This is a genomic window from Streptomyces sp. NPDC017979, from assembly GCF_044328175.1.
Lineage (GTDB): Bacteria > Actinomycetota > Actinomycetes > Streptomycetales > Streptomycetaceae > Streptomyces.
The window spans coordinates 113,768-170,580 of the sequence record NZ_JBIRGU010000015.1 but is presented as its reverse complement, the minus strand read 5'-3'; the positions used below and the strand labels follow the sequence as shown (position 1 = coordinate 170,580).

The following is a 56,813-nucleotide window of genomic DNA, read 5'->3' as shown; positions in this document are numbered from 1 at the left end:
GATGCCGTACCTCGCCGACCACCTCGCCCACGGGCTCGGCCTGGCGGCGTGGACCGTCGGGCTGGTCCTGGGCGCCCGGAACCTGTCCCAGCAGGGCCTGTTCCTCGTCGGCGGCGCGCTCGCCGACCGCTACGGCTGCAAACCGCTGATCGTCGCGGGCTGCGTGCTGCGCACGGTCGCCTTCGCCCTGCTCGCCGTGGCCGACACCCTGCCCCTGCTGATCGTCGCCCTGCTGCTCACCGGTTTCGCCGGCGCGCTCTTCAACCCCGCGGTCCGCGCCCTCCTCGCGGCGGAGGCCGGCGAGGAGCGGCGGGTGGCGGCGTTCGCCCTCTTCAACGTCTTCTACCAGGCCGGCATCCTGGCCGGCCCCGTCGTCGGCCTCGCGCTACTGACCTGGGACTTCCGGGTCGTCTGCGCCGTCGCCGCGGTCGTCTTCGGGGTGCTGGCGGCGGTGCAGGTCCGGGCGCTCCCCGACCGGCAGGTGGCGGACCGGGGCGACCGGCCGGGCTGGCGGGAGGTCGCGGCCGACTGGCGCGCCATCGCCGCCAACCGGCCCTTCGTGCTGTTCGCCGTCGCCATGAGCGGCTCGTACGTCCTGGCCTTCCAGGTCTATCTGGCGCTGCCGCTGCGGGCCGGGGAGGTCTTCGGCGCGGACGCGGGACGGGTGACCGGGGCCGTCTTCGCCGTCTCGGCGCTCGCCGCCGTCCTCGGGCAACTCCGGCTGACCGAATGGGCGAAGCGCACCTTCGCCGGCCCGCGGGCGATCGCCGTCGGGCTGCTGGTGATGGGCGCCGCGTTCGTCCCGCTCCTCGTGCCCGTGGGCGCGGGCCGGGGGGCGGCCGGGCGCGCGGTGGCCCTGACCGCGCTGGTGCTCTGCGCCGCGCTGCTGGCCTGGGGCGGCGCGCTGCTCTACCCGTTCGAGATGGACACCGTCGTCACGCTGGCGAAGGGCCGTCTCGTCGCGACCCACTACGGCGCGTACAGCACCGCGTCCGGCGTCGCGGTCTGGCTGGGCAACCTCGCGGTGGGCGCGCTGTTCGACCTCGGGGCGGCGTGGCTTCCGTGGGCCGTGCTGACCGCGACCGGCGCGGCCTGCGCGGCTGCGGTGGCCGCCCTCCACTGCGGCGGCCACCTGGCCCCGCCGGGCGAGGCCCGCGCAGCGGCGCCCGTCGGCTAGACGCTCGACGACAAGGGCTACTGCAACCAAACGGTTGCAGTAGCCTGGCTGATGTGCAATCTTTGGGTTGCAGGTTGATGGGGGGAACGCCCGAGGGGAGAAGTCATGCACACCGCCGACGACGAGCGCGAGGGCGCGCCGGCGCTGCCGCCGGTCGCCGACCGGACCGCCTTCCAGGCCCGACTGGACGAACTGCGGATCCGCGAGAAGGCGCACACCCGGGAGGGCGACGCGATCGCGGCGGCCCGCCGACGGCTACCCATGGTCGAGGTCGCCGCCGACCTCGAACTGACCGGCCCCGACGGCCCGGTCACCCTGCTCGACGCCTTCGAGGGGCGCCGCCAGCTCATCGCGTACTACTACATGTGGCACGAGGGTCACGACGCGGCCGGGCAGTGCGACGGCTGCACCTGGATCGGCTCCCAGGTGCAGGAACTGTCGTACCTGCACTCCCGCGACATCACCTACGCCGTCCTCTGTCAGGGCCCGTACCCCGAGAGCAGCCGCTACCGGGACTTCATGGGCTGGGACGTGCCGTGGTACTCGGCCCTGCCGTCGCAGCGCGAACTCCTCGTCGGCCGCCGGGTCGGCATGATGCACCTGGTCTGCTACCTGCGCGACGGCGACCGGGTGTACGAGACGTACTGGACGACGAGGCGCGGCGTGGAGGTGATGGACTACAGCTACGCGCTCATGGACCTCACCGCGTACGGACGCCAGGAGCTGTGGGAGGACTCCCCGTCCGGCTGGCCGCGCATCCGGGGCGAAGCGCCCGAGGAGCACATCCGGTTGCGGAGCGATGGACGCCCCATCCCCCACTGGTCCCGCATCGAGGCCGGGCGTTCGGACGACCTCACGGACTGACCCGGCCGGTCGCCCCGAGGGCCCATATGTCACCCCTCGTCAATAATGTGAGTTATGTCGAAAAACTTCGATAGCTCACACGGACCGTCCACCCTCACGGTCAAGGGCCGGGACGTGCGGCTGCGCACCATCGGCTTCGTGCTGCTGGTGGCCCTGGCCATCTGGTTCATCGCCGCCAACACGGGGTCCGTGACCATCAGGCTGTGGATCCCGACCGTCACCCTCCCGCTCTGGAGCGTCCTCACGGTCACCCTGGTCGTGGGGGTCGTGCTCGGCCTGCTCATCGCCCGACGCCGCGCCCGGCGGTGAAGGGCAAGGGCGTCGGCCGTCGGGTGTGGGATGAGCCGGCGCCACTGCTGCCGCACCTGTCCCGGGTGTCGCGCCTGCTGCCCTTCCTCCTCATCGGGCTCGGGGTCGCGTTCCAGGTCGCCACACCCGCTCAGCTCAGCGGCACCCCGTTCTTCGTCGCCGCCCCGCTGATGGCCGCCCCGCTCTTCAGCACGGCGCGGACCGTGGCCATCGGCGGCCTGGCCTTCGCCGTCGCCGCGGTCCTGCGGGTGATCGCCCAGGCGGGCGGGGAGCCGGCCGCCCTGCCGAACTCGGTCACCCAACTGACCACGATCGTGTTCGTCATGGTCATCGCCGTCCTGCTGAACGTCGTGGTGCGCCGCGGACGCGACCAACTCGCCTCGTCCCGCGAGGTGGCCGAAGCCGCCCAGCGCGCGGTGCTGCCCGTCCCCGCCGAGGACATCGCGGGGCTGTGCGTGGCCGCCCGGTACGAAGCGGCCCAGCGCGAAGCGCTGATCGGCGGAGACCTGTACGGCGCCCGGCCCACCCCCTTCGGCGTACGTCTGGTGATGGGCGACGTCCGCGGCAAGGGCATCGCCGCGATCGAGACGGTCTCCGTCGTCCTCGGTGCCTTCCGGGAGGCGGCGGACCAGGAACGGACGCTCGCCGCCGTGGCGCGCCGCCTGGAGGGCGCGCTCAGCCGGGAGCGCCTGGGGCGGGCGGACGCGGACGATCCGGAGGACTTCGTCACCTGCGTCCTGGTGGAGATCCCCGCCGATCACGGCGTCCTGCACGTCCTGAACTGCGGCCACCCCGCCCCCCTCCTGCTCGACGCCGAGGGACGGGTCACGACCCTCACGCCGCGGTCCTTCCACCCGCCGCTGGGCATGCCGGACCTGGCCCCCGCCCGCCACGCGCCCGACACCTGGGACTTCCCGCCGGGCGTCACGCTGCTGCTGTACACCGACGGCATCTCGGAGGCGCGGAACGCGGCCGGCGCCTTCTACGACCCCGCCGGCTGGCTGACGGGCCGGGAGTTCCCGACCCCGGCCCGACTCCTGAGCACCCTCGTGGACGACGTGCGCCGCTTCTCCGGCGGACTCGCCACCGACGACACCGCACTGCTCGCCGTGCACAGGCCCCGACCGCACGCCGCATCTGCCGCACGGTGGTGAACGACCGGGGACGTGCCCGGCGCCCGCACTGCTCGCCGCGCACAACCCCTTGTGCTGCGGCACGCCGCCCGCCCGTCCGGCCGTACGCCTCCGGGCGGGCTACCGTGAAGCCGTCGCCGGCGACGCGACACCCCTGAGGGGGAGCAGCACGCCGGCGAAGACCTGACCGACGGAAAGCGCACACGATGTCGTACCTGCCAGACCTCGACCTCGACTATCCGGAGCCGCGCTACCGCGGCGACACGGGCGAAGTGAACGCGGTGTTCCGCAGCGCCGACACCCCGCCCGAGGTGTCGTCGCCCGGCGGATCCACCCACTACCTCGCCACCCACGGGTCGACCGGCGGCGAGTTCGGCCTGTACAAGGCGGTCCTGGGGCCGCGGTCGGCCGGAGCCAAGACCCACTTCCACAAGACGATCTCGGAGTCCTTCTACGTCCTCTCCGGCGAACTGGAGCTGTACGACGGGGAGCGGTGGGTCACGGGCCGCGCCGGTGACTTCCTGTACGTGCCGGTCGGCGGCCTGCACGCCTTCAAGAACGTCACCGACGAGCCCGTGTCCATGCTCATACTGTTCGCCCCGGGCGCCCCGCGCGAGGAGTACTTCGAACAGGTCGCGCAGATGTCGCGGCGCGGCGGCGAGGAGCTGAAGCAGTTCCGCGTCCGGCACGACAGCTACTTCGTGGAGGACTTCGACCCCGGCCGCTGACGCTGCCGCCGTGCGCGTCGGTGGCGGTCCGCCGCCCCCGGCGGCGGGTCAGCCCGTGGGTGTCGTCAGTCGGCGGGACGGGCCTCAGCGATCTGCGCCAGCCACTGGCCGAGCAGGGCCGATTCGGCGGACGTGAAGGGCTCGGGGGTGAGGTCGTCCAGCGACGACGCCAGCGTGGTCGCCGCCGCCCTCCGCGCGTCGTCCGCCGGCGAGCCGTCGGCGGGCAGGTCGACCAGGATGGCCCGGTGGACCGCGTCGCGGACCAACGTCGACAGGCTCACGTCCGGATACTGCGAAGGACGGGAGATCAGGGCGAGCGCGACGCCCGTGTTCCCGGCCATGACCATGCGGGCGGCCTCCTCGGGCAGCACGCGCAGGCGCCCTTGCACGGCGAGCCGCTCAAGGACTTCGCGCAGCAGCCGCATGGCTTCCGCCGCCGCAGCGGGCTCGGAGCGCAAGGTCGGCGAGCACATCAGTTTGTACGCACTGGGGTTGGCCAGCGCGAACGCCGTGTGGCTGTCCCATCCCGCCCGTAGGTCGAACAGCGGATCCTCGGACTTCTCGGCGGCCCGCTTCACCGCCAGGTACTGGTCCCAGACGTGGTCGATCGTGGCTGCGAGCAGATCGTCCTTGTCGTTGAAGAACCGGTACAGCACGGGTTGTTGCACACCGGCCGCCTCGCAGACGGCACGGGTGGACACGTCGGCGCTCGGTGACCGTGCCAGCAACGTCGCCGCAGCCTTGATTATCGCCGATCTCGTATCCATGTAATCGACGATAGTGGCCCGTCGCTTCGGTGACAACAGGGATCCGCGACGCCCGACTGACCTCAGCGGACCTGGTGCAGGGCGCCGAATTGACGACGGTGCAGGTGTGGAATCCCGCGTGCCGGTGTTCGGAACGCGTGCGGAACGTTGCGGAACGCCGTCCTGCCGTTGAACCCCGTGCTCACCCCGTCCCAGACTCGTCACCGTTCACCCCGCCCCGCTCATCGGGTCGGGTCCACACCCTCTCGCTTCCTCAACCGGAGCCTTCCTAGCGGATGTCTGCCCTTGGGGCGCGAGGGGTCATCGAAGGGAGGAGTGGTCATGATCAACAAGCTTGGAAGCCTCGGCACCGCCCTGCTGGAGCGGTTCCTTCCCACCGCGGACGCGGACGCAGCCACATGCAGGACGGTTTGCAACGCGGAGGGCTACTGGCAGGTCCGGTGCTGCGAGCGCGGCAGGTGCTGGTGGGATGGCGAGCCGTCGATCAACCCCTGCTGACGGTAGAGCGACAGTGACCCGGGAGGGCGTACCGCTCGGTGCGCCCTCCCCTCGCGCCCCGGACCACGGAAGAAGCTGCGATGAACTGCTTCGCTCACGCCGACCCGGTTGCCCACGTACGGAGACGTACCGGTTCTTCGGGACGTACCGGACCGCCGTTCAGGCGTTGAGCGCCGTGCTTGCACCGCTCCAGACTCACCATCGTTCACCAAGCCGCCTCTTTGATCCGGGTCCGGACATCCTCAATCTCCCTAGTCGAAAGGAGGAGTGGTCATGCTCGGCAAGCTGGGAACCCTCGGCACCACCTTGCTGGAACGGTTCCTTCCCAGGGCTGACGCGGACGCGCTCAGGTGCGTCGTGCGATGCACCTCGCAGGGGTACTGGCAGGACTGGTGCTGCGACGGGCCCGGCACTTGGTGCTGGTGGGCTGGCGAGCCGTCGATCAACCCCTGCTGACGGCTGATCAACAGTGACCCGGGAGGGCGTACCGCTCGGTGCGGCCTCCCCTCGCGTTCCGGACCCGAAGGAAGCTGCGATGAACTACTTCGCTTACGGCGTGCGCGGGCTCCTGACTGTCGTGTTCCTCGTCGCCGTGGTCGGCAAGGTCGGCAGGTCCGGCGCGTTCTCCGGCTTCGTCGACTCGTTGCGGCCGCTCGCCGCGGTGCCCGAGCCGGCCGTACGGGCCGCGGCCCTCGCCGTGGTCGCGGTGGAGGGCGCAGTCTGCCTCGCGCTGGTCTGGCCGTACCCGCCGGCGACCCGGGCGGGTCTGCTGGCGGCCACCGCCCTCCTCGCGGTGTTCGCCGTGGTCATCGCCCGCTCGGTGAGCCGAGGAACCGCCGTGCGCTGCCGGTGCTTCGGGCGCTCGGTCGAGCCGCTGGGGCGGGCGCACGTCGTACGGAACGGGCTGCTGGCGACCGTCGCCGGCGCGGGCGCTGCGGCGGTGGCGACCGGGCCGGTCGGCGGGCCGGACCTCGGGGCGGCCGCGGTGGCGTGGTGCGCGGGCGCAGTCGTCGGGGGCCTGGTCACCGTGGCGGAGGACCTGGTGAGCCTGTTCCGGCCCGCTGCCCCTTCCCTGACCGAGTAACCGAGTGATCGAGTAACTGAGAGGTGCTGGATGGCTGTTCTGACCGCCGCAGTGGTGCTCGGCGGCATGCTGTGCGTACTGGATCTGCTGCTCACCATCGGGGTGATCAAGAAGCTACGGGAGTACGGCCCGGCCGGGCCCGCGCGTGCACCGGGCCCGGGGATGACGCCGTTGAGCCCCGGCGAGGAACTGCCCGCCTTCACCGCCGTCACGGTGGACGGCGAAAGGGTCGACCGGTCCTCGTTGCCGGGCGAGGCGCTGATCGCCTTCCTCTCGCCGAACTGCGCGCCGTGCCGGGCGGAGCTGCCCGAACTCGTCTCGTACGCCGCCGCCGAGCCCGGCGGCCGGAACCACACGCTCGCCGTCGTGGTCGGCGATCCGGCGGAGTGCGAGGGCTTCGTCCGGGAGTTGAGCCCGGTGGCCCGGGTCGTCGTGGAGCCGAGGGGCGGGCCGGTGTGCGCGGCCCTGCGCGTGGACGCGTTCCCCACGAACCTGCGCGTCCGCTCCGACCGTGACCGGGACCTGGACCTCGGTCTGGGCCTGGGCCCGGACCCGGACCGCACCGTCGTCGTCACCGGCCATGCAGTGAAGCTGACACGGGAGGCGTCGGCGCGATGAACCCACCCGTGCCCGCGTCCCGGGGCGGGCTGCGGCTGGCCGTCTCCCTGGCGTTCGGGGCCGCTCCCGTCGCGTGCGTGCTGTTCAGCGTGCTGAGCCTGGCCGCCGGTCTGCTGACGGTCGTCACCGCGTGGTTGACCAAGTCGGTGCTGGACAACCTGGGTTCGGACGCGGGCATGAGCGCGCTGCTCGCCCCGGGCATCGGCCTCGTGGCCGTCGGTACCGCCGCCGCACTCCTGCCGCACCTGTGCCGCTATCTGTCCGCGGAGGTGAACCGGCGCACCGCGCTGCGCGCCGACGCCCGGCTCTTCACGAAGGCGGCGGGCTTCCCCGGCCTGAGCCGCTTCGAGGACCCGAAGTTCCTGGACCGGCTCCAACTGGCCCGGCAGGGCGGTGGTCACGTTCCCGCGCTGGTGCTGAACGCGGCGCTCGGCCTGGCGCGGTCCGCGATCACGGTCACCGGGTTCCTCGGTTCGCTCCTGGTGCTGAACCCGGTCCTGGCCGTCCTGGTGGCCGCCGCCGGGGTGCCGACGCTCTGCGCGGAGATCGCCCTCGCACGTCGACGGGCGGGCGTGGCCTGGCGCGTCGGGCCGGTGGAGCGGCGGGAGTGGTTCTACGCCGGTCTCCTGGCGGACGCCGACACGGCGAAGGAGGTGCGCCTCTTCGCCATCGGCGACTTCCTGCGGGACCGGATGCTCACCGAGCGAGGGACGGTGAATGCGGCCCGCCGGGCCGTGGACCGGCGTGAGGTCTCCGTGCAGTCGGGCCTCGGGTTGCTCGCCTCGCTGATCACGGGCGGGAGCCTGCTGTGGGCGGTGTACGCGGCGTCCCGGGGCCAGTTGTCGGCGGGTGACGTCACGCTCCTCGTCGCCGCCATCGCCGGCACCCAGTCCGCGTTCGCCGGGCTGGCGCACGAGGCGGCCCTCGCCAAGGAGTCGCTGCTGAACTTCGGCCACTACCAGTACGTGCTCGACGCCCCGCCCGACCTGGTGCTCGCGCCCGAACCCCGGTCGTTGCCCGTCCTGCGCCGGGGCATCGAGCTGCGCGACGTGTGGTTCCGGTACTCGGAGCAGCATCCGTGGGTCCTCAAGGGCGTCAACCTGACCATTCCCCGGGGCAGTTCGATCGGCCTGGTTGGCCTCAACGGTGCCGGTAAGACGACGCTGGTCAAATTGCTGTGCCGGTTCTACGACCCGACCCGGGGCGCCATCCTGTGGGACGGCGTCGACCTGCGCGAGGTCGACCCGGTGGAGCTGCGCGACCGGATCACCGCGGTGTTCCAGGACTTCGTCCAGTACGACCTGACGGCGGCCGAGAACATCGCCCTGGGTGATCTGGGCGCGCTCGATGACGAGGAGCAGATCGTGTCGGCCGCCCGGCGAGCCGGGGCGCACGACACCCTCGAAGCGTTGCCGAAGGGCTATCAGACACCGCTCACCAGGACGTTCTTCATGGAGGCGGACAAGGACGACCCCGAGTCGGGCGTGCTGCTGTCCGGCGGCCAGAGCCAGCGGCTGGCCCTGGCGCGGGCCTTCCTGCGAGGCACGCGGGACCTGATGATCCTCGACGAGCCGTCAGCGCGACTGGACGCCGAAGCCGAGTACGAGATCCACACCTCGATCACACGGCACCGCCGCGGCCGGACCAGCGTCCTGATCTCCCACCGGATGGGCTCCCTCCGCCACGCCGACGTCATCGTCGTCCTCTCCGACGGGTGCATCGTCGAACACGGCGACCACGCAAGACTGTTGGCGGTCGGTGGCGAGTACGCGCGGCTCTTCGCCATCCAGGCCGCGGGCTACCTGCCCGACGCCGACGGACCGTCCGAGGGAACAACGCTGACAGAGGTGTCTCCGTGACCGGCGGGCGGAGCATGTGGGGGGTGTCGGCGGTGGCGTTGGCCGTCCTCGCGGCCTGCGGCGCGGTCACCGCCCGCCGGCTGCTCGTCGTCACCGTGCGCGGGCCGAGCATGACGCCCACCCACCACCACGGGGACCGGTTGCTGGTGCGCCGTACGCGCACGGTGCGCCGGGGACAGGTCGTGGTGGTGCTGCGCCCACGGTCACCGGCGGTCTGGCGGGAGGACCGGCACAGTCCGCTGATCGTGAAGAGGGTGGCGGCGGTACCGGGGGAGTCGGTGCCGCCCGGGTCGGTGCCCCAGTCCACGGAGAGCCGGGACGGGCGGGTGCCACCGGGCCTCGTGGTCCTCCTCGGCGACAACACCGCCGCCAGCGTGGACTCGCGCCACTTGGGCTTCTTCCCGCACGGCGACGTGATCGGGGTGGTGACGCGGTCGCTGTCCCGGCCCCAAGAGCTGCCCCGTGACTACTGACCGGGGCGGACGCCCCGGACGTGTGCGATCACGTCTGGTTGGCCCAGGCTGGCACGGTTGACCTGGCCTCGGCCTCGGATCACGCCGTCTGCGGCCAGTCGTTTCCTCAGGGCGTCGGGTGCCAGATGGGTCTCGAAGTCCTCGCTGAGGCCCCGCCCCGTATCTGCGTACTCGTAGCGGACTGCGTACGGCACGTCTTCGCCCGCATGAAGACCTGGAAGATCCTCCGCGACTGCCGCCTCAAAGGCGACGGCGTCCACCACGCCATGCTCGGCATCGCCCGCCTGCACGACCGCACCCTCGCCGGATGGGCAACCAGCCGGGCCCGCGGCCAGCCACACCTGAGCTAGTGTGCCGAGGCCCGGTAGTTGTCACTGCTGGCACCGGATGGCCTGCGAAGGAACCAGGTCGAAGCACTCGGACTGTCACCAGAGAGGCGCTGCAGTTGTCACACGTGGCCGATGGCTGGGTCGTGCGGGCACCGGCGCGCAGCCTGACTCGCGAGGACCTCATCGCCATGCTTCGCGAACAGACCCTGGCCTGCGCACCTGCCCGTGACGCCTTGATCTCCGGGGGTACCTTCGCCGTCTGGGACGGTCTGGTCCCTGCCAGCCGGCACGCGGGGGTGTTCGGGATTCGAATCCGGACGGCTGCTCGGCGCGGCCACACCATCGAGGGCCTCGTCGCCAGTGTCGACATCCTCCGGCAGGCTGGGGATGAACTTCTTCGTACCGGTTGCGTTGACTCTGCGGACAGGTCGTCCGTGTTCACGATCTTCCTGAACTCCTCAGCGACGGAAGTCCTGGCCTGCGCAGGCGGGCGCCGGCCCAACCCGCTGCCATCGCCAGCAGACGAGTGACAACACACCGGCCTTGGTGTCAACGCGTCGTGCGAGGTGAGAACGATCAGGACCTTCACGACACTCCCTGTCCACGTTGGACCAACGCCATCCGTCCGCCCGGCGCAACGAGCAGCCCGGTCTGCACCTTCTCAAAGCTTTCCGTGTGGAGAGCGTCGGTGGTGGGTATCCAGGCCGCGGCAATCGCGTGAGAACCGATTGTCGACCCGGTCGAGGCCCAGGTGGGCGTAGGAATTGCTCTTCTTTCTTCGTAAAATTAAGGGCTTCGCAAAGTTAAGGAAACGGCCTCCGCGGGCGGTGTGCTGGCTGAAATTCGAGCGGTCACCGCGTGATGGTCGGTGAGTCTGAAAGGGCCGCCCCACCCTGGGCACGTCGCGGTCGAATCCCCCGTGCCGTCATGAATCGATGACCGCTGCACATCGGATCGGTCCGTAAGAGTGCAGGTGATAGGGGGTCGGGAGGTGGATCCTGGGATATGGTCCGGCCTCGTGACGGTCACTCCAGAGACTCGATGGGGCCTTCGAATTCACGCGGTCATGGTCGCGTTGGCTTCGCTGGCCGCACTTGCGGCGGTCATCCCACAGGCTACCGCTGCCGAAAGCGACCCGCTGAAGGCGGTGAACACCTCCGCCCTCCTCCTGCATCCGCGCGAAATGCCGAAGGTCGACCCGGGGAATACAGCAAGGGGCATTGTCGAAGCCCTTGAGACCGCCCGCGCGGTGACTCCGGTATCGGCACTGGACGTTGCGCAGTCGCGACAGCACGTCGGTCGGGCGCTGTGCCACACGACCGGCATCAACGGCACCTTCAAGTACAACGGATTCTGCTGGGACGCCACGGACGACTCCACCAGCGCCTGGGCGGAAACCACACCGGACACGGGCGGTTGGCACCCGCAGGGCCTGACGGCCTCGCACGACGCCGTCCCGGGAGGCACGGTGAACGGCCATCACCTCTACATGGCCTCCTGGTTCTACGGCTACGGAAAGGACGAGGGCGACCGCGACCACAAGGCCCGGATCTCCATCGTCAGATCCACCGGCACGGACTGGACCTACGGCCACGTCCTGCTCGTCCGGCCGAAGGGCAGCCGCACCAGTCCCGAATTCGAGGCCGTCGACAACGTCCACGCGGACGGCATGGCGTGGTACGGAAACCGCTTGTTCGTCGCCAACGGGGGCGAACTTCAGATCTACGACCTGAACCACCTGTGGAGGATGTCGTCCCTCTCCGGCCGGGTGGGCGTCGGCGGCGGCCCCTCGTCCGCCGCGCACCACCAGTGGGCGCTGCCCATGATCGCGCGCTACGGAACCCGCACCAAGGCCCAGGAAGCCGCGTCCAGCAACCCCCACCCCCGGGCGTGCGAACACTCCTCCCGGGCCTGCCTGGGCTCCCTCAGCCTGGACCGCAGCGGCACGACGCCACGGCTGGTGTCCGGTGAGTACTGGTCGAACAGAAGGAACAGCGCGACGGGAAAACTGGAGGCGAGCCACCCGGCGCACCTGGTGAAGTGGCCACTGGAACACATCGGTGAAGGCGGCACCGCCCCCGTCCAGGCGGTGAGCGCCCACACCACGAACATCCGCCAGGTCCAGGGCGTGGCCACCGACGGCACCTACTACTACGTGTCGGCGCAGTGCCCCGACGGATACCTGGGCGACGCCGACACCTCCGACCAGGGCAGCTACTCCTGCATCTGGCAGGCCAGACCGGGAACCTCCCCGACCGTGCTGACCCGCGCGCCCGCACTCACCCAGAACCTGTCCTACGCCCACACCTCCGGGCGGCTCTGGGGCTCGAACGAACTCACCGGCAAACGCACGGTCTTCTCCCTACGGCCCCGCGAGGCCGACGGAGCCCTTCCCCTCAGCAACGACTACAGCGCGCTCTGCGCCGGAGTGGGCAGCAGCATCGCCAACGGCGCGAAAGTCATCCAGTGGGGCTGCAACCACGCCCAGGACGAACGCTGGCTGTTCGAGGACACCACCGACTCCCACGGCAATCGCGCGTACTTCCTGCGGAACGCCCACTCCGGGAAATGCATGGGCACCGGATCGAGCCTCGCTCCGGGTGCGGGCATCATCCAGTACACCTGCAACGGCGCGGTCGACGAGAAATGGTGGTGGACGCCGGAGACCGGCGAACTGCGGAACGTCTACTCGGGCCATTGCCTCGGCATCGGTGCGAACGCCACCAAGGGATCCCAGTTGATCCAGTGGACCTGCAACGGAGCGGCAGACGAGAAGTGGTCCAGGGCGGCCCGAAACGTCTGATGCGACAGGAGGCTTCGAGCCAGGTCGCTCCCCGTTCTTTCCCGACAGGGCCGTCGAAGGCGAAGACGGCCGAGCACGAGACAGAAAGCCGAAGGAACGACGAAAGGACGAACATGCGAAGGCGCGCACTTCTGGTCATGCTGATATCCATGGCGGGGCTGATCGGCCTCGCCCCGCCGGCCACCGCCGACACCGTCTCCCCGAGCACGGCACCGGTCCTGCGCTTCCTCACGTACAACATCTGCGGAAGCAGCGACATCACGGACGACTGCACGCTGTCGGACGACGTGCCGCGGCGGGTGCAGAAGGTCGCCGACGAGACGCTGGCGTGGAAGACGGACCTGCTCTTCCTCCAGGAGGTCTGCCAGTCCCAGTACGACGCCCTGCTGACGAGGCTCGCGGACCACGGCTACACCGGGCACTTCGTCGTGATGAAGCGGCCGGGGCAGGACCCGCGCGAGAAGGACCTGTGCAAGGCGACCGGACTGGAGGGCCCGTTCGGGGTCGCGGTCCTGTCCAAGGCGCCGGTGTCCAACCGGCAGTCCATCGACCTGACGACGGGTCTTGAGGACCCGACGAAGGCGACGGACTGGCGCACCGCCTGCATCGACACGCCCTTGCAGGGACGGTTGACCCGGGCCTGCTCGGTGCACCTGTACTCGTACGACGGCAAGGTCACCAAGGCGCAGGCGGGCAAAGTGGCCGACAAGGCGAAGCAGTGGAGCGCCGAGGGCATCCCGATGGTGCTCGGCGGTGACTTCAACCCCCGGCACGAAGACCATACCCAGTCGACCGCGCCGCGCTCGGCCACGCTGGACAGCATCTACAGCAAGCCCGAGGGCTCGGGCCAGTTCATCGAGACCGACTCGACGGACACCGACTACTTCGACACCACCTGCAGGGCGGCCACGCCCCTGCCGCCGCGTTGCCGGTCGGGCGAGCCCACGCTCCGCGCCAAGGGCACGGACCCCGAGGCCAAGCTGGACTACATCTTCCTGAGCGAGAGCCACTTCAAGAACGTCGCGGCCGACGCGCTGCCCCGTGACGCCGCCATCTCCGACCACTACCCCTACCGGGGCGCGGCCACCTGGGACTTCTGCAACAACCCCGCCGACGGCCGGGCCGACCTGCTGCGCCGCGACTCCGCCGGCGACCTGTGGCGGCACTTCGGACGGGCCGACGGCACCTTGCAGGCCCTGCACTGCAAGGTGGGTGCCGGTTGGAGCGGCATGCGGCACATCGCCCGCGGCGGCGACCACGACGGCGACGGCCACGCCGACCTGTACGCGATCGACGCCGCCGGCGACCTGTACTTCTACCCCGGACACCGCACGGAACTCTTCTTCATCCCACCGCGCAAGGTCGGTTGGGGCTGGGGACCGACCACCACGCTGGTGTCCGCCGGCGACCTGAACGGCGACGGCAAGCGGGACCTCGTCGCGCGCTTCGACGACGGCAAGCTGTACCTGGTCCCCGGCACGGGCAACGGCGAAGTCGGCCCCAAGGCGGAGATCGGCCACGGCTGGCAGATCCACAACCTCGTCCTCGCCCCCGGCGACGTGACCGGCGACGGGAAGCCGGACGTCCTCGCGCGGAACGCCGCCGGTGAACTCTGGGCCTACCCGGGCACCGGCACCGGCTCCCTCGGCACCCCGACGGAGGTCGGCTTCAGCTGGCAGGTCTACAACGCCGTGGCCGCCCCCGGTGACGTGAACGGCGACGGGAAGCCGGACCTCCTCGCCCGCGACGCCGCCGGCGACGTCTGGTTCTACGCCGGCACCGGATCCCTCGCCGGCTCCGGCCCCTTCGCGGCCCGGGCCAAGAGCGGATGGGGGTTCCCCACCAACGAGCTGATCGCCTGATCGTCGCCGTCGAACAACCGCCGGCCCGGACGCGGTGCGCCCGGGCCGGCAGCCCTGGGAAGGCTGCCCCAGGCACATCACTCGTTGCAGGCTGAGCGAACGCACTTGACCTGAAAAGACGCAGGCAGGGAGCTTAAATCCAGGAGGATTTCCGTGCTGCGCACCATGTTCCATTCCAAGATCTGGCAGATAGACGTCTGTGCAGGTCGGGGGCATGATAGAGGCTCCTCAGGCCAGTAAAAGGTCAGCATGCGTCAGCGCCCGAGGGCGCACACCGGTGATGAACCCCCGTCCACTGCCGCACGGGTCCGGGCCTTCGTTCAGAACGCGCCCTGGCCGCGGCCCGGCCGTGGGGCCCTGCTGCCGAGCCGCCGGCCGTACCACCAGGAGGTCAGACAGCCGGCGGCGAACGCCGCGGCCACGGCGGCATCCAACTGACGACGCCCGTGGACGCCTTCGCCGGCTGCCACCGGGTTGAGGACCGGCCCGGCATCCCCGCCCTGGGCGACCGGCGGCCAGGCGGTCATGGCGACCTCGCTGCGCACCCGTAACCAGGCGTCGACCTCGGCTTCCCCGCCGCACACCCGCACGAACGCCCGCACCACGTCCTCCCGCGGCACGCTGGCACGTCCCAGCACGCTCGCGAGCGTGCTGGGCGGCAAGGTGTCGCCGTTCCGCCGCGCGCGAGCCGCGATCTCCCGGTACGTCAGCCCGGACCACGCCTTGAGCGCGGACATGCGGTCCACGAAAGACCGGGGATCGGAGACGTTGTCGGGGCCGGGCGGACAACCGTGCCTCATCTCGAAGCCCTTCTTGAGGGTGTGGTTTGGTTCGCTCGCGGCCGCGGCGCTCGCCTACGACCACGCGTTCATGCGTTGCGTGCAACGAGGATGAGATCCAGGAAGACCCCATTCCACGACGGCCCCTGCCACTGCCCCGCATGGCTGTGAGGCGCCTTTGAGTCATGGCGAGTCCGCCAGCGTCTCCTACGACTACGACTACGACTCGGCGCGGCTTCGTGTGCGGTACCGAGCCTGTGCGCGGTCTGTTCGAGAGTGCAGTGCCCACCGGATGCCGGTCCTTGGCTAGGTGTGCCCACCCCTTGTCATCTTCTGCACGGGGTGGTGACGGCAATCGGTGGGGGTCATGCCGAAGGTCCTTCGGAAGGCGCGGCTGAACTGCGCAGGGTCAGTGAAGCCCCACTTGCTGGCGATGGCCTGTACGGAACGGGTGCGCAGGTCCGGATCGGCGAGGTCCCGGCGGCATCGCTCCAAGCGGCGCTCACGGATGTAGGCGGCCACGGTCAGCCCCTGTTCCTGGAAGACCTTGTACAGGTACCGGATGGAGACGCCGTGTGCGGAGGCGATGCTCTGGGGGCTGAGTCCGGGATCGCCCAAGTGCTGACGGACGTAGTCGTGCATCCGGACTTCCATGACTCGACGCTGGGAATCCGGCGAGGCGTCAGCGGACTCTTCCAGTTCGTGGGAGAGCCAGGCTCCCAGGAGATCCAGGGTGACGCCCCCGAGACGGTTCGCGTCACGAGGTGTGCATTCAGCCGCGTGGGCGGCCAGTCCAACGAGATGGTGAACAGCCACGGCAGCGATTCCGGAGGTTGCCGTCACACGTCGAGCAGCTATCCGGTCGACCACGTTCCGGGGGAACGGGGAACGAATATAAGGAAACTGTGCGATCAAGCAGGTACCGGAAGAGGCCCCGGGCGCCGGCAGGGTAACCCCGTGATAGGGGCTCGAACTGTCGAAGATCATCAGGTCGCCGGGGCTGAGCAGAGCCTCCCGCCCATGCTGCGAAAGGGTCGTCTCGCCGTCCAGTTGCACGTAAATCTGATACGACTCCGGGTCGGACCGGCGGACCAATCTCTCTCCCCGTACCGTCTCCAGGCCGGGCGTGCTGATGCGCGACACCTTTACCGGGCCGAAGTCGCCGATCTGTAGCGACGCCTGAAAATCCCCCCGACTCGTGTTGCGCACCGTCACGGGGAGGACCGATCGGGAAGTGAATTCGTGCCAACTCTCGAACCGGTCTTGTTCCGGTAACTCATTCGTGCGCAAAACAGACACCAGCACTGCGATCCCCATTTCATAGCTCATGCCATGCAGTGTCGAATCTATGCGCCCATGGGTCCGACCTCCATAGCAAAACCTGCCCGACCACAGGGCGGCCGTGGGCTGTTCGAGGTGTCTGCCTCGGGGGCCGACCGCGCCAGCGGGGCCGCGCACAGGTCCCCGAGCTTCCCGTGCATCTGCGACCCCTCTTCAGTAGATGGCAGGACATGCGCTTCATGCGCTTGCTGCCATGGCTCACTGTTGATCCCAGTGGACGGAGCATTGACCAGGAACCCGGTTCTGAGCTGTGTGAACAATGGCCGGGCGTCGCCTGGTCTCGTGGTGGGGTTCCTGATCGGCTGGTGCGATCGACGTGTGGCCCTGGGGCGGGGGTGGACGGGTGGCGGGGCGTAGGGAACGGCCGTTGGACCCGGAGGCGGGTCCGGTGGAGAGGTTCGCGTGCGAGCTGCGGGAGCTGAGGGCGTCTGCCGACGGGGTGACGTACCGGGAGATGGCCAGGCGCGCGGCGTACTCGGCGAGTGCCCTGTCCATGGCAGCGGCGGGTGAGCAGTTGCCGTCGCTGGCGGTGGTGCTGGCCTATGTCGCCGTGTGCGGCGGCGACGCCGGAGAGTGGGCGGACCGGTGGCACCGGACGGCTGAGGAAATGCGGGCGCGGGATGCCGTGAAAGTGGTTGACGACGAGGAGGCGAAGGCTCCCTATCGGGGCCTGGCCCGCTTCGAGCCCGACGACCGTGAGGTCTTCTTCGGCCGGGGCCAGTTGGCGACCGATCTGCTGAACCTCGTCTCGGAGCAGCGGGTGGTGATGCTCACCGGCGCCTCCGGCAGCGGCAAGTCGTCATTGCTGCGTGCCGGACTCGTTCCCCTACTCCGGAATCCACCGGACGGCACGAAGCCGTGGTGTGCGGGGATCCGGATTCTGACCCCCGGCGCGCGCCCCGCGTCCCAACACGCCCCCGTCCTCCGTCCCCGGGAGTCCGCGGTCGCCGTGGAGACGGACACCGTGGTGATGGTGGACCAGTTCGAGGAACTCTTCACCCTGTGCCGGGACCAGGAGGAGCGCCGCCGGTTCCTGGACCTCCTGCTGGCTGCCCGGGATCCCGTCAGCGGGATGCGCATCGTGATCGGGGTTCGGGCCGACTTCTACGGCCACTGCACCGAGTACCCCGAACTGGTCGAGGTGCTGCGACGGGCCCACCTTCCGGTCGGCTCGATGTCCCCGGCGGAGTTGCGTCAGGCAGTCATCGGCCCGGCCCGAGCCGCCGGGCTGATCGTCGAGCGCGAGCTCACCGCCCGGATCGTGGAGGAAGCCTCGGGGGAGCAGGGTGCCCTGCCCCTGATGTCCCACGCGCTGCTTGAGGTCTGGCGCCGTCGCCGCGGTCGCACCCTCACCCTGGCCGCGTACGAAGCCGTCGGCGGCCTTCACGGCGCCATCACGGACACCGCGGAACACACCTACCACCAGCTCACCGGCGCCCAAAAACCCCTGGCCCGGGAGATCCTGCTCCGTCTGATCAACCCCGGCCAAGGCGCCCCCGACACCCGACGCCCCGCCCCGGGTACCGAACTGAAAGCAGTCGACCAGGCCGCGGACACTGTCGTCGAGCGGCTCGCCCGCGCCCGGCTGATCACCTTGAACGACGATTCGGTCGACCTCGCCCACGAGGCCCTCATCACCGCCTGGCCCCGCCTGCACACCTGGATCGACGAAGAGCGTTCCCGCCTCGTCATCCATCGCAAGCTCACCGTCGACGCTGCGACCTGGAACGAGCTGGACCACGACCCCGGTGCCCTCTACCGCGGCACCCTCCTCGCCACGACGCGGGAGGTCTTCGCCGGAAACCACGACCGCCTCACTGCCCAGGAACGTGACTTCCTCACTGCTTCCGTCGCCGCTCTGGAGCACGAGGAACAGGCCGCGGCCCGCACCGGACGCCTCCTGCGCCGTTTGGCCAGCGCACTGGCCGTCCTCCTCGTACTGGCTCTGACCGCGGGCACCATCGCGTGGAGGCAGAGCCGGGCCAGCGATCGGGAACGCGACAGGGCGCTCCAGGCCCAACGCATCGGTCAGTCCCGGCAACTGGCCGTCCAGTCGGCCGCTCTGATCGACAGCAATCCGGACCTGGCTGCCCTCCTGGCACTCCACGCCCACCGCGCAGCACCCACGAGAGAAGCCGTCTCAAGCGTCTTCAACGCCGCCGAGCTTCCCCTCAGGAACAAACGTCACGCCGAGATGGACATGGCGGGGCCCACGGCGTTCAGCCCGGACCTCACGACCCTTGCTTATGCGCGCAGTGCGCACGAGACCTTGCTCTACGGAACGCTCAGGGGCAAGCAGCGGATCCACCATTCTGCTTCGGTGGCCCAGCCGGCGGCCCTGGCCTACAGCCCCGACGGCGCCCGGCTCGCCAGCGGCAACCGGGACGGGACCGTGACGATACGGGATGCCGCTACCGGCAGGCTCCGCGCCACCCTCATCGGCCACCGGCACGCCGTGGTGTCCGTCGCCTTCAGCGCCGACGGCGCCAAGATCGCCACCGCCAGTGATGACACGACCATCCGGCTCTGGAGCGCCCGGACGGGGCGGCCCCTCGCAGTCCTCACCGGCCATACCGGCGAGGCACGGGGCAGGGGGAGGGTCAATGCGGTCACGTTCAGCCCTGACGGAAGCACCGTCGCAAGCAGCGGCGAAGACGGCACCGTCCGCCTCTGGAACTCCCGGAACGGCGGCCACCGGATTCTCACCACGAACGCCCTCCACGTGACCCACGCCCGGACCACCATCCACCCCGATATGTGGCCCACACCCGACTACACCTCGCCAGTGGCGTTCAGCCCCGACGGAAGGACGCTCGCCACGAGCCATCAGGACGGAACGGTTCGCCTGTGGAACGCCGCCGACCGCACACCCGGCCATGTCCTTCGCGGCCATGCGGAGAAGGCCCGGTGGGCGGTGTTCAGCCCGGACGGAAGAACACTGGCGACCGCCGACGACGGGAGTTCGACCATTCGCCTGTGGGACGTGGGAACGGGAGCTCTCCGCACCACCTTCACGGGGCATGAGGACGTCATCACGGCGCTTGCCTTCAGCCCGGACAGCAGCACCCTCGCCACAACCGGGCGAGACCAAACCATCCGCCGATGGGCCGCCGCTCCTGCCCAGCAGCGGATCTTCGCCGGCCACACCGGCAGCGTCGTCGCACTGGCCCTCAGCAAGGACGGGTCAACCCTCGCCACGAGCAGCCTGGACACGACGGTGCGCCTGTGGTCCGCCCGGTCCGGTGCGTCCCGGCTGACCCTCACCCGCGTCTCCGCCGCTCTCGCCCTCAGCCCCGACGGTCGAACGGTAGCCACGACCAATCCCGAACGGAACGTCGTACATCTGCGGAGTGCCCTGACGGGCCGCACACGCCTGGCCCTCCCCCATCCCCGGAAGGGGGCCTTCGTCGTCTTGGCGTTCAGCCCCGACGGGCGGACCCTGGCCACCATCAGCGAACGCAACTCCGACATCAACCTGTGGAGCACCGCCACGGGCCGGCTGCAGCGCACCGTGGTCAGCCCGAACGGCGACATCGCCGGCCTGTCGTTCAGTCCCGACGGGCAGGTCCTGGCCACCGTCAGTGACAACAGCCGTGACATCAGCCTGTGGAACGCTGCCACTGGACGACTGGTCCGCGGCTTCTCCGGACCCAGTCCGCACTCCGCCTTCCTCGCCTTCAGCCCCGACGGGAAGACGCTGGCAACCAGCGATGCCGAGGGACCCGTACGGCTGTGGGACACCACGACCGGACGCCACCGCATCTTCATGGGCGCCACCAGGAAGGTCGCCGTGCTCGCTTTCAGTCCCGACGGGCGCACGCTGGCCACCGGAGACGACCAGGCTCATGACGTCAAGCTGTGGGACACCGCGACCGGGGCACTGCGCCGAACCCATCAGGGCTCCAGGGAGTCCTTCCTCTCCGCCACCTTCAGACCCGACGGAAAGGCCATTGCCGTCGGCTACGCAAAGTCCGTCGGACTGTGGAACGTTGACCTGCCCGACGAGAGCTCCGCAGTCAACAGGCTCTGCCAGGCGTTCAACCGCACTCCCACCCGTGAGGAACGGAACCAATACCCCATCGGCCCTGACCCCTGCCCCGAGGACGCTCCCAGGCCGAGTGCGCAGGGGTACGGCACGTACTCGGGCGCGTTGGAGGGCGAAGGCCGGGTGGATCCGGGACGCTTCCGTCTTCAGCGCGCAACGACGCCCTCGCACCCGCCGTCGCCGGCATCGTCCGCACGGCCCACGGTCCGTAGATCCCGCCCCATCAGCAGCGCTGACCGGCGGCGATCGGATGCCGAAGGTCCCCGTCGGCCATCGGATATCGGCCGGATGTCGGGGTCTTCACCAAGGGGGCGGCATCCACGCATATCGCCAGCGCGTTCGCCGTCCGTCGGGACTCGGCCCTAGTGGGCTGAGTGATCCGGAACGGCGTTCGACACGGGCGTCCAGCCGCGCCGCCGGGGGCGCAGGGCGCACCGGAGCGTGGCATCCGTTGAGGTCAGCCGGTCGTGCCGGGACGTGGAGCGCGTATCGCCTCCTGACCGACCCGTCGGTCGGCACGCCAGGTGGTCCTACGGTCGGGAAGCTCCCGATGCCTCGGGCGGCCCCTCGACGAGCAGCCGCCGAGGAGAAGGCGACGGGCCCTGGCCTGTCCTGAATGCGATCTTGTCGTGGCGATATCCGGAGCCCATGCTTCCTATCGCACGGAGCCGCCCCCCACTGACGGACCCGTGCACTCCCCCCCACGCCTAAGGAAGCACCGTTGCCGACCATCGTGCGCGTCACTCCGCTCCCGAACCACCCGGCTCGGCCGGCGCCGTCCACGCGCCCAAGGCGCACGGCATCAAGGGCCCTCCGCCGTTCGGCGTCACGGCACCCCTCGTCCCCGCGCGGGGCGTGCTCGGAGCTTCCCGCGCCGGAGCGTCCCACGGCCGGCCCCGGTCGCTTACCGGGGACCTTCACCCCTCGACCGTGACGAGCGCGCGCGGTGGCCCCGCCGCCCGCCGGACCCCCTGACCCGCCGCCACTCGCCCCGCCCGCGGTGACCACCACGCCCTTCGTTCCCCCGCACCCGTGAGGCGGCGCGTTCCCCGAACGCCGCCCACGGGCCCCAGCGCGGGATCGCCAGGTCCCGCCTCGCGCTCCTGCCGGGGCGCCTTCCCCCTGCCTGCCCCTTCTCGACAACGGACCTTCCGCCGCTGCTCCGTGCGTCCGCGACCCCACCCCCGCGACAGCCTCCCGCAGGCTCCCGCTGCGCACCGGCCCGTACGGCACGGCACCACGGTCCCCCCCCACATCGCAGAACCCGAGAGGAAACGCCGTGCTGGAGACCAACGTCCCCGTGGGGGAGCCCCGTACCCGAGTCGCGATACGCCGCCCTGCCGTCGCCGTCCCCGAACACGTGGTGACGCAAGAGGAGATCGTCGCCGCGCTCGGCGAGCTCTTCGCCGGAACGCCGCAGGTGGAGCGCGGTCTTGAGCTGATGCGGAACACCACGGTGCGCACCCGGAACATGGTGTCGGACCTGAGGGAGATGCTCGCGCCCCGCTCCTTCGGCCGGCGCAACGCCCGGTACACGGCGGAAGTCGTCCGCCTCGGCGCCCGGGCGGCGGAGCAGGCGCTCGACATCGCCGGGGTGCGCGCCGGCGACATCGACTACTTCGTCTTCGTCTCCTGCACGGGCTACGCACTGCCGGGACCCGACGCGTACATCGCCCAGGCGATCGGCTGCCGGCCCACCGTGCGCCGCACTCCGATCCAGCAGCTCGGCTGCGCCGCCGGCGCCTCGGCGCTCGCGGAGGCGTTCCACTTCATCCAGGCGTACCCCGACGCGAAGGTCCTCGTCGTCGCCGCCGAACTCAGCTCCCTGTCCTTCCAGCGCGAACAGCACGCGCTCAGCGACTTCATCTCCAACGGCATCTTCGGCGACGCAGCTGCCGCCGCCGTGCTGCACCGATCCGCCCCCGGGGCCACGGGCTTCCAGATCCAGGGCGTGCGACAGCACCTGCTGCCCGCCTCGCAGTCCGTGATCACGGGCAGCACCACCGAGGACGGATTCCACTTCCGGACCGACCCCCGGGTCCGCTCCACGGTGCCCAAGGTGATGCCGGAGATCGAGGCGTTCCTCTCCGGCCTCGGCTGGGAGCCCGGTGCCGTGGACTTCTGCGTCTCCCACACCGGGGGACCGCTGATCATGGACGGGGTGGAGCAGGGACTGGGCCTGAAGCCGGACACCCTGCGGCACAGCCGCGAGAGCATGGCCCAGATGGGGAACACCTCCAGCGCCTCGGTCCTCGACGTGCTGCGGCGCCACCACGAGGACGGATCCCCCGAACACGGCTCCCGGGGCGTGATCGTCGCCTTCGGCCCCGGCTTCACCACCGAGGTCATCGCCGGCTCGTGGCACGGCCGGTAGGGCCCGGGCCGAGACGCACATGCACCTGCGGGGCCTCCACCGACAAATGGTTGGCACACCGCGCCGGTGTGGAACTAGCCTTCATCCCGTTCCGCCGGGAGGGCCGTGTCCCACCCGGATCGCCGGTTCGGTTGGTTCGTTGAGGAAGTCGGAGGTGAGGACTGTGATGACCACCAAGGTGACGGGCGGTGCCCGTGTTCAGGAGTTCATCGTTTTCACCCCCGTGGTCTCCGGCTGACACCCACGCACAACCGCGCGCCGAGCGCGCCGCCGGGGCCACCCTTCGAAGGGTTTCCCCATCTTGTCCAGCAATCTGCTGAACCCGTCTACTCCCACCACTCACCGCTCCGCCGCCCTCGCCCCCTACGGCTGGGACGACGACTGGGCCGCCGCCTTCGCCCCGTACGCCGCCCAGGGCCTCGTGCCCGGCCGGGTCGTTCGGGTCGACCGCGGGCTCTGTGACGTCGTCACTGCGGACGGCATCGTGCGCGCCGACACCGAGTTCGTGGTGCCGCGCGACCCGATGAAGGTCGTGTGCACCGGCGACTGGGTCGCCGTCGACCCCGACGGCGCCGATCCCCGGTACGTACGGACGTTGCTGCCGCGCCGTACCGCCTTCGTCCGTTCGACGTCGTCGAAGCGTTCCGAAGGCCAGGTCCTGGCCACCAACGTCGACACCGCCGTCATCTGCCTCTCGCTCGCCGCCGAACTCGACCTCGGGCGGCTGGAGCGCTACCTCGCGCTGGCCTGGGAGAGCGGCGCGCAGCCCGTCGTCGTCCTCAGCAAGGCCGACCTCGTGCCGGACGCCGCCACGGTCGCCCACCTCGTCCAGGACGCCGAGTCCGCCGCGCCGGGAGTGCCGGTCGTCCCCGTCAGTGCCCACACCGGCGCGGGCGCCGACGTCCTCGCGGGTGTCGTCGCCGGCGGCACCTGCGTGTTGCTCGGCGGCTCAGGGGCCGGCAAGTCCACCCTCGCCAACGCGCTCTCCGGGACGGACGCCATGGAGGTGCAGGCCGTACGGGACGTCGACGGCAAGGGCCGCCACACCACCACGACCCGCAACCTCCTGCTCCTGCCCGGCGGCGGAGTGCTCATCGACACGCCGGGGCTGCGCGGCGTCGGCCTGTGGGACGCCGGCTCGGGCGTCGGGCAGGTCTTCGCCGAGATCGAGGAACTGGCCGTCCGGTGCCGCTTCCAGGACTGCGCCCACCGGTCCGAACCGGGCTGCGCGGTCCGACAGGCCGTAGAAGAGGGCGAGTTGCCCGTGCGGCGGCTGGAGAGCTACGACAAGTTGCAACGCGAGAACCGGCACATCGTCGCCAAGACCGACGCCCGGCTACGGGCCGAAATGCGCAGGGACTGGCGGATCAAGGGCGCGCAGAACCGGGCCGCCGCCGACGCCAAGCGGGGGCGCCGCCGCTGAGCGGCCGCCGCCATGCGCTCCGGCCGGGGCGCGATCCCCGGCCGGAGCGCTTTGGGTCGTGTACGTGAAGTCCCGCACGCCTTCTCGTGCCATTGGTCTCCACCGGGCCGCAGACGCAAGGGAACAGCCCGCTGCACGGCGAAGCCGCGCCTGCTGGAGCGACCCGCACTGCCGGCAGGGTGCACGGGCACGGGACTTCACGGGCACCCCTAGTCCTCCGTCAGGCCCCAGCTGTGGATCTTGCGGGGGTGGATGCGGATCAGTTCCTCGCTGAAGTGCGGGCCCAGGTCGTGCGGGCCCGTCAGGAGTTCCGCCACGCCGCGGATGTCCACGCCGCGGACCCGCCACGGGGTGACGCTGGCGATGTCGTCGACGACGATGGCGACCTTCGGGTTCTTCTGGAGGTTGCGCCACTTCTTCGTCGTGGCCAGCGCGAGGCCCCCGATCAGGATCGTGCCGTCGGGCTGGGGGAAGAAGGCGACGGGGTTCGCCTGCGGCTGGCCGCCGGGGTCCACGGTTGCGAGCCGCCCCAGCCGCTGGGTGGCGAGGTAGGCCCGCTCGGTCTCGGTGAATTCGGTCATGCGGGCAGCCTCACACGACGACCGCCGTCGCCGGCCCTTGCGGAAGCCGGGGCAATCCCGTCGCCGGCAGCCCCGCCGCGGTGCCGCACGGGCCGGCTCGAAGGGGAGGCGCAGTCGGGGCTGTTCTCCCGGACGGTTCCAGCCATCCGAGCCGTGTAGTTGTGCGCCAGTCGTGCGGGTCAGGTGTCGTACGACGGCGGGTGCGCCGGGCGTCAGCCCCAGATGACCGCGCCCACCCACGCCCCCACCACGAGCAGACAGCCGAACAACTCCACCAACACGCTCGTCCCGGCCGCCCGCATCGCCGTGCGCGTGGCGGCGGCCGCCTGACCGTGGCCGCCGAGCCGGTGCCGCTCGCACAGGTAGATCCCGCCGACGAAGCCGACGACCGCCCCCACCACCGGCAGCAGGAAGAAACCGACGATCCCGCCGACCCCCGCCCAGGCCGCCGTGCGGCGGGTGGCCCCGGAGTCGCGGATCCGGCGCGCCGGCAGCAGCCAGAGCACCACCTGGACGATCAGCAGAACGGCGGTCGAGCACACCAGCAGCACCCAGGCGAGCGCGGTCTGCTCGTGCAGCGACCACCAGAGCATCGCGGCCCACACCAGCCAGCGGCCCGGGACGCCCGGGATGAGCACCCCGACGAGCCCGAGCAGCATCACCAGGCCCAGCAGCAGGAGCTGCCCTATGCCGCTCATCTGCCCAGCGTGCCGGACGCGGACCAGCTCCGCCCCCCGAGATCCCCCGCCACCGAGCGCTCCGGGCGGGCGCACAAAGTCCCGCGTTGCCGCTCCCTGAGCGGGGGCGCGGTTTCGCCGCGCGACGAGCCCACCATCGGGCCGCAGAGACCGATGCCCCCGTCGCGAAGGCCGACCGATCTGACACGGCCTAGCCGGGCGTGCGGGTCAGCCAGCCGTTCGCGTGGGCGTGCCAGCCGAGCTGGAGGCGGGTACTGACGCCGCTCAGCTCCATCAGGCCCTTCACCCGCCGCTGGACCGTGCGCAGGCCGAGGTCCAGGTGCTTGGCGACCCGCGCGTCCGTCATCCCCGCCAGCAGCAGGGACAGGATCTCCAGGTCCGTCGCATCGGGCCGCGTCGGGGCCTCCTCGACCACCACGCCCTCCGTACCGCCCGAGCCCGTGCTCGTACTCGCCCCGCCCAGCCGTAGCGGCACCGCGTCCCGCCACACCGCCTCGAACAGCCCCAACAGCGACTCCAACAGCCCGCTGCCGTGCACCACCAGCGCCGACGGCTCGCCCAGCTCGCGCAGCGGCACCATCGCCAGCGCACGGTCCGCGATCACCAGCCGGGTCGGCACCCGGTCGGCCACCCGCACCTGGTCGGCGCGGCCGAGCGCCGCCGTCAACCCGGGCACCCCGCCCGGCGCGGACAGCCGCTCCCGCGCCACCACGACGCGGTGCGCGACCCCGGGCGCGCCCCCGCCGCCGTCCGCCCCGTAACCCACCGGATCGCCGGTGGCCAGCACGCACACCTCCGCCACCGCCCCGAGCCCGAGCTGACGGAAGCGCTGCGCCACCGCGCCCACGCCCGTCACGATCTCCACCAGGTCGTGCACCGCGGGCTCGGCCGCCTCCGCCCGGTACGCCTCCGCGAGGTGCGCCGCCGCCCGCTCGGCCTGCTCCAACTCCTCGCGCTGCCGGGTCAGCAGCGCGCCGAGCGCCACCGCGGGCGGCGCCGCGACCCAACGCCCGAGCCGCGCCGAGGACTGCGCGGCGAGCCCCTGCCGTTCGAGGTGGCGCAGCGTCCGCTCGGTGTCGTTCCTCGGCAGCGCGAGCCGGTGCGCGAGGTCCGAGACCTCGGCCGCCCCCAACGCCACCAGAGCCCGATAGGCGGACTCCTGCCTCTCGTCGAGACCTATCGCTCCCAGCACCAGACCCCGTCCCTCCCCGGACACCTGCGGGCGCGTCCCCTTGCCGCCGCGCCGACCGCGTCGAGCCTCCGCATTCTCCCGGCAGACCCCACCCGGACACCTCACCCCGGCACACCTCACTGTGCCAAGGCGACCGGGCCGGCACACGGCACTCCGGCGGGCGCGTCGCACGTTCATGACACTTATAGCTTTTCGACAAGCGCCGTTTTCCCGCGCCCCCCGCGGTGGAAAATAGGGGCATGAGCCAGCAGGGGGAGCAGCCCGCCGACGCGGCGGACGACTGGTGGAACCGGCTGTACGACGAGTCGGCGCTGGACACGGGTCGTCCGGCGGCCCGCGCGGACGACGTCGTCGACACCCTCGACGACCGCTTCGCCTCCGCCACTGACGCGGTGTCCGAGCCGGCGCCGAACGCGGACCCACCGGCCGCATCACCCGCATCACCCGCACCGTTCACGCCATCCGCCTCGCCCGCGCCGTCCGCGCCGGCTCCTCAGGCCGAGGAGCTTGACGAGCCGTCCGCCGCGCCGGCGGCCCCGGGTCCCGTACGCCCCCGGGCCTGGTGGGAGGCCGACCCCGCCGACACCCTCGACGACCCCGACTTCACGCCCGCGTCCCCGCCCCAGTCCCCACCCACGTCCCCGCCCCGGCCCCCGTCTGAGGAGCCGTCCCGCTCCGAGGCCCGTACGCCGACCGGCACGCCGGCCCGTACGGTGACGGCCGACTTAGCCGCGGCACCCTCGAAGACCCCGCCGCGCCCGCCGGACCCCCGCCGCCCCGCCGCGGGCAGCCCCTGGGACCCGCCGCCGTCCGCGTCCACCGGCCCGCCCGCCGTACCCCGCGCCCGTACGAACCCGGCGCGTCCCGAAGGCGTACGGAACCCCGACCGGCCCCCGCCGCCGGCCGCCACCCGACCCCACCCCGGCTACGTCGGCGACGGACCCCCGACGTACGAAGCGGAGCCCACCGCGCTCCCCGCCGCCGACCCGGACGCCCTCGAAGGGCTCGTCGCCGACACCGTCCTGGACGGTGCGCACTACGGCGGCCTGACCCTGCGCGCGGCTTCCCTGCGCGGCGACTCCGCCCGCTACCGGGGCGAGCCCCGCCGCGACGCCCTGCTCACGGCCCGGTTCGGGACGGGCAACGGTGCACTGGTGCTGGTCGTCGTCGCCACCGGAGCCCGCGCCGCCGACGGCGCCCACCAGGCCGCCGCCGACGCCTGCCGCTGGATCGCCGCTGCCGTCGGACGCAGCCACGCCCGGCTGGCCGAGGACATCCGCGCGGGCCGCCGCGGCGACCTCAAGTCCGGGCTGCACCGGCTCACCGACCGCAGTCTCGGCAAGCTGCGGGCCACCGCCGCCGACTTGGGCGTGCGCCCCGAGGAGTACACCGCTGCGCTGCGCTGTCTGCTGCTGCCCGCGGACCCCCAGTGCCGCACCCGGGTCTTCTTCGGCGTCGGCCCCGGCGGACTCTTCCGGCTCCGCGAGGGCGAGTGGCAGGACATCGAGCCCCACCCCGCAGAGACCGCAGAGACCGCAGAGACCGCAGAGACCGCAGAGACCGCAGAGACCGCAGGGACGGCAGAGGCCGCAGAGACCGCGACGCCGGGGACTCCACGTGCCGACAGGACTCCACGCAACGACGGGACACCCGCCGTCGACGGGGAGCCGTTCCGCTTCCGCGCCTCCGTGGCCCGCCCCGGCGACACCCTCCTGATGTGCAGCAGCGGACTGGCCGACCCGCTGCGCGGCGAGCCGGCGCTCGCGGCCGAGCTGTCCGTGCGCTGGCGCCCCGACGCGCCCCCTGGCCTCGCCGCCTTCCTCACCGACGTCCAGCTCAGGGTGAAGGGGTACGCAGACGACCGCACCGCCGTCGGCGTATGGGAGTCCGGCGACGACATCCCCGTCCAGCGCAGCGCCGCGCGGCACACGGAGTAGACGGAGTAGACGGGAGGCGGAATGCAGCGCGCCGTGGGTTGATGGATCTTCGGACCGTCAACGCGAGGAAGGGCTCCCTCCCATGGCCAAGCAGAACGTGGCGGAACAGTTCGTCGACATCCTCGTCCGGGCGGGGGTGCAGCGCCTCTACGGAGTCGTCGGCGACAGCCTCAACCCCGTCGTCGACGCCATCCGCCGCAGCTCCTCCATCGACTGGATCCAGGTCAGGCACGAGGAGACGGCCGCCTTCGCGGCCGGCGCCGAGGCCCAGATCACCGGCAAGCTCGCGGCCTGCGCCGGCTCCTGCGGCCCGGGCAACCTCCACCTGATCAACGGCCTGTACGACGCCCACCGCTCCATGGCCCCGGTGCTCGCCCTCGCCTCGCACATCCCCTCCAGCGAGATCGGCCTCGGCTACTTCCAGGAGACCCACCCCGACCAGCTCTTCCGCGAGTGTTCCCACTACAGCGAGCTGATCTCCAGCCCCAAGCAGATGCCCCGGCTGCTCCAGACCGCGATCCAGCACGCCATCGGCCAGAGCGGCGTCAGCGTGGTCGCCCTGCCCGGTGACGTCGCCTCCCAGCCGGCCCCGGAGAAGGCCGTCGAGCACGCGCTCGTCACCTCCCGCCCCTCGGTCCGCCCCGGTGACGCGGAGATCGACAAATTGGTCGCGATGATCGACGAGGCCGACCGGGTGACCCTCTTCTGCGGCAGCGGCACCGCCGGGGCGCACGCCGAGGTGATGGAGTTCGCCGAGCGGGTGAAGTCGCCCGTCGGCCACGCGCTGCGCGGCAAGGAGTGGATCCAGTACGACAACCCGTACGACGTGGGGATGAGCGGACTGCTCGGCTACGGCGCGGCGTACGAGGCCACCCACGAGTGCGACCTGCTGATCCTGCTGGGGACGGACTTCCCGTACCAGGCGTTCCTCCCCGACGACGTGAAGATCGCCCAGGTCGACATCCGGCCGGAGAACCTGGGCCGCCGCTCCAAGCTGGACCTCGCGGTCTGGGGCGACGTCCGGGAGACCCTGCGCTGCTTGAACTCCCGAGTCCGGATCAAGAACGACCGCCGCTTCCTCGACAAGATGCTGAAGAAGCACGCCGACGCGCTGGAGGGCGTCATCAAGGCGTACACCCGCAAGGTGGACAAGCACGTGCCGATCCACCCCGAGTACGTCGCCGCCGTCCTGGACGACCTCGCCGACGACGACGCGATCTTCACCGTCGACACCGGCATGTGCAACGTCTGGGCCGCCCGCTACGTCTCGCCCAACGGCCGGCGCCGGATCATCGGGTCCTTCAGCCACGGCTCGATGGCGAACGCCCTGCCGCAGGCGATCGGCGCGCAGTTCATCGACCGCGGCCGGCAGGTGGTCTCGATGTCCGGGGACGGCGGGTTCACCATGCTGATGGGCGACTTCCTCACCCTGGTCCAGTACGACCTGCCGGTGAAGGTGGTCCTCTTCAACAACTCCTCGCTCGGCATGGTGGACCTGGAGATGCTGGTCGCCGGGCTGCCCTCGTACGGCACCCACAACCAGAACCCCGACTTCGCCGCCGTCGCACGGGCCTGCGGCGCCTACGGCGTACGGGTCGAGAAGCCCCGGCAGCTCGCGGGCGCCCTCAAGGACGCCTTCAAGCACAAGGGCCCGGCGCTGGTCGACGTGGTCACCGACCCGAACGCGCTCTCCATCCCGCCGAAGATCAGCGCCGAGATGGTCACCGGATTCGCGCTCTCCGCGAGCAAGATGGTCCTGGACGGCGGCGTCGGGCGCATGGTGCAGATGGCCCGCTCCAACCTGCGCAATGTGCCCAGGCCGTGAGGCCGGCGACTGTCGCATCGGACGTAGACGACATCCGCCCACTGCGGGAAAAATCCCCTCCCCGTGCAGCTTGACCACTTCGTCATGCGTGGCCCGCCCCTGATCAGGGCAGGGCTTTCGTGGAAAGGTTCGACACGGAGAGCCGTGTCCGGAGGTCCGATGTCAACGGGTGGGGATGATGACAGGGCGTCAGGGAGGGGTCGGCTCCGCTGCAGAGGGGGCCGGCCGGTACGGGGGACAGCCCGCAGGGGTCCGGAGAGGGGAGCGGCTGCACCGGCGCATGGGGTGCGGCGATCTGAAGTCCGTGCCGGAAGTGCGGCACGGCTTACGGGAGTTGCTGGGGCGCTGGGGCGGCCGGGAGGCCGCCGACGTCGCCGAACTCCTGGCGAGCGAACTGGTGACCAACGCACTGATCCACACGGACCACGGCGCCGTGGTCACCGCCACGGTCGGGACGTCGACGCTGCGGGTGGAGGTGCGGGACTTCGTGGCCGGATTTCCCGAGCCGCCGCCGGCGTTGACGGCCGTCAACGCCCCGTCGGCCGGCGCGAGCATCGGCACGGGAATCGGCACGGGCGCGGGTAGCGCTTCCGACCCCGACCGGGACGACGCGGAGGCCATGCCCGACCCGGACCTGTTGGAGACGCACGGCCGGGGCCTCGCCCTGGTGCAGAGCCTCGCGGACTCCTGGGGCGTCCACACCCAACACGCCGGCAAGGTCGTCTGGTTCGAACTGAACGCGATGTCGGCCTGAACGCAATCGCCCTGTGCCCCGCCTCATCGCTTTGTCGACAGGGTGTTCTGCGGGGCGTACGGAAGCGGGATCCGTGTAATTCCGTGCAGGACAAGCGAATTGGCTGCGGGACCGTACGAACGAGGGCGCGCATGCCGAAGGGGCGGCCCCGGGTGGATTCCCGGGGCCGCCCCTTTCACCGTCACTGGCGGTCGGCGCGCAAACGTCGCCTCACGGTCCGGCCGGCGCTCAGCCGAACTGCTGCTCCAGATCCTTCAGCTTCTTCTCCAGCGAGTCCAGCTTGGGCAGGGTCATGGTGTCGTCCTCGGCGGTGAGGTCGACGACCTTGGCGTCAACGGGGGCCGAAGTCCCGGCCTGAAGGGAGGGCATGGATCGAAGCGGCGACAGTCCGGTTTCTATGGCAGGCTCCGCTACGGGTTTCGCACCCTCCGACAGGGCCGTGGCCGAACTCCCGGAAGCGCTGGAGCTCGCGCCGACGGCCGCGGTGGACGTCAGTACGGGGAGGTCCGGCTCGGCCAGCATCCGACCGCGACCCCATGCGCGGTGCGACCGGTTGATGGCCTTCAGCCGCGCGCGCTCCAGCTTCGCGTGCTCACGGGAGCGCTGCTTGTTGGCGTCCTTGGCCGCCCGGTCCTCGCGGACCTCCTCGACCGCCTCGTCCAGCGTGCGCACGTTCTCCAGCAGCATCAACGACCAGGCGTTGAAGGTCTCGCGGGGAGCGCGCAGCCACCGGACGACCCGGATCTGCGGCAGCGGGCGGGGCACCAGGCCCTGCTCGCGCAGGGCGGCGCGGCGGGTCTGCTTCAGGGCCCGGTCGAACAGGATCGCCGCGGAGAGCGACATGCCGGCGAAGAAGTGCGGCGCGCCCGCGTGGTCGATGCCGCGGGGGGCGTGCACCCAGTTGAACCAGGCGGCGGCGCCCGCGAACATCCACACCAACAGGCGGGAGCCGAGGGCCGCGTCGCCGTGGCTGGCCTCGCGCACGGCGAGCACCGAGCAGAACATGGCGGCGCCGTCGAGGCCGAAGGGGACCAGGTACTCCCAGCCGCCGGACAGGTTCAGGTTCTGCCGGCCGAAGCCGACCAGACCGTGGAAGGAGAGCGCGGCCGCGACGGCGGCACAGCAGAACAGCAGGACGTAGGAGGCCGTGGCGTACATGGCTTCCTTGCGCCGCCGCCGCTCCTCGCTGCGCTCCCAGGAGTCCTCGGTCGCGGTCTTGGTGGCCTTCTTGCCGCGCTGGAGCACGGCGATCGCGATCAGCACTCCCACGAGCATCACGCCGCCGGGAAGCAGCCAGGAAAGCGATATGTTCATAGTGGTGGCGTCCCTTACATCTGCATCGCGGTAGGGCGTTTCAGCCGCCATACTGACCGAAGTCCGGGCGATCCCAGGGGTTTTCGTGGCAAGAGAACGCCAATGGGGCCATACGGCATACGGATAGGTGGGTTCAACTCGAACTGTCGTCCGGACAGCGGGAGTTGCGTACGTTTTATATCACCCGGAAGGGGGGAGTGGCATCCGGAGCGTGACAGTCGCCCGGCGCCGGTGGATCAGGCGCTCGGCAGCAGTCTCGCCACCCGGTCCGCGTCACAGGTGCGCGGGCAGGTGACGCAGGTGTCATCCGGCCGAATTGTATAGAACAGGCAGCAGCTCGCCCGGTCCCGGGTGGCCAACTGCTCGCCCGTGGGCGCGTTCAGGGTGCGAAAGCCCGGCGTCCCAACGTACGGCTTGGCCATCTGGGTGCCGGGCAAGAGCTCCTGAAGCTCCGTCATGGCCCGTACCTCCTCGTCCGGCCCCAGGAGGCTGGCCACGTACCAGAGGCCCTCGACGACCTCGTCCGTGACCATGCCCCACAGTGCGCGCCGACCGCGCCGCATCCGCGGGCCGAAGCCGTCCAGGAGCGGACCCAGGTGGTCGGCGACGGCCGTGCGGACCTCGTCGCGCAGCGCCGCCTCGTCCGGGACGACGCGGGCGCCGGGCAGCCGCGCGGCCCGGTCGCCCGGCAGGCAGGCGAAGTCGGTGACGCGCACGGACAGCTGACGGAGGGTGCGCCGGTAGGAGACGTCGTGGGGCGAGAGGTGCGGCACGCGGCGGCGCAGGAACCAGGGGACGGTGATCAGCAGCAGCGCCGGCCAGGCGTAGCGGTGCAGGCCGAAGGTGGCGACGACGTCGGAGCGGGCGTCCTGGCCGTAGTCGCGCCGGAGCTGGTCCGCGTCCCAGGCGAGGAAGGCGTCGAGGGCGGCGCCCCCGGCGGCGAGGTCTTCGGCGCCAACCCAGCCGTCGCCGCGCGGGGTGGGGTCGCCGGGCCCGAGCTCGCGAATGCTCAGCGCGGGGTACGCCTCGGCCAGTTGGACGTACGCGTCCTTGACCGGCGAGGTGAGCGCGGGCAGTAGCGAGGGCTGGATCATGGAAGGCCGCCGAATCACGATCGACTTCAGGTAAGGCTTACCTTACCTGAAGTGGGGGCGCTTTGACGTCCTGCCCGGTCCGCCTATCGTGCACACAGAGCACCGGGCGCGCGAGTCGAGCCCGGCGAACGGCGGGACGCGGGCGGAGGAGGGGGCGCGATGGACCGGGCTTGGGCTCAGCCCTCGGCAGGAGGCCGGGCGCGCCCCGCGGCGGAATCCGCGGGAAGGGGCCCGGAGCGGGGCGACGGTACCCGTGCGGCGGCGGCCGAGCGCGGGCCGTCCGTGCCGCGCCCCCGCGCCACCGCCGCCGCGCGCGTACCGGAGCAGATCGGCCGGGCGGCAGGGGACGGGGCGCGAGACGGTGTGGACGCCCCCGGGAAGGGTGCCGTCGTCCGCCGCCACCTGGTGCGCGAACAGATCCTCCAAGCCCTGCGCGCCGCCCTCGCCGGCGGCGAACTCGTCCCCGGCGAGGTCTATTCCGCCCCCGCGCTGGCGGGCCGCTTCGGAGTCTCGGCGACACCCGTGCGCGAAGCCATGCAGCAACTGGCCGCCGACGGCGCGGTGGACGTCGTGCCCAACCGCGGCTTCCGGGTCGCCGTCCGCAGCCCCCGCGAACTCGCCCAACTCGCCGAAGTGCGCGCCCTGATCGAGGTGCCGGTCGTCCTGGAGCTGGCGCGCAGCGTGCCCCGGGAGCGCTGGGCCGCCCTGCGCCCCCTGGCGGACGCCGCCGCGAGCGCCGCTGCCACCGGCGACCGCGCCCGGTACGGCGAGGCCGACCGCGCCTTCCACCGGGTGGTGCTCGCCCTCTCCGGCAACGACCAACTGGTGACCGTCGCGGACGACCTGCACCGCCGCTCGCAGTGGCCGCTGCGCGCGGCCGGCGTCGACGGTGCCGCCTCGGCGCCGGGGCGGGCGGCGCTCATCGCCGACGCGGCGGAGCACGGCGCCCTGTTGGACGCGCTGACCGCCGGTGACCTGGCGGCCGTGGAAGCCTTGCTGCGGGGGCACTTACGTCCGGCATGACCGCGGCGCCCGGGGCGGTGGGGCCTCAGGCCGCGGGCTTGGGCGGAGTCGTGACCGCCTGGTCCGTACGGCCCTCGTCATCGGTCTGGGCGGGGAACTTGGGGGCCAGCCGGTCCGCCAGCCACACCGGGACGCCGCCCAGCATCCGGAACAGCCGCCGCGCCTCGGCCAGCAGCCGCGCGGCCTCCTGCTCGGGCTCGCAGTCGGCGAGTGCGGCGAGCGCCGGCGCCACCCCGATCAGATAGCCGAGGTCCACCCGAATCCGCAGGGCCTCGGTGAAGCCCTGCTGTGCTTGGAGCAACTCGCCCTCCCTTAAAGCGAGTCGGGCCTGATGGTGATGGGTGAAGGAGAGCAGCAGCACGTCCCCCCGGGCCCGGGCGCCCTCGTGTGCGCGCTGGTACGCGGCGCGGGCGGCCTGGGGCGAGTCGGCGATGTGCTCGGCGACCAACCCGCGCCGGAAGTCCAGCAGCGGGCGCTGCGGCGACGTCGGGGAGAGCAGGGCCGCGGCCCTGCCGAGCGCCGTACGGGCCTCGTCCGCCCGGTCGCGCACGCCGAGCGTGGTCGCCGCGTACGCCAGTCGCCCGCGCTCGCAGGCGGCGCCGCCGCGCTCCTCGTCGTCGCGCGCACCGGCTTCCGCAACGCGCAACGCGTCCTCCGCGTCCGCCCATCCTTCGCCGGTGAACATGCACCGTTCGACGAGGAGACCGACCCGCTCCAGGGCCACGGCCGGCTCCGCAGCGAGCGGAGCGAGCAGGGCCGCCGCATCGGTCCAGCAGCCGCGGGAACGCAGCCGCCACACCGCGGTCTGGAGTGGGTCGTCACCTGCTGTGGTTCCGGAACCAGACATGGCGGAATGCGCCACTACGCCCTCCCCGAGCACACCAGCGAGCTGTTGAGTTAGGGGGAATCTCAGCATGGATCGGGCTGCCTGGCCAAGGGGTTGAGTGAATCAATTCACAATCTTTGGAAGGCCGTGCGGGAGCGGGGGACGACCATGCCCCGATGGGCGGTCGGAGGCTCATCGGGGCATGCCGGCGCAGGCCGTGTCCCGCACGGCCTCCCGTCGGTTCCCGGCCCGGTGTTCGAGCTGCCTTTCGGCTGGAATTCGACGGCCCGGGCGGACGGGTTTCGACGGGCGCGGCCGATGGTTCTCGGGGGTGCGTTCGGCCGGTTTGCGACGGGTGTTCGGGCGTTCCTTCAGGAGCGGTGGAAGGTGCCGGCACCCGCTATCGACACCGCCACCCGGTCGCCGGGGCGGAACGCCGGGGCGTCGGACGAGCGGACCGTCACCCGGCCCGCGTCGGGCACCTCCAGCAGGAACAGGGCGTCGTGCCCGTGGAAGCGCACCTCGGTGATCTGGCCGTGGGCGGTCGGCGTCGCGTCGGCCGCCTCGGTTGCTTCGGCTGCTTCGTTGACGGGGTGCAGCCGCAGTTGCTCGGGCCGCAGGACCACGGTGCCCTCGCCGCTGGCTCCTGCTCCGACCCGTACGGCCCCCAGCGCGGTGGTGGCGGTGCCGGCGTCCGCGGTGCCGGCCAGCAGCACCGCGTCGCCGACGAAGGACGCCACCCACGGGTCGGCCGGCCGGTGGTACAGCTCCTCGGGGGTGCCGCACTGGGCGATCCGGCCGTCGCGGACGACGGCCACCCGGTCCGCGGTGGACAGGGCTTCCTCCTGGTCGTGGGTGACGAGCACGGCGGTGGCGCCGGCGGTGCGCAGCGCGGCCCGGACGTCCGAGCGCAGCCCCGCGCGCAGGGCGCTGTCGAGGGCGCTGAACGGCTCGTCGAGGAGGACCAGCGCGGGGCGCGGGGCGAGCGCGCGGGCCAGGGCGACGCGCTGCTGCTGACCGCCGGAGAGCTCGTGCGGCATCCGGTCGCCGTACGCGCCGAGCCCGACGAGTTCCAGCATCTCCGCGGTGCGCGCGGCGCGTTCGGCGCGCTTGGCACCCGTGAGTCCGAAGGCGACGTTCCGGGCCACGCTCAGATGCGGGAAGAGCGCCCCCTCCTGGGCGACGATGCCCACGCCGCGCCGCTCCGGCGGCACGTGGACCCCGGGACCGCTGACGATGCGCTCGCCGAGGGCGACCTCGCCGGAGTCGGGGGCGACGAAGCCGGCGATGACCCGCAGCAGCGTGGTCTTGCCGCAGCCGGACGGGCCGAGGACCGCGGCCAACTCGCCCGCGCCGACGGTGAGGTCGACCCCGTCGAGCACCCGCTCGCCCCGGCCGTACGAACTGGTCACCGCGGTGATGCGGAGTTCCGTCATGAGCGCCTTCCGAGCAGATAGGAGGGGACGGCCGCGATGAGGACGATGGCCGCGGCGTACGGCGCGGCGCCGGCGAAGGCGCCCGCGCCCGTCTCCGTCCACAGCCGGGTCGCCAAGGTGTCCGTGCCGGTGGGGCGGAGCAGCAGCGTCGCCGGCAGCTCCTTCATGATCACCACGAAGGTGAGGGCCGCGCCGGCGCCGATGCCGGGCGCCGCCAGCGGCACGGTGACCTCCCGCAACACCCGCAGCGGGCTGCGGCCCAGGGAGCGCGCCACGTCCTCCAGCACCGGCGGGGCCTGGAGCACGGCCGCCCGGGCCGAGGCCACGGCGACCGGCAGGAAGAGGACGACGTACGCCACGATCAGCAGCGGCAGCTCCTGGTACAGCGGATACGCGTAGCGCACCGCGAAGAAGACCAGCGCCAGGCCCACGGTGATGCCGGGGACCGCGTGTCCCGCGTACACGGACTGTTCGAGCAGCCGGGCAAGGCGTCCGCGGTGGCGGGCGGAGAGCACGCCGACCGGGACCGCGAGCAGCGTCGTCACGGCGGCGCCGACCGCGGCCACGGACACGGTGGTGACCGTGGCGGACAGCAGCTTCTCGCCGTCGAAACCGGAGTTGCCTACGGTGAGCCAGTAGCCCAGGGTGGCCAGCGGGAAGGCCACGGACACGGCGGCGACGGCGGTGCACCACGCCAGCGCCGGCGCGGTCCAGCCGCCGAGGCGCAGCCGTACGGGCGGCCGGGCGCTGCCGCGGCCGGTGCGGGCGTGCCCGGCGCGGCCCCGGGTGCGGTTCTCGGCCAGCACCAGCAGGACCGTCATCACCACCAGCACGCAGCCGAGCACGGCCGCCGGCGTGCGGTCGAAGCTGGCTTGATAGGACGCGTGGACGGCCCGGGTGAAGGTGTCGTAGCGGGTGATGGAGACCGAGCCGAAGTCGGACAGCACGTACAGCGCGACGAGGATCGCGCCGCCGGCCGCCGCGGGTCGCAACTGCGGCAGGGTGACCTTCACGAAGGTCCGGAACGCGCCGTGGCCCAGGGAGCGCGCGGCCTCCTCCTGCGCCGGGTCGATGCCGCGCAGGGTCGCGGCGACCGGCAGGAAGACGTACGGGAAGCAGGCGAAGGTGAGGGTGATCGCCGCGCCGGGCAGCCCGGCGAGCGACGGCGCCGCGGAGATCCAGGTGAAGGCCGCGACGTAACTCGGCACGGCCAGCGGCAGGGTCGCCAGCACCGCCCAGGCCCGGCGGCCCGGCAGGTTCGTACGGACCGTGAGCCAGGCCAGGGAGATGCCGAGCAGCAGGCATCCGGCCACCACGATGGCGGTGAGCTGGAGGCTGCGGCCGAGGAGTTCGAGGGTGCGCTGCTCGGTGACGATGCCCCAGGCGAAGCCCCAGCCGCGCTCCATGGCGCGGACGCCGAGGTAACCGAGGGGGAGCAGGGCGACGAGGGCCGCGGCGGCGGCGGGGAGCAGGAGGACGAGCGGGGGCGTACGCCGACCGGCTGCCGCGCGGGGCGCGGCAGCCGGGGTGCGCACGGACCGGGTGGTGTGCGTGCTCATGGGCTCGGAAGGACGGGTCGGGCTCAGACCATCCCGGCTTCGCGGATCATCTCCAGCGTCTTCTGGAGCGAGTCCAGCTCACCGAGGTCGATCTTGGGGGCCTTCAGCGAGGCCAGCGGCGGGAGGTCCTTGACGGGCGAGGTGACGCCGGCGGCGAGCGGGTACTCCTTGGTCTCCGCCGCGAAGTACTGCTGGGCCTCGTCGGAGAGCAGGTAGTCCACGGCCTTCTGCGCCGCGGCGCTCTGGCCGCCGTTCTTGAGGACGCCGACGCCCGCGACGTTCACCAGGGCGCCCGGGTCGCCGCCCGGCAGGAAGTGGATCTTGGCCTTGAGCTTGTCGGCGCCGACCTCGGCGGCCTTCTCGTACCAGTAGTAGTGGTTGATCAGGCCGAGGGAGACCTCGCCGGAGTTGACGGCGTCGAGGACCGCGCCGTTCTTGTCGTACGGCTTGGCGTCGTTCGCCTTGAAGTCCTTCAGCCACTTCTGGGTGGCCTCGTCGCCCTTCAGGACGCGCATGCCGGTGACGAACGCCTGGAAGGAGGCGTTGGTGGGCGCGTAGCCGACCTTGCCCTTCCACTCCGGCTTGGTCAGGTCCATCACGCTGTCCGGAGCCTTGGGGGCCTTCTCCGGGTTGTACGCGATGACGCGGGAGCGGCCGGAGACACCGACCCAGTCGCCCTCGCCGCCGCGGAAGGCGGCGTCCACCTTGTCGAGGGAGTTCTTCGGCAGCTCGGCGAGCGCGCCCGCCTTCGAGAGCGCGCCGAGGGCGCCCGCGTCCTGCGCGAAGAACAGCCCGGCCTTGGTCTTCTTGCCCTCTTCCAGGATCTGGGCGGAGAGCTCGGCGCTGTCGCCGTAGCGGACCTGCACCTTGGTCCCGGTGGCCTTCTCCAGCTTCTCGATGATCGGGGAGATCAGCTTCTCGTTGCGGCCCGAGTAGATGACCAGCTCGTCCGAGCCCTGGGCCTTGGCGTCGCCGTTCTTGCCGGAGCCCTTGTCGTCCGAGTCCGAGCTGCCGCAGGCGGCGAGGACGGGAAGGAGCAGCGCGGACACGGCGAGTGCGGTGCCGCGACGAAGGGACGGACGGCGCATGGGGGCCTCCTGGACAGCCCGCGGCGCTCGGAGGGACCGGTCGTCGCACGGGGACACAAACGGAACGGTTCAATAAATATGGTGAGGCTTTCCTAACTGTCAATTTCCGGCCAGGTGGTGGCCGGGGTGACGGTGCTCGGAATGGTGGTGTCTGGGCATGATTCGTGGCGATTTGCCCGCCGGTTGGCTGTGATCGGATCGTTGGGATCGAGACAGGCCCTGGTGGGGCCCGTCTCGCTGATCCAGCAAGATCTGGAAGGGCGGGACTAGCCCATGCGGAGCGCGAGGAAGAAGTCCAGCTTGTCCTCCAGCCGCGACAGGTCGCGGCCGGTGAGCTGCTCGATCCGGCCGACCCGATAGCGCAGGGTGTTCACGTGCAGGTGCAGTCGGGTCGCGCACCGCGTCCACGAGCCGTCCGACGCCAAGAACGCCTCCAGGGTGGGGATCAGCTCGGCGCGGTGGCGTCGGTCGTACTCCCGCAGCGGGTCGAGCAGGCGCGCGGTGAAGGCGCGCCGCACGTCGTCCGGGACGAACGGCAGCAGCAGGACGTGCGAGGCCAACTCGTGGTGGCCCGCGGCGCTGACCGGGCCGGGGCGGGCGGCGGCCACCCGGCGGGCGTGCCGGGCCTCCTCCAGTGCGCCGCGCAGGCCCTCGGCGGAGGAGACGGCGGCGCTGGCGCCGATGGTCAGCCGCCCGTCGTCGCCGAGCCCGGCGGACAGCGGCTCGCGGACCGCGGCCAGCAGCGCGTCCGCGTGCAGCGCCTCCTCCGACGCGGGGGAGTCGCCCACCGGCGGCAGGGCGGACAGCGGTACGAAGGCAACGGCCTCGTCGCCTTCGTGGGCGACGGCGAACCGGTCAGAGGCGTCGGCGCCGGCCGTCGACGGGTCGACCAGGACCTCTTCCAACAGTGCCTGCGCGACGGCTCCGGCGTCGATGCCGGCCGCGTCCGGGCCCCAGTCGACCCGGGCCACGACGACCTGCCAGTGCGGTGCGGTGTCCAGGCCGGGCAGCAGGACGGGAGCGGCCACCCGCAGCCGGGCGGAGACCTCGGCCGGTGCCGCGCCCGTCTGCACCAACTCCAACACCTCCTGGGCCAGCCGGCGGCGCACGGTGCGGGCCGCGTCACGACGGTCGCGCTCGACGGCGATCAGTTGGGTGACGCCCTGGAGCAGGTCGAGCCGGGCGGGCGGCCAGTCGCCGGCGTCCGCCTCGACGGCGAGCAGCCAGTCCGAGAGCACGCTCTCGCGCACGTCGCCGGAGCCGGGGGTGGCGGCCGTGCGGCCGGCGTGCTGGATGGGGAAGAGCGAGTAGGTGGTGCCGGCGACGGTGGTGCGGTGCGGGGGGCGGTGGCCGGCGCGAGCGGCAGACAGGTGCTCACCGGCGAGAGCGGTGCTCACTTCGGCGGGCAGCGCTCCGGGGGTGGTTGCGGCTGCGGCTGTGGCTGCGGTGACGGGTGAGGTGGGAGTCGCGAGAGCGGTGCTCTCGTTTGTGTGCGGCGCTCCGGTTTGGTGGGCAGTGCTCTTGGATGCGTGCGGTGCTCCGGTCTGCGGAGCGGTGCTCTTGGTGGAGAGCGGTGCTCCCGCCCGGTGAGCAGTGCTCTCGGTTTCTACTGTGACCGCTGCGTTGCCTGTGGCTGTGGTGTCGTGAGGGGCGCCAGTGGCACCAGGGGTGCCCGTGGCCAAGGTGCTGCCTGCGCCTCGCGTGACACCCGCGCCCCGCGTGCCCCCTGCGCCACCCGCGCCCACTCGGTCGCCCGCGCCTCCCGCCGACCCCGCCGGCTCGCTCGGCCCCGCGATCTGCCGCCCCGTCGGCGACAGCACCCAGGCGCGCAGGTCCAGGTCGGAGCCGAGGAGGTCGAGCACCACCTCGGGGCCGCCGCCGGCCGGGCCCGACGTCATGAGCCTCCGGTGCCGGTCTACCACGGCCGCCAGGTCCCCCGCCCGCTCACCGGAGACCTGGCGCACCACGTACTCCGTGATCGTCGCGAACGCCACCGACTCGTGCACCGCGAACAGCGGCAGCCGGTGCCGCGCACACGCCGCCACCAGGTCGTCCGGCACCGCCCCCAGCTCCGCCTCGCCCGCCGCGAGCCCCGCCACCTGCGCTTGTACCAGAATGCGTACGAACGGCTCCGAGTCCTCCGGGGCGTGCCGCCACGCCAGGCCCGTGAGCACCAGCTCCCCGCCCGACAGATAGCGGCTCGGGTCGCGCAGGTCGGTCGTCATCACCCCGCGCACGCCGCGGTCCAGCTCGTCGTCGCCGCCCAGCAGCCGCAGCCCCAGCGCGTCGTTCTCCAGCAGTGCGCGCAGCCGCATCCGGCGCCGCCGATCCTTGTTCGTGGTGGCCGGTCGGCCTCGGTGGTTCGCACCACCCGCCCCACGCACCAACCGTGGGGGCCGCCGCCACTCGTCCTACGTCCCTCTTCGTCTGAATCTACAAGACGCCTGTACGGACCAGCCAACTCCTTCATGTCTTCGGTGACTGCACCGGGCGCCGCGCCGCTTGTGTACTGAGCCCGTACCGCATCAACGGGCCAGCGACAGAAGAGAGCCGCGCATGGAGTTCCTCCGGCCCGCGAGCTGGGACGAAGCCCTCGCCGCCAAGGCCGAGCACCCCACCGCCGTGCCCATCGCGGGCGGCACCGACGTCATGGTGGAGATCAACTTCGATCACCGCCGCCCCGACCGCCTCATGGACCTCGGCCGCATCGACGAGCTGCGCGAGTGGGAGGTCGGCGCGGACACCGTCCGGCTGGGCGCCGGCGTCCCGTACACCCGGATCGTCGAGCGACTGCGGGCCGAGCTGCCCGGCCTCGCGCTCGCCGCGCACACCGTCGCCTCCCCGCAGATCCGCAACCGCGGCACCGTCGGCGGCAACCTCGGCACCGCGTCCCCCGCCGGCGACGCCCACCCCGCGCTGCTCGCCGCCGGCGCGGAGGTCGAGGTCGCGTCCGTGCGCGGCACCCGCCGCATCCCCGTCGACGACTTCTACACCGGGGTCAAACGCAACGCCCTCGCCCCCGACGAGCTGATCCGGGCCGTCCACATCGCCAGGGCCGACGGCCCGCAGCAGTTCAGCAAGGTCGGTACGCGCAACGCCATGGTCATCGCGGTCTGCGCCTTCGGCATCGCACTGCACCCGCGCACCCGCAGCGTGCGCACCGGCATCGGCTCGGCCGCGCCCACCCCCGTCCGCGCCCGCGTCGCCGAGGAGTTCCTCGCCGCCGCGTTGGAGGAGGCCGGCTGCTGGGAGAGCCGTAGGAGCGTACCGCCGTCGGTGGCCCGGGAGTTCGCCCGACTGGCCGCCGGCGCCTGTCAGCCGATCGACGACGTGCGCGGCACCGCCGCCTACCGCAGCCACGCCGTCGGCGTCCTGGCCCGCCGCACCCTGACCTGGGCCTGGCAGGCGTACCGCGGCCCGGGCCGGAACACCACCGAGGGAGCAGCCTGATGCGCGTCAGTTTCACCGTCAACGGCCGTCGGCAGCAGGCCGACGACGTCTGGGAGGGCGAGAGCCTGCTGTACGTGCTGCGCGAGCGGATGGGCCTGCCGGGCTCCAAGAACGCCTGCGAGCAGGGCGAGTGCGGCTCCTGCACGGTACGGCTCGACGGGGTGCCCGTCTGTGCCTGCCTGGTCGCCGCGGGGCAGGCGGAGGGCCGCGACGTGGTGACGGTCGAAGGGCTCGCGGACCACGCCCGCCAGCGCACCGCCGGCGTCGAAGGCCCCGGGACCCCGCTCGACGAGGCCCGCCGCTGGACCGCCCACGGCCACCCCGCCCAGGAAGCCGTCCCCCGCGCCGAGTCCGCCCACGACGGCGCAGGCCCCGAACTCGCCCCGATCCAGCAAGCCTTCATCGACGCCGGCGCCGTCCAGTGCGGCTTCTGCACCCCCGGCCTCCTCGTCGCCGCCGACGAACTGCTGGAGCGCAGCGCCGACCCCTCCGACGCCGACATCCGCGAGGCCCTCTCCGGCAACCTCTGCCGCTGCACCGGCTACGAGAAGATCCTCGACGCGGTCCGGCTGGCCGCCGTCCGCCAACAAGGCGGCGTCCGATGACGACACGGCCGACACGGCATACCCCGCGCACCCCCACGACGCCCGCCGGCACCCCCACCGGCCTCACCCAGGGCTCGCCCACCCGCGGCGGCATCGGCGAGTCCACCCTCCGCCCCGACGGCACGCTCAAGGTCACCGGCGAGTTCGCGTACTCCTCCGACATGTGGCACGAGCACATGCTCTGGGGCCACACCCTGCGCGCCCCCCTCGCCCATGCCGAGATCCGCGCCGTCGACGTCACCGCGGCCCTGGCCACCCCGGGCGTCCACGCCGTTCTCACCCACGACGACCTGCCGGCCGACGTGACGCACTACGGACTGGAGTTCCAGGACACCCCCGCCCTCGCCCACGGCAAGGTCCGCCACCACGGCGAGCCCGTCGCCCTCGTCGCCGCTGACCACCCCGAGACCGCCCGCCGCGCCGCCGCGAAGATCGTCGTCGACTACGTCGAACTGCCCGTGGTCACCGACGAGGCGTCCGCGACCGCCCCCGACGCCGTCCTCGTCCACGAGCACCGCACCGACCACCACGCCGCCCACGTCCCGCACCCGAACGTCGTCCACCGCCAGCCCGTCGTGCGCGGCGACGCCGCCGCAGCGGCCCGCCGCGCGGACGTCGTCGTCACCGGCGAGTACGTCTTCGGCATGCAGGACCAGGCGTTCCTCGGGCCGGAGTCCGGGCTCGCCGTGCCCTGCGAGGACGGCGGGGTCGAGTTGTACGTGGCGACCCAGTGGCTGCACTCCGACCTCGCCCAGATCGCCCCCGTGCTCGGCCTGCCGCCGGAGAAGGTGCGGATGACGCTCGCCGGCGTCGGCGGCGCGTTCGGCGGGCGCGAGGACCTGTCCATGCAGATCCACGCCTGTCTGCTGGCGCTGCGCACCGGCCGCCCGGTGAAGATGGTCTACAACCGCTTCGAGTCCTTCTTCGGCCACGTCCACCGCCACCCCGCCAAGCTCCGGTACGAACACGGCGCCACCCGCGACGGCAAGCTGACCCACGTCCGGTGCCGCATCGTCCTCGACGGCGGCGCGTACGCCTCCTCCTCCCCGGCCGTCGTCGGCAACGCGGCCTCCCTCGGCGTCGGCCCGTACGTCGTCGACGACGTGGACGTGGAAGCGCTCGCCCTCTACACCAACAACCCGCCGTGCGGCGCGATGCGGGGCTTCGGCGCCGTCCAGGCGTGCTTCGCCTACGAGGCCCAGATGGACAAGCTCGCCGCCGCCCTCGACCTCGACCCCGTCGAACTGCGCCGGCGCAACGCCATGGAGCAGGGCTCGACCATGCCCACCGGCCAGCGCGTCGACTCCCCGGCGCCGGTCGCCGAACTGCTGCGTCGGGTCAAGGCCAGGCCGCTGCCGCCGGAGCGCCAGTGGGAGGTCGCCGGCGGCGGCGTGGACGTGCGCGCCCTGCCCGGCGGGCTGTCCAACACCACCCACGGCGAGGGCGTCGTGCGCGGCGTCGGCTACGCCGTCGGCATCAAGAACGTCGGATTCTCCGAGGGCTTCGACGACTACTCGACCGCGCGCGTGCGGATGGAGGTCGTCGGCGGGGCGGCCGTCGCCACCGTGCACACGGCGATGGCCGAGGTCGGCCAGGGCGGCGTCACCGTGCACGCCCAGATCGCCCGCACCGAACTCGGCGTCGCCCAGGTCACCATCCGGCCCGCGGACACCCAGGTCGGCTCCGCCGGGTCGACTTCCGCGTCCCGTCAGACGTACGTCACCGGCGGCGCGGTGAAGCACGCCTGCGAGGCCGTCCGGGCGCGGGTCTTCGACCTCGGACGGGCCAAGTTCGGCCCGTACCACCCCGCTTGGGCGACCGCCGAGCTCCGCCTCGAAGGCGGCAAGGTGGTCACCGACGGCGGCGAGGCACTGGCGGACCTGGTCGACGTCCTGGGGGACGAGGCCGTCGAGGTCGTCACCGAGTGGCGCCACCGCCCCACCCAGCCCTTCGACCGCACGACGGGCCAGGGCGACGGGCACGTCCAGTACTCGTTCGCCGCGCACCGGGCCGTCGTCGAGGTCGACACGGAACTGGGGCTGGTGAAGGTCGTCGAGTTGGCGTGCGCCCAGGACGTCGGCAAGGCGCTCAACCCGCTGTCCGTGCTCGGCCAGATCCAGGGCGGCACCACCCAGGGCCTCGGGATCGCGGTGATGGAGGAGATCCTGGTCGACCCGGTCACCGCGCGGGTGCGCAACCCCTCCTTCACGGACTACCTGATCCCCACCGTCCTCGACACCCCGGCCATCCCCGTCGACGTCCTCGAACTCGCCGACGCCCACGCGCCGTACGGGCTGCGCGGCGTGGGGGAGGCGCCCACGCTCTCCGCCACCCCTGCGGTGCTGGCCGCGATCCGCGCCGCCACCGGCCTCGAACTCAACCGCGTTCCGGTCCGCCCGGAGCACCTCACCGGCACCTCGTGAGCCGACCGCGACCACGGCGACCGGCGACGAGGGAGAGGAGGCCGCGGTGTTGGACCTCACCGACGAACTGCACCGATGGGCACGGCGGGGCCGGGCGTTCGCCGTGGCCACCGTCGTGTCCGTGCGCGGCAGTGCACCCCGGGGGCCGGGCGCCGCGCTCGCCGTGGACCACGACGGCACCGCGATCGGCTCGATCTCCGGCGGCTGCGTCGAGGGCGCCGTGTACGAACTGTGCCGTCAGGTGCTGCGCGACGGCCGGCCCGTGCGCGAAACCTTCGGCTACGCCGACGAGGACGCCTTCGCCGTCGGCCTGACCTGCGGCGGCGAGCTGGAGGTCCTGGTGGCGCGGGTCGAGCCGGACGACACCGCGGCGCACGCCCTCGCCCTGGCCGCCGCAGGAACGACCTTCGCGCTCGCCCGGGTCGTCGACGGACCGGCCGAACTCCTCGGCCGCGCACTGCTCGTCCACCCCGACCGCCGCCGCGAGGGCACGCTCGGGGGCCGACCGGAGTTGGACGCCACCGCCGCGGCGGAAGCCGGCGCGCTGTTGGACGCGGGCCGTACGGACGCGGTCGTCGTCGGCGCGGACGGCGGCCGGTGCGGCGCACCGCTCACCCTGCTCGTCGAGGTGCGCACCTCGCCGCCGCGGCTGATCGTCTTCGGCGCGGTCGACTTCGCCGCCGCCCTGGGGCGGGTGGGCAGGTTCCTCGGACACCGCGTCACGGTGTGCGACGCGCGGCCGGTCTTCGCGACCCGGGCCCGCTTCCCCGACGCGGACGAGGTCGTCGTCGACTGGCCGCACCGCTACCTCGCCCGCACCGAGGTCGACGCGCGGACCGTGCTGTGCGTGCTGACCCACGACGCCAAGTTCGACGTGCCGCTGCTGGCGCTGGCGCTGCGGCTGCCCGTCGCGTACGTCGGGGCGATGGGCTCGCGCCGCACCCACGAGGACCGCGAGCGCCGGTTGCGCTCGGCCGGGCTCACCGACGGCGAACTGGCCCGGCTGCACAGCCCCATCGGTCTCGACATCGGCGCGCGGACGCCGGAGGAGACCGCAGTGTCGATCGCGGCGGAGATCGTCGCACGGCGCCGCGGCGGCAGCGGCGCGCCGCTGACCGGCACCCACACGCCCATCCACCACGACGGGCGCACGGCGGCGCTGCGCTGAGTGCGGGTCAGCCGGTGCGGCGCGCCACCACCAGCCGGCACCGCGGGCTGCCGTCGGCGCGCCGCCCCAACTCCTCCATCGCCCGCAACTCCACCGCGAACCCGGCGTCTTCCAGGGCCCGGCACACCGGTGCGAGCGCGAACGTCCGGTAGTACATGACGAACGGCGGCTTCCACACCGCGTTGCGTACGCGCATCGCCGCGTCGAAACCGAGCAGTGCCCAGTACGGCCGGGAACCGACCCTCGGCGGGGCGGGCTGCGGAAAGGCGAAGACGCCCCCGGGGCGCAGCGAGCGGTGCACGCCGGAGAACAGCGCGGGCCACTCCGCCGGCAGGAAGTGCCCGAAGGCCCCGAAGCTGACCGCCAGGTCGTACGAGGCGGTGAAGGGCAGGGCGCGGGCGTCGGCCCGCACCCAGTCGACGGCCGGCGCCCCGGGCTCCGCGTCCGCCTCCGCGGCCCCGTACTCCGCATCCGTTTCCGCCCTGGCCCGGGCGAGCATGCCCGCGCTGAAGTCGACGCCGGTGACCCGCTCTTCGCAGAGCTGCCGCAGCACGCCGACGCCCGCACCGGTGCCGGTGCACACGTCGAGGCCCGACCGGAAGGGCCCCAACGGGTGCACGGCCCGCACGAAGGGGTCGAGCAGCCGGTCCGGCGTGCGGAAGGGCGTCGCGTCGAACTTGGGGGCCAGCAGGTCGTAGCCGTGCTCGACCGAGGAGAGCGCCTGCACGGTCAGTTCGCGGAGCGTGGGTCCGGATGAGGTGAACATCGTCCTCACCCTACGACGCCCCGCCCCCGTGCCCCGTGGGCCCCTTGTTTCCCTTGCCCCGTGCATTCGAGCCAGTTGGAGGGGCGATGATAAGTAAACGATGAGCAAATGCGAACATCGGGTCGTACGCGGGGGATACGTTCACCCCCATGAGTCCGACTGAAGTGCCCCACCTCAGCGCAGGCCACCCGGCCCGGACCCTTCCTGTTCTGCTCCCGGGCCTGGTCCCGGGTTCTCCACCGGCCTTTGGTCCGGTTGCGCCGCTCCTCGTACGGGCGGTGCGATCGGGTCGCCAGCCGCTCACGGCCGACTGAGCCCCGGCCGTTTCGGCGAACAATTCCGGCCTTTGTCCAGCGAAACTCCGACGAGCAATATCCATTGGTGCGCCACATGTTGATCCACCACCTTGGCCAGGTCCCCGACCCGTTGCGCGAATGCGTGCCGGGCGGCGCAATTCGACAAGGACGCGGCGCCGTTGCCGTCGTTCGCCCCGCAGTTTCGGGTGCCCCCGGCGGCCCGGGCCGCGCCGCCGTCGGTGCCGTGCGGGCCGTTGGCGCCGCCGCTCCGTCCGGCCGTATGGTTCGGTAACGCCGAATGTTCGGTCGGCACTACACATGGTCGACAGCAGGGACGCAGATGACCAACGAGCCTCTTGTTCCCGCGCAGCTGGGAAGGCCCGAACGCATGTGGCAACGCGCCGTCGTGCTGGTACTGATCGCTGTCACGAGAACCACGAGGCCGGTATTCCGCCTGGGCGACCGGGAACTGTCCTGTTCGCATTCCAACGGCGGTTGGACGCTCTCCCTCCACTCCGACGGAAAGGCGATCTTCTTCGGTCAGGACGTCGACTGCAGCGACACCACCTATCAGGGCGACAAGCCGGTGGACCTGCTCGCGAACGCCCCGGACTGGTTGCCGCAGGGTCGGCTCCGGGAACTGAACGAGGGTTATGAACTGGGCTATCTCTACTGGTGGGAAGAGGGCGCCTGGGCGAGGGCGCCCTATCCCGACTACGTGGCCGACGACGGCCTGGCCGCCTCCTGTGACGGATACGCCGGCATCTTCGACGACAAGTCGCTGGCGGACAGCTTCGCCGACGCCGGCTACCGGGACCGGGCGGCCGCGGAACGCTTCGTACGGCGGGTCGCGGACGGCACGGTGGACGCGGAGGCGTTGGAGGAGTTGATGGACTCCGCGTCCGAGCCGGGCCCGCTGCCGAGGGAGGCGCGGGTGCCCAACGCCCTGGAGTGGGCGGCCCGGTTGGGCGTCGCGGACCGCCGCACTCCCTCGCACATCAGGTGAGCCCCGGCGGTCAGCCCGTTCGGACGAGCCGGTCGGCCAGTTTGGTCAGCCGCTTGACGGTGCGCTCCTCCGTCGCGCCCGGCGCCGGGGACACCCGCCGGTCCAGTTCGTAGTACGCGCCGTTCACGATCTCGGTCTCCGGGTCGCACAGCCGGACGACGTGCGCGGCGCCCGCGCTCGGCGACGCCCCCTGGTGCGCGTACAGCGGCAGCAGGTCCGTTTCGCAGACGCCGGGGTGGACCGACACCGCCGTCACGCGCGGGTCGGCGGCGAAGACGGTGAGCGCCAGCTGTGACTGGGCGTACGCGGCCAGCCGCGAGTAACGGCGGGTGCGCTGGGGGTCGTTCCACTGGATCGACGCCGTGCGGTGCAGTGAGGACGACACGTTGACGACCCGGCTGCCGCGGCCCTGTGCCGCGCTCCTGCTGAGCGCCGGCTCCAGCAGGTCGGTGAGCAGGTAGTGGGCCAGGAAGTTCACCTGGAACGCGACCTCGTTGCCGTCCTCGGTGACGGTGTGGCGCTCGGGCGCGGCGATGCCGGCGTTGTTGACCAGGACGTCCAGCCGCGGATGGGCCGCGCTCACGCGGGCCGCCAGCGCCGCCACCTCCTCCAGCCGGCTGAAGTCGGCCGCGTAGGCGCATAGTTGTGCGCCGTCGGCGCCGGTGGTGGCGATCAGCCGGTCGGCCGCCGCCCGGCTCTCCTCGGCGGTGCGGCCGTGCAGCAGCACCGTCGCACCGCGCGCCACGAGTTGACGGGCGGTTTCGTAGCCGATGCCGGAGGTCGCCCCGGTGATCAGGACGGTGCGGGACGACAGGTCGACGACAGACATGGTCCATCCAAAGGAGAGTGCGAAGTCCGGGCCGGCACGGCTCGAACGGTGAGAGGAAGGGTGAACGGGTGGTTCCAGGGGCGCCGGAGGTCGGGTCACGGCGCCCCTGGGGCCCTGCGCGGTCGCCCGCGCCCGGCGCGGTCAGCCGCGCGGAGGCGGGGAGGAGGGCGACCCCTGGCAGCGGGGCACGCGGCCGGCCGCCGTATGGGGCGGTCGGTCGAGGTGGGGCCACGCGCTGTTCACGCACCACATCGAAGCCGCGCCACCGCGGGCGGACAAGAGCGGCGCGCGCTTGCTGACACGCTCTTGCCGCCGCTCTGACGCCTCCTTGACGGCGCCCGCTCCGAAAGCTCCTCGCACCCCTTGCACTGCATACCCCCTGGGGGTATAAATGATCTCAGCGAGATACCCCCCAGGGGTACGAAGAAGGGGATGGAGCCATGGCGTCTTACCAGACCACCTACCGCGTCGGCGGAGTCAACAGCGGCCACTGCAAGGCGATCGTCAGCAAGGCCCTGCGCGAACTGGACACGGTCAACACGGTCCAGGTGGAGATCTCCACGGGCCTGCTGACGCTCGACACCGCGGCGGAGCCGGACGACGCGGTCGTCTCGGAGGCGATCGAGGAAGCGGGGTACGACTTCCTGGGCCGGGCCTGAGTGCCGGGGTGCCCGTGGCGCGGTCACGGCCGTGCAGGGGGAGTCGCACAGAGAGAAACAGGGCGCGTCCCTTCGGTGGAAGGCCGAAGGGATGCGCCCGCTGTCGTACGCCGTCGGCTACCGCACCGCGGTCACCCGCGCGTCGAGTCGCCCGGCACCAGCGCGCACGGCACCGAGAGCGGCTGTGGGCTCCGCCCGGCGAGCGCGTCGATCAGCATGCCCGCGCACAGCGCGCCCGTCCGCCGCGGCGCCAGCGTCAGCAGCGTCAGCGCGGGTCGGGCGCCCGGGCCGCTCTCGCCCATCGCGGTGATCTGGAGGTCCCCCGGGATGCTCAACCCCAGGTCCTCGGCGGCGCCGCGCAGTGCGTCCCCGTACGTCTCGTTCAGCGCGTGCACCGCGTCCGGCCGGTCGTCGGCCAGCAGCATGCGGCGCGCCGCGTCCCGCGCGGGCTCCCCGTTCCGGACCCGCTCGACCACGGCCGGCAGCCCGCGGTCGGCGCACCAACACGCGTACGCCCGCTCGCTGTCGAGGGTGTACGAGTCGAGCTCCGGCCCGGTGAGCAGCCCCGTCCGGCGCGCCCCGCCGGCCCGCAGGTGCTCCAGCGCCAACGGCACGCCGGAGTCCATGTCGCTGTGCACGTACGGGAGGTGGGCGTGGTCCGGGTCGATCGGGCGGCCGTCGGTGACCACCGCGAGCCCGCGCCGCAGCGCCTCGTTGATGACGGGGTCCCCGGCCACGGGGTCCACGACGATCAGGCCGTCCATCGGGATCCGGGTCCACAGGTCCGTGCCCGGCCGGGCCGGGACGACGACCAGCGCGTAGTCCCGGTCGACGGCCGCGACCATCGCGCCCGCGGTGAGCGATGCGTAGTACGGGCGGTAGGTGCGCTCCCACGCCTCGGCGCTCTGGTGCCCGGCGGCCAGGCCGACGACCCCGGTGCGGCCGGTGAGCAGCACCTGTGCCGCGGGGTTGGGGCGGTAGCCCAACTCGTCCGCGATGTGCCGCACCCGCTCCCGGGTGCGGGCGCTCACCTTGCCCTTGTCGTTCAGGGCGTGCGAGACGGTGGTGATGGAGAGCCCCGCGGCCCGAGCGACGTCCTTGATGCCGACGGATCGCGCGGTCTGCGGACCGTGGTGCGTACCGGTCGGTAGGACCATCGCGTCCCTCCTCCTCGTGGTGGTCGCCCGTGCCGGGCGTCGGTGCCGGTGGGTGTGCGTGCCCGCGGCGGGTGGCCGCGGGGTCGGCGCGTGTGCGGTTCGTGGCCGCCGCCCGCACCCGGGCGGCTCCAGCAGTCGCCCGGTGACCCCGTACGAGGATCAATCTTCAACGATCTCTTGACTGCCAAAACCTTTTGGTTGAGCATATCGGCCATCCTTGCCGCCCAAAGGCTTTTGGTTCCCGTCGCGTCCGGGCTTTGGCTTGATCCGGGCGGCTCCTTTACGACGCTTGGGAGGCGGGACGACCGTGACGGAGCGACAGGCCACCCCCCGGATACTGACGATCCAACACGAGGACGGCACGGGCCCCGGACTCGTCGGCGAGGCGTTCAAGGAGTCGGGCCTCGCACTGCACACCGTCCACCCCTGGGCCGGCGAGTCCGTCCCGACCACGCTGGCGGGCCACGCCGGACTGCTCGTCCTCGGCGGCGCGGCCAACTGCGAGGACGAGTCGGCCGCGCCCTGGCTGCCCGCCGTGCGCGCCCTGGTGCACCGGGCCGTCGACGGGGAAGTCCCGCTGCTCGGCATATGCCTGGGCGGGCAGATCGTGGCCCACGCCCTGGGGGGCCGCGTGGTGCGCCGGGACCGGGGGCCCGAGGTGGGCACCGTGCCGCTGCGCCGGCTGCCCGCCGTCGAGGACGACCCGGTCTTCCGCGCGGTACCGGACGGTGCCCCCGCCGCCCAGTGGCACTGGGACGAGATCGGCGACCTGCCGCCCGGCGCGGTCCCGCTGCTCGGCGGCGACGACTGCCCCCACCAGGCGTTCCGCTTCGGCTCCCGCGCCTGGGGCGTCCAGTTCCACCCCGAAGTGCTCGGCGACGACGTCGCCGGGTGGTCGACGTCCGACGGGCCGGCCGTGGCCCGGGCCGGCGGCGACCCGGACGCGGCCGTGGCGTCCGTGCGCGCCGCGGAGCCGGAACTGCGCGCCACTTGGTCGAGGGCCGCGCGCGCTTGGGCGGACGTGGTCCACGCGACCGGCTGACCTCCGGTCCCGGCACGGCGGCGGGGATGACGACAGCCGCCACCCGGGGGTTCGGTGGCGGCTGCCGTCGGCTTCGCGAGGAGGCGTCGGGTGCGCTCAGGGGGCCTTGGGGCCGTCGATGAGTGCGCCGTCCGCGTCGTACACCCACGGGTTGGCGGTGCACCCGCGCAACCCCTTGATCTGCTGCATCATCGCCGGCGCCGGCTTCCCCGGCCCCGCGCAGGTGCGGTGCCCGTAGCCGAGGACGTGTCCCGCCTCGTGGTTGATGATCAGTGCGTGGTAGTCGTGCGGACGCCCGCGGTACTGCTCGCTGAGCTCGATCCAGCGGCGCACGTTCACTATCAGATCGGGCGCGTTCGCACAGTTCACCTGCCCGCCCGTGTCCAACCCCCAGGCGCCGCACAGGGCGTCCGTGGTCGCCGGCGACACGATGTGGACGAGCATGTCGTACGGGGGAGAGCCGACCCGCTGGAAGGACGCGACGCCCTTGCGGGTCCAGCCGCGCTCGTGCCGCAGGATGCCGTCGATCTCCGCTGCGACGTCGTCGACGTCGAGACCGGTGCCGTCCTCCAACTTCACCCCGTACCGCACCAGCCGACCGGAGTGCCCGGCCCGGGCGCCGGTGCCGCGCGCCCAGGTGTACGTGCCCGGGCCGCGCTCCCGGTAGGAGGAGCGCTCCGAGCGCTCGTCGCCGGAGTCGACCGGCCGTTCGGCCTCCGGCGACGGCTTCGGCTTCGCCTCTGCGGAGGAGGTCGCCTCGGGGGCGGCACCGGCGTCGGGGTCCGGCCGGTTCGGCCCGGACGAGGCGGCGCCGCGGGAGTCCGACCCGTCCGACAACACGGTGAGACCGCCCCAACCCACCGCCCCCACGCACACCAACAGGAGCAGGACCTTCAAGGAGGCCGGGGGCCCGGAGCGGCGGGCACGGCGCGTGCGGCGACCCGGCGGGCCGGGGGCGCGGCGGGCACGGCGGGCACGGCGGCTTCGGCGGGGGGAGCCGGTCGAGAGCCGACGGTCAGACATGGGACGTCCAGCCTTCGTGGGGAGGGTGCGGTGCGGACCCAGTGCACGCGAAGGCGTGTGCGATCTTGGTGAGCGAAGCTGCTCACACTGCTTTCACATCGGACACGGATACTTGGTGCAGATCAACGCGGTGAGGAGCGGGTGGGACGCATGAGGGTGTTGGTGGTCGAGGACGAGGAGATGCTGGCCGCGGCGATGGCCGAGGGGCTGCGCGACGAGGGGCTCGCGGTGGACGTGGTCCACGACGGCGAGGCCGCCCTGGAGAACCTCGCCGTGCACGCGTACGACGTGATGGTCCTCGACCGGGACCTGCCCCTGGTCCACGGCGACGAGGTGTGCCGGCGCACGGTCGCCTCCGGCGCGGACGTACGGGTCCTCATGGTCACCGTCTCCACCACCGTCGCCGAACGCGTCGCGGGCCTCGGCCTCGGCGCCGACGACTACCTGACGAAACCGTTCGCCTTCGCCGAACTCGTCGCCCGCATCCGGGCGCTCGGCCGCCGCTCCCGGCCCGCCGTCCCACCCGTGCTGGAGCGCGCCGGCATCCGACTGGACCCGCACCTGCGGCAGATCACCCGCGACGGAAGGTACATACCCCTGTCGCGCAAGGAGTTCGCCGTACTGGAGGAACTGCTGCGGGCCGACGGCGCGCCGGTGTCCGCCGAGGCGCTGCTGGAGCGGGCCTGGGACGAGAACGTCGACCCCTTCACCACGGTCGTCAGGGTCACCATGCGCTCCCTGCGCCGCAAGCTCGGCGACGGACCCGTCATCGAGACCCTGACCGGCGTCGGGTACCGGATCCGATGATCCTGCGCGCACTCGGCGGCAGCCTGCGGGTCCGCCTCACGGTCGTCTTCGGCCTGATGTTCTTCGTCGCCGGCGCGGCGATCTTCGGCGGTGCGCTGATCCTGGTCGGCAACAGCATGGCGTACACCTTGAGCCTGCCGTTTCCCACCGTGCAGCAGGCCGTGCCGACCGGGGTGCCGTCGGCGCAGCCGCCGTACCGGCCCGCGGGCCCGGAGCCGAGCCCGCCGTCCCCCGGGGACGCCTCCGCCGCGCCGGAGCCCACCGGCTGGCCGCCCTCCTTGGCCGACGCGCCGCCGCCGCCGTCCGAGCAGCCCCAGCCCCGCATCGAGATCGACCCGGCGTCCCGCGACACCGTCCTCGACTCCATGCAGACCAACCTCATGGCCAAGGGCGGACTCACCGTGCTCGGCGTGGGAGTGGTCGCCACCACCACGGGCTGGCTGGTCGCCGGCCGACTCCTGCGCCCGCTCAACCGCATCACCTCCACCGCCGAGCGGATCGCCGGCCGCACCCTGCACCAGCGCATCGACCTCGACGAACCCCCGGGCGAGGTCAAACGGCTCGCGGACTCCTTCGACAGCATGCTGGACCGCCTCGACCAGGCGTTCGCCGGGCAGGACCGGTTCATCGCCAACGCCGCGCACGAGCTGAAGACCCCGCTCGCGGTGGGCCGCACCCTGGTGGAGGTCGCCGTCGCCCGCCGCGCCGCACCGCCGGAGGTGAAGCAGCTCGGCGAGAACCTGCTCGCGGTCAACGAGCGCCACGAGCGGCTGATCGACTCCCTGCTCACCCTGGCCCGCGCCGAGTCCACCGCCTACGAGCGACTGCCCCTGGACCTCGCGGCGATCACCGCCACCGTGCTCACCCACACGGCCGCCGGCGCCGAGGCCCAGGGCGTCACCGTCGAGTGCGAACTCCAGCCGGCGCCCGCCGTGGGCGATCCCGTGCTGGTCGAGCAGTTGGTGCGCAACCTGGTCGACAACGCGGTCAAGTACAACGTCCCCGGCGGAGTGCTGAGCGTGCGGACCGGAACGGGTCGGGCCGGCTCCTTCCTCACGGTGGGCAACACCGGCGCCGTCGTCGGAGCCCACGAGATCCCGGTGCTGTTCGAGCCCTTCCGACGCCTCACCGACCGCGTCGGCTCCGCCCGCGGCAGCGGACTCGGCCTGTCGATCGTGCGCGCCGTGGCCCGCACCCACCAGGGCGACGTCACCGCCGAGCCGCGCCCGGGCGGCGGACTGACCGTGACCGCCACCGTGCCGAGCGCGGGTCCGACGGACCGCGCGGGGACGCCGCCACCCGGCGCAACTGCCCGTCCCTACCGCTGAGCTGAGGCGGTCCCGGCACACCGGGCCACACCTTCGGGTGAGTTCGGGCATCACCCCGGCGGGCCGGAGTGGCACATGGCACACGGGGGCGACGTGGTGTTTCAATCCGTGTGCGTACTGTGCACACCTCGCCCGTACGCCCGCTCGTCCCTGCCGTCACTGCGTCAGGTTGATCGCGGTCCGGACGACGGTGTCCGAATCAACAGCGGGCCAGTGAACGGAGAACCCGTTCCGGTGCGAGGGCGCACGCACGCACGACGAATCCGGCATTGATGACGTTCAGGCGACAGGTGTGTCCTGTCGTCTCCGCAGTAAGGGTTCTTCACGTGAGCACCACAACCATCACCCGCGACTGCCGCGGCGCCAGCAGCCACCGTGCGTACCGGCTGGGGCAGGCACCGGGCCGAATCCCGCTGTTGGGCAACGCCCTCCAGCTCTTCCGCGACCCCCTCGACTACCTG

Annotated in this window: 48 protein-coding genes (2 of these 48 running past the window's edge); 31 read left to right on the top strand and 17 right to left on the bottom strand. The window is 72.1% G+C overall.

The genetic code is table 11. From position 1 onward, the window contains the following. From ACH4E8_RS30350 to ACH4E8_RS30330, 5 genes are all read left to right on the top strand, one after another. Positions 1–1,177, top strand: partial view of an MFS transporter gene (locus ACH4E8_RS30350; RefSeq protein ID WP_398454291.1) — the 3' portion only. It extends 113 nt beyond the left edge of the window; 1,177 of the gene's 1,290 nt are visible here — the last part of the coding sequence; the start codon falls outside the window, past its left edge; it ends in the stop codon at positions 1,175–1,177. Between the two features lie 105 nt (positions 1,178–1,282). Further along, entirely contained in the window at positions 1,283–2,041 is a 759-nt protein-coding gene (locus tag ACH4E8_RS30345; RefSeq protein ID WP_398454288.1) for a DUF899 family protein, read from the top strand. Between the two features lie 54 nt (positions 2,042–2,095). Then, complete coding sequence (locus tag ACH4E8_RS30340; protein WP_398454285.1) at positions 2,096–2,350, top strand: DUF1049 domain-containing protein; 255 nt, start codon at positions 2,096–2,098, stop codon at positions 2,348–2,350. Positions 2,351–2,373: 23 nt separating this feature from the next. Further along, the gene (locus ACH4E8_RS30335; RefSeq protein WP_398454283.1) at positions 2,374–3,504 is read left to right on the top strand and encodes a PP2C family protein-serine/threonine phosphatase; all 1,131 of its coding nucleotides are present in this window, start codon (positions 2,374–2,376) and stop codon (positions 3,502–3,504) included. A 185-nt stretch (positions 3,505–3,689) separates the two neighbouring features. After that, complete coding sequence (locus tag ACH4E8_RS30330; protein WP_398454281.1) at positions 3,690–4,211, top strand: cupin domain-containing protein; 522 nt, start codon at positions 3,690–3,692, stop codon at positions 4,209–4,211. Between the two features lie 65 nt (positions 4,212–4,276). On the opposite strand, the gene ACH4E8_RS30325 is transcribed toward ACH4E8_RS30330, so the two are convergent. Beyond that, entirely contained in the window at positions 4,277–4,978 is a 702-nt protein-coding gene (locus ACH4E8_RS30325) for a TetR/AcrR family transcriptional regulator (RefSeq protein ID WP_398454278.1), read from the bottom strand. A 321-nt stretch (positions 4,979–5,299) separates the two neighbouring features. Here ACH4E8_RS30325 and ACH4E8_RS30320 point away from each other — a divergent pair, with 321 nt between their 5' ends. The 9 genes from ACH4E8_RS30320 (at position 5,300) to ACH4E8_RS30280 (ending at position 14,504) form a co-directional block, all read left to right on the top strand. Further along, complete coding sequence (locus ACH4E8_RS30320; protein WP_398454276.1) at positions 5,300–5,476, top strand: hypothetical protein; 177 nt, start codon at positions 5,300–5,302, stop codon at positions 5,474–5,476. Between the two features lie 535 nt (positions 5,477–6,011). Further along, positions 6,012–6,560 (top strand): MauE/DoxX family redox-associated membrane protein, encoded by a 549-nt coding sequence (locus ACH4E8_RS30315; protein WP_398454273.1) that lies wholly within the window; start codon positions 6,012–6,014, stop codon positions 6,558–6,560. 30 nt (positions 6,561–6,590) lie between these two features. Next, positions 6,591–7,178, top strand: a complete 588-nt coding sequence (locus ACH4E8_RS30310) for a TlpA family protein disulfide reductase (RefSeq protein WP_398454270.1) — start codon at positions 6,591–6,593, stop codon at positions 7,176–7,178. Further along, on the top strand, positions 7,175–9,037 hold the full coding sequence (locus ACH4E8_RS30305) for an ABC transporter ATP-binding protein (RefSeq protein WP_398454267.1): 1,863 nt from the start codon (positions 7,175–7,177) through the stop codon (positions 9,035–9,037). Before ACH4E8_RS30310 ends, ACH4E8_RS30305 begins: the two co-directional genes overlap by 4 nt. After that, the gene (locus tag ACH4E8_RS30300; protein ID WP_398454265.1) at positions 9,034–9,510 is read left to right on the top strand and encodes a S26 family signal peptidase; all 477 of its coding nucleotides are present in this window, start codon (positions 9,034–9,036) and stop codon (positions 9,508–9,510) included. The genes ACH4E8_RS30305 and ACH4E8_RS30300 overlap by 4 nt, the downstream gene beginning before the upstream one ends. Positions 9,511–9,635: 125 nt before the next feature. After that, a complete protein-coding gene (locus ACH4E8_RS30295; RefSeq protein WP_398454391.1) occupies positions 9,636–9,860 on the top strand; it encodes a hypothetical protein in 225 nt (74 codons plus the stop codon). Positions 9,861–9,964: 104 nt separating this feature from the next. Then, entirely contained in the window at positions 9,965–10,369 is a 405-nt protein-coding gene (locus tag ACH4E8_RS30290) for a hypothetical protein (RefSeq protein WP_398454263.1), read from the top strand. Between the two features lie 719 nt (positions 10,370–11,088). Then, the gene (locus tag ACH4E8_RS30285; protein WP_398454260.1) at positions 11,089–12,642 is read left to right on the top strand and encodes an RICIN domain-containing protein; all 1,554 of its coding nucleotides are present in this window, start codon (positions 11,089–11,091) and stop codon (positions 12,640–12,642) included. A 137-nt stretch (positions 12,643–12,779) separates the two neighbouring features. After that, positions 12,780–14,504, top strand: a complete 1,725-nt coding sequence (locus ACH4E8_RS30280; protein WP_398454257.1) for an FG-GAP-like repeat-containing protein — start codon at positions 12,780–12,782, stop codon at positions 14,502–14,504. Between the two features lie 320 nt (positions 14,505–14,824). Here the strand turns inward: ACH4E8_RS30280 and ACH4E8_RS30275 are convergent, their stop codons facing one another. Both ACH4E8_RS30275 and ACH4E8_RS30270 read right to left on the bottom strand, forming a co-directional pair. Continuing rightward, positions 14,825–15,241: a hypothetical protein gene (locus ACH4E8_RS30275; RefSeq protein ID WP_398454255.1), complete on the bottom strand. Its 417-nt coding sequence runs from the start codon at positions 15,239–15,241 to the stop codon at positions 14,825–14,827. A 348-nt stretch (positions 15,242–15,589) separates the two neighbouring features. Then, positions 15,590–16,612: a helix-turn-helix domain-containing protein gene (locus tag ACH4E8_RS30270; RefSeq protein ID WP_398454253.1), complete on the bottom strand. Its 1,023-nt coding sequence runs from the start codon at positions 16,610–16,612 to the stop codon at positions 15,590–15,592. 400 nt (positions 16,613–17,012) lie between these two features. Between ACH4E8_RS30270 and ACH4E8_RS30265 the strand changes: the two genes are divergently transcribed. From ACH4E8_RS30265 to rsgA, 3 genes are all read left to right on the top strand, one after another. Continuing rightward, the gene (locus ACH4E8_RS30265) at positions 17,013–21,035 is read left to right on the top strand and encodes a hypothetical protein (protein ID WP_398454250.1); all 4,023 of its coding nucleotides are present in this window, start codon (positions 17,013–17,015) and stop codon (positions 21,033–21,035) included. A gap of 913 nt (positions 21,036–21,948) precedes the next feature. Then, entirely contained in the window at positions 21,949–23,043 is a 1,095-nt protein-coding gene (locus tag ACH4E8_RS30260) for a type III polyketide synthase (RefSeq protein WP_398454248.1), read from the top strand. Between the two features lie 301 nt (positions 23,044–23,344). Next, a complete protein-coding gene (gene rsgA / locus ACH4E8_RS30255) occupies positions 23,345–24,466 on the top strand; it encodes a ribosome small subunit-dependent GTPase A (RefSeq protein ID WP_398454245.1) in 1,122 nt (373 codons plus the stop codon). A gap of 209 nt (positions 24,467–24,675) precedes the next feature. Here rsgA and ACH4E8_RS30250 read toward each other — a convergent pair whose 3' ends face one another. The 3 genes from ACH4E8_RS30250 to ACH4E8_RS30240 form a co-directional block, all read right to left on the bottom strand. Next, the gene (locus ACH4E8_RS30250; RefSeq protein ID WP_398454242.1) at positions 24,676–25,047 is read right to left on the bottom strand and encodes a PPOX class F420-dependent oxidoreductase; all 372 of its coding nucleotides are present in this window, start codon (positions 25,045–25,047) and stop codon (positions 24,676–24,678) included. 212 nt (positions 25,048–25,259) lie between these two features. Further along, a complete protein-coding gene (locus tag ACH4E8_RS30245; RefSeq protein ID WP_398454239.1) occupies positions 25,260–25,745 on the bottom strand; it encodes a DUF456 domain-containing protein in 486 nt (161 codons plus the stop codon). Between the two features lie 190 nt (positions 25,746–25,935). Beyond that, positions 25,936–26,937 (bottom strand): helix-turn-helix domain-containing protein, encoded by a 1,002-nt coding sequence (locus tag ACH4E8_RS30240; protein ID WP_398454236.1) that lies wholly within the window; start codon positions 26,935–26,937, stop codon positions 25,936–25,938. A gap of 239 nt (positions 26,938–27,176) precedes the next feature. Between ACH4E8_RS30240 and ACH4E8_RS30235 the strand changes: the two genes are divergently transcribed. The 3 genes from ACH4E8_RS30235 (at position 27,177) to ACH4E8_RS30225 (ending at position 31,453) form a co-directional block, all read left to right on the top strand. Then, positions 27,177–28,874 carry a protein phosphatase 2C domain-containing protein gene (locus tag ACH4E8_RS30235; protein WP_398454234.1) on the top strand — a complete coding sequence of 566 codons (1,698 nt, stop codon included), beginning with the start codon at positions 27,177–27,179 and terminating at the stop codon, positions 28,872–28,874. An 82-nt stretch (positions 28,875–28,956) separates the two neighbouring features. After that, the gene (locus ACH4E8_RS30230) at positions 28,957–30,699 is read left to right on the top strand and encodes a pyruvate dehydrogenase (protein ID WP_398454232.1); all 1,743 of its coding nucleotides are present in this window, start codon (positions 28,957–28,959) and stop codon (positions 30,697–30,699) included. A 280-nt stretch (positions 30,700–30,979) separates the two neighbouring features. Beyond that, the gene (locus tag ACH4E8_RS30225) at positions 30,980–31,453 is read left to right on the top strand and encodes an ATP-binding protein (RefSeq protein ID WP_398454231.1); all 474 of its coding nucleotides are present in this window, start codon (positions 30,980–30,982) and stop codon (positions 31,451–31,453) included. A 228-nt stretch (positions 31,454–31,681) separates the two neighbouring features. Here the strand turns inward: ACH4E8_RS30225 and ACH4E8_RS30220 are convergent, their stop codons facing one another. Both ACH4E8_RS30220 and ACH4E8_RS30215 read right to left on the bottom strand, forming a co-directional pair. Beyond that, a complete protein-coding gene (locus ACH4E8_RS30220) occupies positions 31,682–32,767 on the bottom strand; it encodes a DUF2637 domain-containing protein (RefSeq protein WP_398454229.1) in 1,086 nt (361 codons plus the stop codon). Between the two features lie 236 nt (positions 32,768–33,003). Continuing rightward, the gene (locus ACH4E8_RS30215) at positions 33,004–33,861 is read right to left on the bottom strand and encodes a (2Fe-2S)-binding protein (RefSeq protein WP_398454226.1); all 858 of its coding nucleotides are present in this window, start codon (positions 33,859–33,861) and stop codon (positions 33,004–33,006) included. Between the two features lie 282 nt (positions 33,862–34,143). Between ACH4E8_RS30215 and ACH4E8_RS30210 the strand changes: the two genes are divergently transcribed. Beyond that, positions 34,144–34,884 (top strand): GntR family transcriptional regulator, encoded by a 741-nt coding sequence (locus ACH4E8_RS30210; RefSeq protein ID WP_398454224.1) that lies wholly within the window; start codon positions 34,144–34,146, stop codon positions 34,882–34,884. Between the two features lie 25 nt (positions 34,885–34,909). Here the strand turns inward: ACH4E8_RS30210 and ACH4E8_RS30205 are convergent, their stop codons facing one another. The 5 genes from ACH4E8_RS30205 to ACH4E8_RS30185 form a co-directional block, all read right to left on the bottom strand. Next, a complete protein-coding gene (locus ACH4E8_RS30205; RefSeq protein WP_398454222.1) occupies positions 34,910–35,731 on the bottom strand; it encodes a hypothetical protein in 822 nt (273 codons plus the stop codon). Positions 35,732–36,081: 350 nt separating this feature from the next. Continuing rightward, positions 36,082–37,146, bottom strand: a complete 1,065-nt coding sequence (locus ACH4E8_RS30200; RefSeq protein ID WP_398454220.1) for an ABC transporter ATP-binding protein — start codon at positions 37,144–37,146, stop codon at positions 36,082–36,084. After that, complete coding sequence (locus tag ACH4E8_RS30195; RefSeq protein WP_398454217.1) at positions 37,143–38,705, bottom strand: ABC transporter permease; 1,563 nt, start codon at positions 38,703–38,705, stop codon at positions 37,143–37,145. Before ACH4E8_RS30195 ends, ACH4E8_RS30200 begins: the two co-directional genes overlap by 4 nt. 23 nt (positions 38,706–38,728) lie before the next feature. Then, on the bottom strand, positions 38,729–39,793 hold the full coding sequence (locus ACH4E8_RS30190; protein ID WP_398454216.1) for an iron ABC transporter substrate-binding protein: 1,065 nt from the start codon (positions 39,791–39,793) through the stop codon (positions 38,729–38,731). A 266-nt stretch (positions 39,794–40,059) separates the two neighbouring features. Next, positions 40,060–42,108, bottom strand: a complete 2,049-nt coding sequence (locus tag ACH4E8_RS30185) for a PucR family transcriptional regulator ligand-binding domain-containing protein (RefSeq protein ID WP_398454214.1) — start codon at positions 42,106–42,108, stop codon at positions 40,060–40,062. A 241-nt stretch (positions 42,109–42,349) separates the two neighbouring features. On the opposite strand from ACH4E8_RS30185, the gene ACH4E8_RS30180 reads away from it, so the two are divergent. The 4 genes from ACH4E8_RS30180 to ACH4E8_RS30165 are packed head-to-tail and all read left to right on the top strand — an operon-like array spanning position 42,350 to position 47,439. Continuing rightward, on the top strand, positions 42,350–43,243 hold the full coding sequence (locus ACH4E8_RS30180) for an FAD binding domain-containing protein (protein WP_398454212.1): 894 nt from the start codon (positions 42,350–42,352) through the stop codon (positions 43,241–43,243). After that, the gene (locus tag ACH4E8_RS30175; protein WP_398454210.1) at positions 43,243–43,848 is read left to right on the top strand and encodes a (2Fe-2S)-binding protein; all 606 of its coding nucleotides are present in this window, start codon (positions 43,243–43,245) and stop codon (positions 43,846–43,848) included. Before ACH4E8_RS30180 ends, ACH4E8_RS30175 begins: the two co-directional genes overlap by 1 nt. Continuing rightward, entirely contained in the window at positions 43,845–46,271 is a 2,427-nt protein-coding gene (locus tag ACH4E8_RS30170; protein WP_398454207.1) for a xanthine dehydrogenase family protein molybdopterin-binding subunit, read from the top strand. The genes ACH4E8_RS30175 and ACH4E8_RS30170 overlap by 4 nt, the downstream gene beginning before the upstream one ends. Before the next feature lie 46 nt (positions 46,272–46,317). Then, positions 46,318–47,439, top strand: a complete 1,122-nt coding sequence (locus tag ACH4E8_RS30165; RefSeq protein ID WP_398454204.1) for an XdhC family protein — start codon at positions 46,318–46,320, stop codon at positions 47,437–47,439. 7 nt (positions 47,440–47,446) lie between these two features. On the opposite strand, the gene ACH4E8_RS30160 is transcribed toward ACH4E8_RS30165, so the two are convergent. Continuing rightward, the gene (locus tag ACH4E8_RS30160; protein WP_398454201.1) at positions 47,447–48,205 is read right to left on the bottom strand and encodes a methyltransferase domain-containing protein; all 759 of its coding nucleotides are present in this window, start codon (positions 48,203–48,205) and stop codon (positions 47,447–47,449) included. Positions 48,206–48,889: 684 nt separating this feature from the next. On the opposite strand from ACH4E8_RS30160, the gene ACH4E8_RS30155 reads away from it, so the two are divergent. Then, positions 48,890–49,507: a hypothetical protein gene (locus ACH4E8_RS30155; RefSeq protein ID WP_398454199.1), complete on the top strand. Its 618-nt coding sequence runs from the start codon at positions 48,890–48,892 to the stop codon at positions 49,505–49,507. Positions 49,508–49,517: 10 nt separating this feature from the next. Here ACH4E8_RS30155 and ACH4E8_RS30150 read toward each other — a convergent pair whose 3' ends face one another. Then, positions 49,518–50,336 (bottom strand): SDR family NAD(P)-dependent oxidoreductase, encoded by an 819-nt coding sequence (locus ACH4E8_RS30150; protein ID WP_398454196.1) that lies wholly within the window; start codon positions 50,334–50,336, stop codon positions 49,518–49,520. A gap of 440 nt (positions 50,337–50,776) precedes the next feature. Here ACH4E8_RS30150 and ACH4E8_RS30145 point away from each other — a divergent pair, with 440 nt between their 5' ends. Next, on the top strand, positions 50,777–50,995 hold the full coding sequence (locus ACH4E8_RS30145) for a heavy-metal-associated domain-containing protein (protein WP_398454193.1): 219 nt from the start codon (positions 50,777–50,779) through the stop codon (positions 50,993–50,995). A 131-nt stretch (positions 50,996–51,126) separates the two neighbouring features. On the opposite strand, the gene ACH4E8_RS30140 is transcribed toward ACH4E8_RS30145, so the two are convergent. Then, positions 51,127–52,152, bottom strand: coding sequence for a LacI family DNA-binding transcriptional regulator (locus ACH4E8_RS30140; protein ID WP_398454190.1), 1,026 nt, complete (start codon positions 52,150–52,152; stop codon positions 51,127–51,129). A 307-nt stretch (positions 52,153–52,459) separates the two neighbouring features. On the opposite strand from ACH4E8_RS30140, the gene ACH4E8_RS30135 reads away from it, so the two are divergent. Then, positions 52,460–53,194 (top strand): type 1 glutamine amidotransferase, encoded by a 735-nt coding sequence (locus ACH4E8_RS30135; RefSeq protein WP_398454188.1) that lies wholly within the window; start codon positions 52,460–52,462, stop codon positions 53,192–53,194. A gap of 96 nt (positions 53,195–53,290) precedes the next feature. Here the strand turns inward: ACH4E8_RS30135 and ACH4E8_RS30130 are convergent, their stop codons facing one another. Next, positions 53,291–54,091, bottom strand: a complete 801-nt coding sequence (locus ACH4E8_RS30130; RefSeq protein ID WP_398454186.1) for a DUF3152 domain-containing protein — start codon at positions 54,089–54,091, stop codon at positions 53,291–53,293. Positions 54,092–54,367: 276 nt separating this feature from the next. Here ACH4E8_RS30130 and ACH4E8_RS30125 point away from each other — a divergent pair, with 276 nt between their 5' ends. From ACH4E8_RS30125 to ACH4E8_RS30115, 3 genes are all read left to right on the top strand, one after another. After that, a complete protein-coding gene (locus ACH4E8_RS30125) occupies positions 54,368–55,024 on the top strand; it encodes a response regulator transcription factor (protein WP_398454184.1) in 657 nt (218 codons plus the stop codon). Continuing rightward, entirely contained in the window at positions 55,021–56,352 is a 1,332-nt protein-coding gene (locus ACH4E8_RS30120; RefSeq protein ID WP_398454181.1) for a sensor histidine kinase, read from the top strand. Before ACH4E8_RS30125 ends, ACH4E8_RS30120 begins: the two co-directional genes overlap by 4 nt. A 326-nt stretch (positions 56,353–56,678) precedes the next feature. Then, positions 56,679–56,813: the 5' end (the start) of a cytochrome P450 gene (locus ACH4E8_RS30115; RefSeq protein ID WP_398454179.1), read on the top strand. 1,248 nt of this gene lie beyond the right edge of the window; only the first 135 of its 1,383 coding nucleotides appear in the window; the start codon lies at positions 56,679–56,681; its stop codon lies off the right edge, out of view.

What these genes read in the sequence shown, in the direction of transcription:
- ACH4E8_RS30345 (WP_398454288.1), top strand. Translation starts at nt 1,283, where the DNA reads ATGCACACCGCCGACGACGAGCGCGAGGGCGCGCCGGCGCTGCCGCCG.
- ACH4E8_RS30340 (WP_398454285.1), top strand. Translation starts at nt 2,096, where the DNA reads ATGTCGAAAAACTTCGATAGCTCACACGGACCGTCCACCCTCACGGTC.
- ACH4E8_RS30330 (WP_398454281.1), top strand. Translation starts at nt 3,690, where the DNA reads ATGTCGTACCTGCCAGACCTCGACCTCGACTATCCGGAGCCGCGCTAC.
- ACH4E8_RS30325 (WP_398454278.1), bottom strand. Translation starts at nt 4,978, where the DNA reads ATGGATACGAGATCGGCGATAATCAAGGCTGCGGCGACGTTGCTGGCA.
- ACH4E8_RS30320 (WP_398454276.1), top strand. Translation starts at nt 5,300, where the DNA reads ATGATCAACAAGCTTGGAAGCCTCGGCACCGCCCTGCTGGAGCGGTTC.
- ACH4E8_RS30315 (WP_398454273.1), top strand. Translation starts at nt 6,012, where the DNA reads ATGAACTACTTCGCTTACGGCGTGCGCGGGCTCCTGACTGTCGTGTTC.
- ACH4E8_RS30310 (WP_398454270.1), top strand. Translation starts at nt 6,591, where the DNA reads ATGGCTGTTCTGACCGCCGCAGTGGTGCTCGGCGGCATGCTGTGCGTA.
- ACH4E8_RS30305 (WP_398454267.1), top strand. Translation starts at nt 7,175, where the DNA reads ATGAACCCACCCGTGCCCGCGTCCCGGGGCGGGCTGCGGCTGGCCGTC.
- ACH4E8_RS30295 (WP_398454391.1), top strand. Translation starts at nt 9,636, where the DNA reads ATGGGTCTCGAAGTCCTCGCTGAGGCCCCGCCCCGTATCTGCGTACTC.
- ACH4E8_RS30280 (WP_398454257.1), top strand. Translation starts at nt 12,780, where the DNA reads ATGCTGATATCCATGGCGGGGCTGATCGGCCTCGCCCCGCCGGCCACC.
- ACH4E8_RS30275 (WP_398454255.1), bottom strand. Translation starts at nt 15,241, where the DNA reads ATGTCCGCGCTCAAGGCGTGGTCCGGGCTGACGTACCGGGAGATCGCG.
- ACH4E8_RS30270 (WP_398454253.1), bottom strand. Translation starts at nt 16,612, where the DNA reads ATGAGCTATGAAATGGGGATCGCAGTGCTGGTGTCTGTTTTGCGCACG.
- ACH4E8_RS30250 (WP_398454242.1), bottom strand. Translation starts at nt 25,047, where the DNA reads ATGACCGAATTCACCGAGACCGAGCGGGCCTACCTCGCCACCCAGCGG.
- ACH4E8_RS30245 (WP_398454239.1), bottom strand. Translation starts at nt 25,745, where the DNA reads ATGAGCGGCATAGGGCAGCTCCTGCTGCTGGGCCTGGTGATGCTGCTC.
- ACH4E8_RS30235 (WP_398454234.1), top strand. Translation starts at nt 27,177, where the DNA reads ATGAGCCAGCAGGGGGAGCAGCCCGCCGACGCGGCGGACGACTGGTGG.
- ACH4E8_RS30230 (WP_398454232.1), top strand. Translation starts at nt 28,957, where the DNA reads ATGGCCAAGCAGAACGTGGCGGAACAGTTCGTCGACATCCTCGTCCGG.
- ACH4E8_RS30225 (WP_398454231.1), top strand. Translation starts at nt 30,980, where the DNA reads ATGGGGTGCGGCGATCTGAAGTCCGTGCCGGAAGTGCGGCACGGCTTA.
- ACH4E8_RS30220 (WP_398454229.1), bottom strand. Translation starts at nt 32,767, where the DNA reads ATGAACATATCGCTTTCCTGGCTGCTTCCCGGCGGCGTGATGCTCGTG.
- ACH4E8_RS30215 (WP_398454226.1), bottom strand. Translation starts at nt 33,861, where the DNA reads ATGATCCAGCCCTCGCTACTGCCCGCGCTCACCTCGCCGGTCAAGGAC.
- ACH4E8_RS30205 (WP_398454222.1), bottom strand. Translation starts at nt 35,731, where the DNA reads ATGTCTGGTTCCGGAACCACAGCAGGTGACGACCCACTCCAGACCGCG.
- ACH4E8_RS30200 (WP_398454220.1), bottom strand. Translation starts at nt 37,146, where the DNA reads ATGACGGAACTCCGCATCACCGCGGTGACCAGTTCGTACGGCCGGGGC.
- ACH4E8_RS30195 (WP_398454217.1), bottom strand. Translation starts at nt 38,705, where the DNA reads ATGAGCACGCACACCACCCGGTCCGTGCGCACCCCGGCTGCCGCGCCC.
- ACH4E8_RS30190 (WP_398454216.1), bottom strand. Translation starts at nt 39,793, where the DNA reads ATGCGCCGTCCGTCCCTTCGTCGCGGCACCGCACTCGCCGTGTCCGCG.
- ACH4E8_RS30185 (WP_398454214.1), bottom strand. Translation starts at nt 42,108, where the DNA reads ATGCGGCTGCGCGCACTGCTGGAGAACGACGCGCTGGGGCTGCGGCTG.
- ACH4E8_RS30180 (WP_398454212.1), top strand. Translation starts at nt 42,350, where the DNA reads ATGGAGTTCCTCCGGCCCGCGAGCTGGGACGAAGCCCTCGCCGCCAAG.
- ACH4E8_RS30175 (WP_398454210.1), top strand. Translation starts at nt 43,243, where the DNA reads ATGCGCGTCAGTTTCACCGTCAACGGCCGTCGGCAGCAGGCCGACGAC.
- ACH4E8_RS30170 (WP_398454207.1), top strand. Translation starts at nt 43,845, where the DNA reads ATGACGACACGGCCGACACGGCATACCCCGCGCACCCCCACGACGCCC.
- ACH4E8_RS30160 (WP_398454201.1), bottom strand. Translation starts at nt 48,205, where the DNA reads ATGTTCACCTCATCCGGACCCACGCTCCGCGAACTGACCGTGCAGGCG.
- ACH4E8_RS30155 (WP_398454199.1), top strand. Translation starts at nt 48,890, where the DNA reads ATGTGGCAACGCGCCGTCGTGCTGGTACTGATCGCTGTCACGAGAACC.
- ACH4E8_RS30150 (WP_398454196.1), bottom strand. Translation starts at nt 50,336, where the DNA reads ATGTCTGTCGTCGACCTGTCGTCCCGCACCGTCCTGATCACCGGGGCG.
- ACH4E8_RS30145 (WP_398454193.1), top strand. Translation starts at nt 50,777, where the DNA reads ATGGCGTCTTACCAGACCACCTACCGCGTCGGCGGAGTCAACAGCGGC.
- ACH4E8_RS30140 (WP_398454190.1), bottom strand. Translation starts at nt 52,152, where the DNA reads ATGGTCCTACCGACCGGTACGCACCACGGTCCGCAGACCGCGCGATCC.
- ACH4E8_RS30125 (WP_398454184.1), top strand. Translation starts at nt 54,368, where the DNA reads ATGAGGGTGTTGGTGGTCGAGGACGAGGAGATGCTGGCCGCGGCGATG.
- ACH4E8_RS30120 (WP_398454181.1), top strand. Translation starts at nt 55,021, where the DNA reads ATGATCCTGCGCGCACTCGGCGGCAGCCTGCGGGTCCGCCTCACGGTC.